This window comes from Algoriphagus chordae, from assembly GCF_003254055.1.
Classification (GTDB): domain Bacteria; phylum Bacteroidota; class Bacteroidia; order Cytophagales; family Cyclobacteriaceae; genus Algoriphagus; species Algoriphagus chordae.
Genome location: NZ_QKZT01000029.1, coordinates 1 through 42,599, shown reverse-complemented (window position 1 = coordinate 42,599; position 42,599 = coordinate 1). Strand labels below are relative to the sequence as shown.

The following is a 42,599-nucleotide window of genomic DNA, read 5'->3' as shown; positions in this document are numbered from 1 at the left end:
TGTGAAAACAGAATCAAAGAACTCAAGGATGATTTTGGCCTGGAAAGTTTTTGCTTACAGGATTTCTGGGCAACAGAAGCCTCGTTCAGATTCATCATGGTAGCTTATAACCTAATGAGTTTATTCCGTCATTTTGCGCTGAATCATCATAATCGGGCCACCTTAAAAACACTGAAATCCTATTGCTTTGCATTAGGAGCATGGAAGGTAAATCATGCCAATAAGCAGGTATTGAAAATCTCATTACCTGCTAAAAAGAGGCCTTGGATGGATGGGATATTTGCCCAAATTCAAAACATAAGCCCTCCATTCAATTATTCTAATGCATAATGCGGGTTTAGCTATGGAGATGATGAAGGAGAGATTACTTGTGGAGGTGGATATTGTGAGATTCCGGAATTTGGAATAGAGTGTTTTGATATCATAGCTTATGAGGATCCGGCCTGTTCGGATCAATACAATCCTGGTTCTGGACCTGGATACTATAACGGTCCAGGCGGTGGTGGAGGTTCTGGCTCTGGAGGAGGAGGATTGCCTTATATTCCTAGTGATGAAGAGTTGAATTGTTCTGATTTAATGAATACTCATGGAGAATCATTTTCAGATATCAATTCCTTTGAGTATCAAAATTCAGGATTAGATTATTTTGATATTATTGCGCAGAGACCTAATATGGGTTGGGATTTTACAGAATCTCAGTGGGGTGGACCCCAAATGAGGTATATATCAGATCCATTGAATTATTCAATAAAAATTGATTTGAGACACATGCTTATCGTAGGGGCAATGGGAAAGGCGGTGGGTAATTCAATTGAAGTTATGCAAGGAATTAGAGGATTGGATTCAGCCTATGACTATCAAGATTACTACTCAAATGAACTGGGTTATAAGTTTTTTGAAGTATATGGGGACGCTATTGACCAAAATCCCTATCTATTCGTGACTTACTTGAAACAATTCCTTTTAAGCTCTATGTATAGAAATGAGATATCAAATCCAAATCGTTGCGATACATCTAGCCAAAGTAGATATGAAAATTAGAATATTTATTATAGTCTTAGTTATTATAGGTCTTGGTTTCTTTTTGATATCTGATCAAATAGGGCTAAATAATATGGAGAAAGCTAAATCTGTGAGAAAAGGGATGACCAAAAACATGGTAATAGAGCTTATCGGAGAACCAAAAACTAAAGGGCTATCACATGTATATTTGAATGAAGCTGATTCGAGTTATATATATCATGCACCCTTCGGTAGTTCTGAAGGAGTGGTGATAACATTTGATGAAGCTGGAAAAGTAATTCATGTTGCTAATGAATAATTCAAGCCTTACGGAAGTAAAAACAATGTGATCGTATTGCTGACTGAGAAAGTTGTGGCATAAGCAATCATCAGAAATAAATAGAAAAGGTCTCCTGTGTGAAAGCATACCTTTTTTGTATGTGCGCCCAACGTCAAATATTACTAAATTTGGACCAGAACAAATTTCATCTCATTACCTGTCGAATTTTTCGGTTAACTAAGCAAAACCCGTCAGAAATGGCGGGTTTTGTTGGTTTTAAGAAAAATCTATGATATGTTTAGTTACAGCGATTGAATGAATAATATGGGGCAGGTTTTTAGAATAGTTCTGGTACTTATTTGTATCAATTGTTCGGTTATGAATTTGTGCGTTTCTCAAGGAATGGGGAATATTCAGGGATCCTATAGCTACTCTTTTCCTGTTACAACAGGCGCTAGCATTACTTTGCAGTTAAATGAAGATCATCATTTTAACTATGCACAATATGGAGGACATAATGAAAAGACTATTAGTAAGGGGTACTATTTTGTGAAGCAGGACACTTTGCTTTTATTTCATGAGGGTATTGAGCACCCACGTCCATCTTATTTTGAAGTCATTTCCAAAACGGATACAATTAGACGTGATTTCGGACTTGAATCTAGCTTTGGAGAAAGTAGGGTTTCTTTTAAGATAAAAGTAATGGATTATTCAAGTGAGACTATCCCACATACTAATGTGTCAATAATGAAAGGAAAAGCAACGCTGAGCGGAGAAGTTACCGACGAAAATGGGGAAGCTAGAATTTATACTACTGGTAGGGAGGCAGACAAAGTAATTGTTTCCTTTATAGGATATAGAAACTTATATATTGATCTAGAAGATTTCTGGGGATATATCACAGAGCTCAAAGTTGTGCTTTCCGACTCGGATATTGAGTATTTCGAGAAACCTTTCCTTGCTAAATATATCATTACCAAGACCGGGGAATTGAAACTTTTGCATAAGGATAATTCTGATAGCGAGATTGTTATGGTAAAGGATACTAGATGAGCGGCTGTAAAAACTAAGCGATAAAGACATATTTTAATAGAATGGCATGGTGCAATTCAAGAAATTAAAAAGTTTTGGCTTATGTGTTTTCATGATGGGTAGTACTAGGTGTAGGTACTATCTACACCTTCCTATTTCTAGAATTTGCAATTCGGACGAATCCCATATTTTTTATTCCTTGCCAGAAATCTCACTCAAGCGAGCAGGTGGTCTGGGCTGAGTTCGATAGTTCTAGCCAATTGGAAATTGGTAAGAATATTGGGGTAGGACAAGGCGTTAAAAAACAAGCCACTGCGGCGAGTTGTTTTAGCCTTGTGCCAGCTTGCGGGGCAGCCAAACTTCACCCAGGTACCACGATGTTTTGTCTATGCTCAGGCGGGGATTCTCCCGAAACAAGTTCAGGATAGGCTATATGGCCACTGAAAAACAATTATAAAGATATGAAACGAAGAATACTAGTGAATATACTCTTGGCATTTGTGTTATTGCCAATTTTAAAAAACGCCCCTATGTTTCTTGAAGTAGTCATATTAGGAAATGAGATGCCTTATCATTTAGCAATGGACTACTGGAGCTATATGGAATTATATATGATAGAAAATCTTCTTATTTATCCTATACTATATATGTTTACCATTTTAGTGCCATATAACTTAATACTTTCTATTATCCAATGTCTCCAAAACTTCTATACCGAAGTCTATGGGGGAAAATACTTGTAATGACAGGAGTACATTTGCTAATCGTATGTATAGCGGGTTCCTTTGCCAATATTTGGGTGTCTCCTTTATGGCAGAATTCGATTTATATAGGGAAAGCATTATTATACAGTAGCATAATGGCTCCGATTATCCACTTTGCTGTTGATAAAAGAGAGGTTAATGAAATGAAGGAGTTGGGTTCGTGGTAGAATCAAATTATTCAATAGTTCCTCCGCTGGGTGTAGTAGGTATATCGTTAGAACTCGGTGTAGATTGAATCTAGACCTTCCTATTTCTAGAATTTGCAATTCGGACGAATCCCATATTTTTCATATTATCACCAAAAATCTCACCCAAGCGAGCAGATGGTCTGGGCTGAGTTTGATTGTTCTAGCCAATTGAAATTGGTAAGGATATTGGGGTAGGACAAGGCGTTAAAAAACAACCCACTGCTGCGAGTTGTTTTAGCCTTGTGCCAGCTTGCAGGGCAGCCAAACTTCACCCAGGTACCACGTTGTTTTTCTACGCCGAGCGGGGGATCTGCGACAAAACTTAATCCTGAAATTCTACGGCCTGATTGGTCAGATGTGATTGATGGAGTTAAGCCATTGAGTACATTAAGTAAAGATTGTTAAGATATCACTAATATGAAACGAAAAATAATAGTCAACCTTCTCATGGCGTTTGTCCTCTTCCCAATATTAAAAAACTTCCGAATGTTTTTTGATGTAGTAATACTTGGGAATGAGATGCCTTATCATTTGGCTATGTCTTATTGGGTATACATGAAAATACACATTGCTGAAAATTTCCTGTTTTTGCCAATGGCTTATTTGATATTAGTGTTGATACCTTACAATATGATTCTTATAAGAAACCCAATCGACTCTCAATTGCTCTATAGAAAGGTATGGGTGAAGATACTTGTTCTGACAGGAAATCACCTTTTACTTATTTGCCTTCTGGGTACGTTTGCTAATATTTGGGCAGTTCCGTATTGGCAAAATGTTTACTATGTTGGATTTGCCCTGCTATATAGCATTATCCCGGCTTCGATTATCCATTTTGCGGTTGATAGAAGAGAAATCAGGGAGAGGGAAGGATTGATTTGGTGAGATATATCTTCTTTGTAGGATATAAAAGCTCAAAACCTGTCGGAAATGGCGGGTTTTGGTGTTTTCAATCCAGTAAAAAACGAAGTGGAGAGACTACTTTTAATCATTTTCTGACTAGCTTAATTTGAATCTAATGGGAACGAGCAATATTCCGTCAATGGGATTTCCATCCAAATCTACAGCAGTCATGAACCTCCCCTCATAGCTTCTCGCTACTCGCAGTGCTTCCTCGGCTAAAGATTCGTCTACACTTGCTGGATTAGCAATCGTTATCTTTGTTTTTATTCCATTCGAATTTACATGCACTGCCAGCATCACTGTACCAGTTTCACGATTGGTCCTTGCATGAGGAGGATACCGAAGTTTTTTCATGAGGTGCTTTTGCCAGAGTAATTTGTCGGTAGAGGGAGTCGGCTCGAATTCATTTGCATTTAGCATCAACACATCTGCAGTACCCGCTTTACGCGTTTCAAATTGCTCAGGGCCCTTATAAATCACTTCTCCTAAATATTGTTCATCTTGGTAATAGGCTGCATGGTACATGGTATTGTCAAGGTTAGTAGTCTTTTTAGAAGTCAATTTTCCATGTTGGTCATAGGTCTCTGTCAGCTTTTCAAAAAACTTTCCTTCTGCATTGTATGCTTGGCGAACATTTTTGATCAGCTGATTCTTGCGGGTAAAAATGTACTCCACTGAGCTAGAATCATTGATTTGAGTGATTATTGATTTATAGACATAGTCACTTGAATCTGACTTCTCGATAGGGTAGAAATACTCATTGAGCAGAACTATTTCTTTTTCTTGAGCAATACTTGCCTGAGAGACAGCAGCTAAAGTGAGTGTGAGGAAAAATAGGATGCTAGCAGTTCTTGATTGTAATCTCATCTCGGACTAATTATGAAGTTTAATTATACAAAAACTTCACTATTGCCACAAATTCCTGAGTAAAAGTTGTCTTTAATCCTTATGGCTACTTTCGCATAAAAGCCTTTCATCCCTCAAGATAAACCTTATTTTTGTGACTCATTCCTATCAAAATAAACCGATGAACGCAATTAATCCTACAAATACACCAGCCTGGGCAAGATTACAGAAACTTGCTGAAGATCATAAAGACATGACTATTCTATCTCAATTCGATGAGCGGGAGCGCTTTGATCGATTGAGCATCACGATGGAAGATATCTTGGTTGATTTTTCTAAAAACAGACTGAATCAGGAAATCCTTGACGCACTTTTTGATTTGGCGCGCGAGTGCAAACTGCATGTGGCGATTGAGGATATGTTTACAGGAAAACCGATCAATGTCACCGAAGGAAGAGCTGTATTGCATACTGCCTTGAGAAATCCTGCAAATGAATCTGTTGTTTTGGACGGTCATAACATCATGGAAGATATCTCAGCTGTCTTGAAAAAGATGAAGTCTTTCGCAGACAAAATCCAAAATAGGCAATGGTTAGGATACACTGGAAAACCTATAAAATCACTTGTTAATATAGGAATAGGCGGTTCCGATCTTGGCCCTGTTATGGTGACAGAAGCCTTGAAACCTTATCAAAATGCAGACATCGAATGCTTTTTCGTATCCAATGTAGACGGCACTCATATCGCGGAAACGCTCAAGAAAGTAGATCCTGAGACGACTTTGTTCTTTATAGCTTCCAAAACTTTCACTACACAGGAAACGATGACCAATGCGCATTCTGCGAGAGATTGGTTCTTAGAGCATGCGAAAATTGATTCAGCTGTAGCCAAGCATTTCGTGGCACTTTCTACAAACGCCAAGTCTGTTTCCGAATTCGGAATTGATACCGATAACATGTTTGAGTTCTGGGACTGGGTAGGAGGAAGGTATTCACTTTGGTCTGCGATTGGTTTGCCGATAGCCTGCACGATTGGTTTCGATAATTTCGAAAAACTACTTGCCGGTGCTCATGCGATGGATAAGCATTTCCGCCATTCTCAGTTTGATAGAAATATCCCGCTTGTCCTGGCGATGATTGGCATCTGGAATACTAATTTCCTTGGTGCGAGTTCCGAAGCTATCCTTCCTTACGATCAGTATATGCATCGTTTCGCGGCTTATTTCCAACAGGGAAATATGGAAAGCAATGGCAAATACGTAAGCCGCTCCGGCGAAAAGGTAAATTATACTACTGGCCCGATTATCTGGGGAGAGCCAGGTACCAACGGTCAACATGCTTTTTATCAATTGATCCACCAGGGCACGCATTTGATTCCTTGTGATTTCATCGCTCCGGCGATTTCTCATAATCCTATCGGAGATCATCATCAGAAGTTGCTTTCCAACTTCTTTGCACAGACTGAAGCTTTGATGAAAGGAAAATCTCTGGAAGATGTGAAAGTGGAAATGAAAGCTGCTGGAAAATCCGAAGAGCAAATAGAAGAGATTGCTCCGCATCGAGTTTTCGAAGGTAATCGACCTACCAATTCTATTTTGGTAAAGGAAATCACTCCTTACACGCTAGGTGCTTTGATCGCTATGTACGAGCACAAAATCTTCGTGCAGGGCGTAGTTTGGGATATTTTCAGTTTTGATCAGTGGGGAGTAGAACTAGGCAAAGTCCTGGCATCCGGCATTCTTCCAGAGCTGCATGGCGACGAGGAAATCACTGCGCACGATGGATCTACCAATGGTCTGATCAACGCTTATAAGAAAATGAGGAAGTAAGAAATAATGATAGCTCTGGTTTGTGTATCCACAAACCACCTGTCTCAACCATGTTTTCGGTCAGAGTCCTCACTGACCGGCTCTGGTATTAGTAAAACCCCGATTCTACCAAGATTCGGGGTTTTATTTTTTCTTTATTCTTAAATATTTGTAGTCCTGCATCTCCGTGGTCTGTGTCCACACAGACTACTTATTATTTCAATCATAATTCCTATCTCTGTTCCACATACAACAATTATTTAAACTATGCTATCTACTAAAGACTCACCCGCCCTGAATCAGATAGAGTGCAATCCGGAGAAATGAGCGCTCGGAATTGATTGACCAATTGACCGAAGAATGCATATAAACTCTTTTATAAGGTAGCCACTACCTTTTCGCCAGGATTTAACTGAACAGAAATGAAGCTGTAGATTTTTCCATTGAGCATGGCGGTCTTAGCCTTAGTTTTCTTGCCGTTTGCAAACATGTGTTTGTGCTCTCCATAGAACCTAATATTGCATGTCAAGGGTGATGAACTAGCGCTGTTGGTGATTTCTGTTTTGTTTTTGGACTGGTAAACTTCAATCGTATGCTCTCCGATTTTTAGGTTGCTTAAAGCAAGATATTGAATCTCCGCGGGTAGGCGAGGAATAGTACTGATGGTAAGCTCAGCGGCATTCGGTTCAATACCCATCAAACCTTCTACCACCTGGCTCACCAGTGTAAATGACACCTCAGGATAGTTTCCGTTATTTCCCTGCTTGGTCACATAATGTGGTTTCTCCTTCTCATCAATGATGTATTTCATCCATTTCCAAGCTTCATCTACTCTACCGTATGGGAAATAGGTGTCTGGAAGATAGGTGTAGGCCTCTATGTTAGCAGGCGAACCTTTCTTTGCATTGGCTGTGCCTACACCATCGCCGAGTTCCTCAGAAATAAAGTCCAAGTAAGCCTCATTTCTCGGGCCTGGTTCGGTGAGTAATTTCATGGGCATAAACCAGCTCGTTTCTTTATTAAAGAAAGGATACTTCTCGTGAGAGGAGGTAGTTGCACTGGCGTATAAGTTTGTTACCTCTACGACTGACCAGTTAGTATTGAAATAGTCTTTTAGCGCAGCTGCATTTTTCTCTTGCTCTTTAGCTTGTTGTTTCAAATTCCGCTCAGACAAAAATGCGGCATAGGCTAGGTATGCTTGGTATTGAGAACCAATGGCATCTCCAGCTTCCAGAGGATGGATATCGGCTTCATTGTATGTAGAAGAACCTTGGAAAATATCTCCTTGCCCTTCGGGAATGCCATTTCCATCGCTATCGTGAAGGCTTACAAAGTCCGTCACTACCTTTTCATACATTCTCCACAGCTTCTCATCTTCTATATATCGTCGGTCTCCAGTCCACAAATAGCTTTTCCAGGCTTTTTCTACCAGTTCAAACATGGCGGGAATCTCTCGTACAAATGATTCGCCAGGTTTATTTACAAAGTCAGAAGGATATCCTTGGTAGGTTCCTATCCCTGGAGGGTTGGGTGCATCGAGGGTAAATACAGAGCCATCAAAATTCAAAGCCCACCAGGAGTACCATTTTTTATCTTCGGTAGTGTATTCTGCGAACTTTTCCATCATGGCGAAGTTTTCCTCATCCATCCCAACCAAGTGAGCCCCATCGATCTGATGCACAAAATCTCTGATATAATAAGCAGATCGGTGTGCATAGCCAGCCCAATAAGAAGGAATGAATTTCACCTCAGCTTTATAGCCCAGTCCCTCTCCGCCTTCATGACGATTGATTTCACCAGATTTACCAGTCATCTTCCAAGTGTTGGCTTTTTGTACCGCCCAGGTGAAGTTTTCTTCTAAATACTTATTATCTGACTTAAGGCTGATCTCCTGCGCAAAACTGCAAAATGGAATAAAAAGTAGGAGCAGGAGGGTATTAAAGGCTAGTTTGATCATCATTTGATTGTTGATTTGCAATTCTAAAAGTGAAATTGCACATGAAAGACTTTGCTACAAAACATAAAGAAGTAAAAAATTGGGGACAGTTAGAAATTGCATTTTGTGAATATTTGAAGTCGATTGGAAAGCAATTAATACAATTGCGCTAATTTCTAATAAGCTATTCTTATATCTTAGCGATCTCAATAAGTGCAGCATCGCTTTCAAATCCAGAATTTCAGCTACAAAATGAAGCAACTATTTTCCAATCTCCTCTTCAAAGTATTTATCGCCATTGTTTTGGGCATTGTGTTCGGACTTTACTTACCAGAATCCATCAATAGGATTTTTGCGACATTCAATGCGTTTTTTGGGCAATTTCTAAACTTTGCTATTCCACTCATTATACTTGGGCTGATTATGCCGGCCATATCTGATCTAGGTAAAGGTGCCGGGAGAATGCTGCTGATAACTGCGGCTATTGCTTATGGATCCACGATCTTTTCGGGCTTTATGAGTTATTTCACCTCGGCTACTATTTTCCCCTCTCTGCTTTCATCTCATGTCAATGAGGTAGCTGAGATCACAGAGAATGGAAAGGATTTGGAGCCTTATTTTAGTATAACGATCCCAGCGGTGATAGATGTGATGTCTGCATTGGTGCTGGCTTTTGTGATTGGTTTGGGACTTTCCTATCAGGAGAATTCAATGCTGAAGAAGGTGGTGAAGAACTTTGAGACCATCATCATGCAAGTGATCGAGAATGTGATTGTTCCCTTATTGCCGATTTTCATCTTAGGTATTTTTGCGAATATGGCCTATAGTGGTCAGGTGTATTCTATACTCTCTGTATTCCTTAATATTATAGGGGTGATTTTCGCGATGCATATTTTCCTGCTCCTACTCCAATATTCAATCACTGGAGCGATTGTTCAGAAGAACCCTTTGCGTTTGTTGGGAAATATGATGCCGGCCTATTTCACAGCCTTGGGCACACAATCGTCTGCAGCCACCATTCCGGTGACCTTAGAGCAAGCTGAGAAAAATGGTGTTTCGCCTAAAATTGCTGGCTTTGTGATTCCTCTTTGTGCTACCATTCACCTATCGGGTAGTATCATGAAAATCACCGCATGTACCATGGCATTGATGATTTTGCATGGTCTACCTTATGATTTTGGAATGTTTGCTGGTTTTATTTTTATGCTGGGCATAGCGATGGTTGCAGCTCCTGGAGTACCTGGAGGAGCAATTATGGCAGCCATTGGATTGCTTCAGTCCATGCTAGGTTTTAGTGAAGAAATGATCGGATTGATGATTGCGCTATATATCGCGATGGACAGTTTCGGCACGGCCTGTAATGTCACCGGAGATGGTGCAATTGCCTTGGTGGTAGATAAGATCACCAAAACGGAGACCGCGGCTTAAGTAATTAGAAATCCAGTGCTATAAGTTTGTTTCGCTTGATTACGCTGTTTTCTATGGATAGACGCAGTACTTCCCGCTGGTTTTCTTCGCTGAGGATCATGCTGCATGCCTGATCCCATACTTCTTGCCGCCAACTAGTAATCAATCGGGAAAGTAGGTATTCATCCATTCTGCCAAAAGCTGTATCTATCCAGCCCATCACAGGATCGGCGGGAGTGAGTAACTCATCTTGCACCTTATCAATAGTTGCCGCGATGATTTCATTTACCTTACAGTGGTCTTCATAGCGTTGCTTTTGTTCCTTGGGACTTAGATTCTGCCAGTCTTGGTGCAGCATATCATATAAGGTGAGTACCAAATCGTAGTTGATATGGGCATTTACGCCCATCAATAAATACTGCACATGTCGGAGCTCTCGTTCCAAGGTGTATTGATGAACTTCCATCCAAACCTTCGATACGGGTTTGCCGCAGTCGTAACAATTTAAGGCGTCAAAATAGTATTCCGCAAAGCTGTGTAGTAAGGTGTGGATCCACTGTGGATCATGAAAGGCCTCCTTGTTGAGCGCTTCGAGCATATTCCCAGTCATCAATCTATAGCAACTCAAAAAGACCTGACGAGAATCATCGTTGGTTTTCCAAGCCTCAACCAGCGTGTCCATGCGCTGCAGTACTTCGGATTTGTTGGGCATAAAAAAGTAAGCTTAATTAAAAATTCTAATAGCCTAAAATAAGGAATTATTAGATAAGTCAGATTCTGTGGCTATTGGCTATGGTAATTACCAAGAAAGCATCTTTTATGTAAGCCAAACTCCTGATAGTAGATGTTAATTGCGCATCTTTTACAAGATGTTCCTCAGACGTTCTTTGCAAAAGGATATTTGTAATTGCCCCATTTAGGGGAGCAATCTCCACTGTTCCCTGTGATTATCTTGTTGAATTTCTCTAATGATTTTGGCCTTGAGTAGCCCCTAGGACTGTTTGTGATGGTTAAAATATTTTTTGTAAAAATTGGTCTTGGACTTGTGTGAACAAGTAGAGCAGGGACTTCCTGCATCTTATTCACTAAAAATTAGAAATCATGAGCACATCCAAGTCAATGACTACCTATTCTCAGGTATTGAATATTCTTCCTGGACGAGGTTATGGAAAAGAGTTAAACATTAAGCGAGCAGGAGCAAGTTTTGATGGTTCGGAGAAAATCTATCAACCTGAGGAATTGAAAATTGTCAAGGTTTATAGGTTTGAAGGTGAATCTGACCCATCCGATATGGCTGTGATTTACCTATTGCATGGCGAGGGAGAAGAAAAGGGATTTCTGCTTAACGCCTACGGGACTTATTCTGATGAAGACAATCCGTACTATGACGAGTTTATTAAAAGAGTTCCTGTAGAGGAAATTGAAGGAATGGAGATTTGAATTAGCAGGGAAATGGAAATGCAAAGACAATTTCCTCTGAATCTTAAAAAGCACATCCCCAATCGAAATGAGGGGCGATTAATTCCTATAACACTTTAAATCAAACACATTATGTTACTATTAAATAAGCATGCAATTGGAATGTTACCATTTTTATCATCTGGGAAAGGTGAGAAAGATGTAGATAAGGGTACAAGTCGGAAAACACCCGGCAATACAGAAGGAGCAAAACCACCGACTAAGGAAGATTATAAGAAAATTGAAAGAGAAAATGACAGGAAAAAGACTATTGAAAAAAGTAGATAACATCACTAAATGAGTTAGTACTAGCTCTTTTTATTGGGCTCTTGATTGGTACTATGTTCCTCTAAGATAGCATCCAGTTTTTCTGCTCTTTTTTGATCACCTACCCATTCATACAGGCTTGAAGCTTTTTCACCAGCTTTTTGTACAAAGCCTGTGCTGTCCTTCTCTGCAAGCCAGCCTATAAATCTTCTCATAAATTTGAAATATGGCGCCATCAGTAAGGATGCAAGTGCTATAAGCAGCCAACCTAAAGGTATAAATGGCAGTGCCAGCGAAATTAATCCGGCGATAAAAATAATTGTAGCAATTGCTGGTATTAGGAATTTTCTCACAGAATAAGGGTACGTAGGTCAATCAAAAAGGATTGGGAATAGTAAAGAAATATATGTGGATTTCAGGAGACTTGAAGTTAGATAAACTCAAGCGTTGAAGTCACTTTGATTATTGCCTGGCAAAACCCTATTTACTCCCTAGCTGCCTTAAATTCGCTTCCCTCATACCATTTTGGGAAATAATCCTCATTAGCCAATTTAAAGCCCACATTGAAAAACAATTGTAAGTCTAATCTTACTCCATCCAGGTTAGTCGTTTCTGGATCGTATTCATCGGAAGGTTGATGATACTTATTGGTTCCGAATGATCTTTTAAAGGCAGTCATATCGGCAATGCTTATTTCAAAGCCCTCATAGGTTCCCCCAGCATACATAGCAGGGATTCCAATTTTGGCAAAGTTGAAATGATCTGATCTAAAGAAATGTCCTTTAGCTGCATCCGGATCTGGGATAATGTATCTCCCTTGCTCTAGTGCAGCCTCTTTGGCATACTCATCCATTTCAGAATGTCCAAAACCTGTAATCGTGAGATCTTTCATTTCTCCTGGACTAGCTAGCGCATCTATATTGATATTTGCTACAGTTTTTTTAGGGTCGAAAATTGGGTTTTCGGCGTAATATGCCGAGCCTAGCAAACCCTGCTCTTCTGCAGTAACTGCTATAAATATGATCGAACGCTTTGTCTGCTCACTTTTTTTGAATGCTTCAGCTATAGCCAAAAGTGCAGCTGTACCAGAGGCATTATCTACTGCGCCATTGTAGATAGAGTCTCCATCAATTGGTTTTCCAATACCAAAATGATCCCAGTGAGCGGAGTATATAATGAACTCATCTTTTCTGTCTGTACCAGGTATCATGGCAACTACATTCTTGGAAACGTCTTTCTTAAATTTGTTTTCAATGGATACAGATACGCTGAGATCTAATGGGATAGGCTTGAAGTCCTTATTCCTAGAAAGGACTTTATAATCCTGACCTTTCATCGCAGATTCTGCAAACATTTTCTGAGCGCTCTCAGCACTGATCCAAGATTCTACTTCTAGTAGAGGTAAGTCACTAGGAATAATTAATCGGGTGCCTGCCCAACTAGATTCAATTACATTCCAGCCATAAGAGGCAGGTTCAGTATCGTGGATTATTATCAGTCCAGCAGCACCTTGTCTGGCAGCTTCTTCGTATTTGTAGGTCCAGCGCCCATAGTAGGTCATTTCGTCGCCCTTGAATAGGGTAGAATCTCCAGATTGAAAACCTGGGTCATTGATCAGAACTACTGCGGTTTTACCTTCCCAATCTACGCCTGCATAATCATCCCAGCCATACTCTGGAGCTACCACGCCATAACCAGCAAATACCAAGTCAGAATTTTCAAGACTTATGTTTGCTGATTGTTTGTTTGAAGTAGCGACAAAATCTTTCGAGACGGTTAGATCGAAACTCCCATTTTCACCAAAGATAATCATGTGCTCCGAAGGAGTTCCTGAGATTTCTACCATGGGAACATCTTGAAAATAACTATCTCCATTTCCCGGCGTCAGTCCCAATTTCTCAAACTCATCTTTCAAATAGTTAACCGTGAGTACTTCCCCTTCTGTAAAAGGTTTTCTTCCCATAAAATCATCTGAAGCTAAGCGTTCTAGATGCTTGGCTAGGGTGACTTGCTCAACTTGGGCTAATTCAGACTCCCCTTCTTTGTCGCCTGCACAGCTGAAAAATAGTATTGACACTAAAAATGTAAGGTAGTTTTTCATAATTGAAGAGTTAAATTCTAACAGTATTTATGTCTTAATATAGATAAAATATTCCCGATCGAGCGCTCTTCTGCTCTGGCTAAATATCTTATGCCATTGTTTTTATAGGAGTTATAGCAGAATTCCTTTTATTTCTTCAGTAGTCTCAACTCTAATCTGACCCTTTGTCGGAATCATATTTTGCCAAATCCAATTGTGATGTTCAATAACTTGTTCTGCTTTCAAATGCGGCCTATCTCCCGTGGTATGACCGTCTTTCACTACTGTAATAATAAAGTCCTTAGTCAAGGCGGATTGAATTGTTGATTCTACACAAAAGTCTGTTGCGCATCCTGTGATAAATAATTCGCTGACGTCTAAGCCTTTTAGAGTAGAGAGGAGTTCGGAATTGTAAAACGCATCGTTGGCACATTTGTCAATACAAAGATCTGAGGGAGCTATGCTCAGCTCGTCCAAGTTTTCCCAATCAGGAGCATTTTTTTCAAAATGTCCTGAACCGCTTCCATTGTGTTGGATAAAAATCACTGGATAGTTCAAGTCCCGAAATAGCTTGGCTAGATCATTTATTCGCTTGACAACTCCAGCAGTGTCAAATCTAGGGGTTTGGGTGGTAAAGGAGCCTTTCTGCATGTCGATTACCAATAAAGCTTTTTTGTTTCCCATAACTTTCTTATTCGATCCTTCAAATATCCACTTTATGTTTATACCTCATTCTTACTACTCCTCCATTCGTCAGATCTAAGTGTATTAGTCTGGTTGTGAGAGTTTTGAATAAGCTTTTCTTCCTTCCCGAATAATGACCTCAATAATTTCTTTGACATCTTCTTGGGAAGTCCTGAAATTGACAAAACAAGCCCGTAAACAGTACTTTTCAAACACTATGGCATTTGATAGAAATAGCTCTCCGCCAGTCTGTAATTCATTGAGTAGGTCCTCATTTAGTTTATTGAGAATCTCTTTGGTTTGAGCTTCTCCAGACGGGATGTATCTGAAAGTTGTAATGCTTAAATTTTGAGTGACAGCTTCCAATTCCGGGTGTTTTTTGGCGAGCTCAAAAAGCATTTCGGAAAGCTCTATGTCTTTGCTAATAAGTTTTTCATAACCAGATCTACCTACCTGCTGCAAGGTCAACCAGACCTTTAAAGCTCTAAAACCACGAGAGTTTTGGAGTCCATACTCATAGAAGTTTTGTGCTGATCCCTCTCCGGTATTACTGAAGTTGTAATACTCAGGATGGGAACTATAAGTATCTATTAAATGCTGCGGGTTTTTAACTAAGGCACAGCCAGCTTCAAGAGGACTATACAGCCATTTGTGTGGATCTAGTGCTATAGAATCAGCATCTTTTATCCCTGCAAATAAGGACTTTAGTTTTGGGATAATCGCAGCGGGAGCCCCATAGGCTCCATCTATATGGAACCACAGGTCATATCTTTTACAAATAGCGGCTATCTCAGTCAAATTATCAACAACTCCGGTACTCACGTCACCAGCAGTGCCAACTACCATCAAGGGAATACAATTGTCATCTAAATCAGCTTGGAGGGTTTTTTCTAAAACATTAATGTCCATCCTATTTGAATCATCAGTTTGAATCCATCGAATAGACTTGGAACCTAAACCAAATAAAATGACTGCTTTTTCAATCCAGGTATGGGTGGTTTTAGAACAGTAAACAGTTAGTTTCTTCGACGTACCTTGAATTCCATCTTCCTTGAAGCTCTTTGGCGCCTTTGCTGTTCTGGCGGCTAGAAAGGCGGTGAAATTTGCCATATTGCCCCCGCTCACCAACAAGCCTCCATAGTCTGCTGATACGCCTATAAATTCAGCTAGCCATCGGATAGTTTGCTTCTCAATTTCTGTTGCAATGGGACTTAAAATTTGTGCTCCCACATTAGGATTGACGCTTGCAGCCAGCAAATCTGCTAAGGCCCCCATCGGTGCTGCAGAGGAAGTGATGTAGCCCAAAAATTTAGGATGTCCATTGAGTAAAGAATGGTTGAATAATAGAGCAGTAGCTTTAGAAATCAATTCTCTGGCAGGCTTTCCATTTTCAGGCAAAGATAAGTTGCCTATTAAAGCTTGCAGTTGACTCGGGCTTTCATTAGGACTGACAGGTTTCTGATCTATGGAGCTGATGAAATCCGAAATATCATCTATTAATTGATGACCAATTTTTCGAAATTCTTCCTTTTCAATTTCGATGGATGATTTTCTTATGTCTGCCATACTATTGCTTTTTTAATCAGTTATTAATTGAGTGTGCACTAGCTGCTTAGAGCTCATTTACTCAAGATAAGGATGTTTCTATACTTTTAAATAATCAAACAAGGAGGTGGAGCCACTGAGATTTTTATAAAAACTGATTGAAGCCTTTATAAATGATACAAATGAAAAACTGCTTTGCCCTAATGCCTTCAGAAATAGCAATTGAGTATAGGGTAGAGGCTAATAGTTACATTAATAGACAACATTTGCTGAAGTATCGAGAAGCCTTGCGCCAAGAAATTCTCTGCAGAATAGGATATCAGCTTGATACTGATGAGCTAGTGATTTAGAGTTTTTCTATGATCTTGTTAATCAAATCGGTTGTGCTTTCATAATCCTGCCCCTTCGATTTTGCTATTTCTATAGCTTGCTTAGCAGCCTTTAGTGCATTGGTGTACTCACCTGTTTTAAAAAGTAAAGCGGCATAAGTATCTGTATTACTGTAGTTTTCCCTTAAGTCAATTGAACGCTTAACCCATTTAATGGCTTCATTTAATCTTGCTGGGTCATTTTCTGTGTTGTAATAACTCCAAGCTAGGGAATTTAGGTCTTCGGCACTATCCCAGATGAATTCTATATCATTTATTCGGCCGGCTTGTAATAGCTTGTATGGATAAACAGAATAACTCACAGTTGCGTCATTAATTTTTCCATTGTCTAAATAAAGGATTAATGGAGCTGATTTGACATTAAACACATTGTCGAAGCCTTTTTCATCTTCCCCAATATTTCCGTGGAAATTATAGGTGTTGTCCCAGTCCTGATGATATCCATCGTCTAGCACCTCATCCAAATATTCTTCAGTATCAACATTAACCGTGATTACATTTAGCATGGACAGATCACATTTATTGTAGCGTTCTATTAGTTGCATGCATGGGGAGCACCATTTAGCACTCCAGGTGATGACCAAAGTAGGAAGTTCCTTGTCTAACTTATATGTTTCATAAATCCTGCTAAAAGGAATGGTTTCATCGGTTTCTATGTCGGTTATGTTGACGTCTATTTGACTAAATGTCGGGTTGGAAACCATAATAGAAAAAATAATAGCTAGAACTGATGTTTTAATTTTCATAATAGTAGATAGGGTGGTTTTTGCATTTACTCTGCTGGCTGATTCTTGATCTTCAACAGCATTTTTTCTGATCGATTAGCCGCTAGAGCTTTCCGGTCTTGCTTGGGGATTACTGGGGATCAAAAGTTTTTGCTTCTAAAAAAAATCTACTTCTCAGTACTGCCCATCTCCTCTATCCTTCAAAAAAGCTAAGCTCAAGATATCCCGAATTCTGGACAAAAAAAATCTCCTGAAAAGATCAAAACGCTTTAATGTTGTTTGAAAATCAAATTATTGGCCTTGAAATGTCGGGCTGGGCTGTTTTCATGCTTGCAGAGAAATAAGTAGAAGGCATAGCATTTTCTAAATTTTCAGTACTTTTTAGTCTAGCGAATAATTTCCATTGGCCCATTTCATGGTAGGTTCCATCCAGACATCTAGGGGTTTGAACAAAAATCCGTGGCCCAGTCCAGTATTCAATTCAATTTCTCGAAAGTGTTTGATATCGCAGGTAGAGGTCTTTTTTCGTGCTAAGGCAGAAACAGCAAAAGGATCTGATTTCTCGTAAATCGTGAGAATATTTCCACAAAAGTTGATCTCTGGAATATTCTGGATGTCACTGTCCTGAAAACTGGCTATGAATACAAAATTCAGATCTGTCTTGCTCGCCAAAGTGGACACATACTGAGCGATGTAACCTCCCTTGGAAGTGCCAACGACCGTTATTCTCTTAGGCTCAATTCCGCTGGCAATTAGGCTGTCAATCTGGTTTACAATTCTTACTGCGTATTCTCTAGCGTTTACATTCCCATTTCTTATCTCGGATAAGACCTTAAATCCCTGACTTTCGAATTCGGAAATTATCTCCCGGTATTCCGTGCGACCAAACTCAGGATGCAAATCATCAAGCGCATGTTCTTCTAAGAATCGATTGTGAAGGAAGAAAATCACTCGCTTATCAGTTTCTTTTCCGCAGGTGAAAAAGGCGGAGCAAAAAAGGAAAACTGTTAGCAGAAGAATTTTCATGGTTGGAATATAAGCTCAAAATTTTAAAGCCCTTTGAAAGTTGCTCTATGCTATTCATTTCCAGTAAAATAGGAGAACAGCTAAACGCTTCATCTCAAAGTTTGCGCTTGATAGTACTTACCGTCAAATTAAGACGTACTTTTGCGCCCGCAAAGAAAAAACACATGAAGCGCATAAAGGAATACAAGAAACTCTTTGGGGTTGAAAAGGAAATCGACTTGACAATTTTGAAAAAGACCTACCGAAATCTGGTGAAGGAATGGCATCCTGATAAATTTCAGGAAGGAGATGCGTTGAAGGTGGAAGCAGAATTGCAGAGCCGCAGAATCATCGATGGCTATCACTTTTTGGTTAGCATTGCGCCTGAAACTCATGAGGCTAATCTGGCTAGCTACACCGAAACGATTAATGTTGCTGGTATCGCAGATTATCATCATAAAGGAATGCTACTAGAAATCACATTTGTAGATGGTAATACCTACGAATACTTTGGGGTGACTCCTCAGGTCTATCAAAAAATGATCAATAGCGATAAGATCAATCGTTTTGCTAAGCGGGCTATCTATCCTAATTATACCTATAGAAAATCTAAGAAGAGTTTGGAGGAGGCTTAAGAGCTGGAGTTGGGAGACTGCTCTTCGGTGAGTTTGCTGGCTGGAACCAACAATTTGAAATAAATCATAATACCGTTCGTGATGACACGAACAGCGGCTTGGGGTGATGACACGAACGGCGGCTTAGGGTGACGACACGAACGGCGGCTTGGGGTGATGACACGAATGGTGGTTTGGGTGAATGGGTTTTGTTTTTCACCTCAAATATTACTGTTGGAGACATCGATTTTTCCTGTCTATAATCTTGAATAATGCAAAAGAGATGGGATTCAAGGGGAAAGGATAGACTTGATGCCAGATTAAAAATTTTGACAATAAAAAAGGCTATCCACGAAATGTAGATAGCCTTTAAGATTTCCCTAGCGGCTAAAAATCACCCAACATACGTCTTGTTTGTAGCAGTTCTGGATTTAGCGTAAAGCTCATACCGCCTGTCACAGTCCAAGCAATACCAAACCAAGTAGAATCAGTACCGGACCAACGGCGGATCTTTATGGTATAGGTTTTTCCTGGTTGACCGGTGAATTCCGCAATCTCATAGCTGTTATCCCAAGACCCACTATATCCGACCACTGCGCCATTTTCATCATAGATGATCAGGTCTAAGTCAACTTTCAATTGAGACATATACCAGCTGAAAAATAGAAGCGATGTTTTGGTAGCTTTTGAAGTCCATGCCAAGGCCACTTTTACTTTCCTTGGTCCATAGAAGTAATTGGGAACTGAGACTTTATATTCGAAGGTCGATAGTTTATCGTTGCCGAAATTTGAAGAACTAAGTAATCCAATATCCCAGCCCCTTAAAGTGGCCGGAGCATTCCGATATCTTCTGTTGTTAGCAATTTTGCGACCTTCATTTGCATTGACAGCCCCAGCACCATCCTTTGCGTCTACGCCATTACTGACATCCTGCCACCAGGTATTTCCTTCCACGTTTTTTGTTGCACTGGCTAATAGAATTGCTCGGCAACCTTCAGGCCAATGCTTCAAGGTGGAGTTTGTTCCCTGCAATAGAGCAGAAACTCCTACCACTGCTGGCGAAGCCATGCTTGTACCACTTTTGGTAATTCCATCTGCGGTTACACCCATGCCATTTGCTGCTATCTCTGGTAGTTCTCGGTCCCCATGAGAAGAAGTGGGATTACGAAAAACCGATGAGTTTGACATGGCGGAAGCTGAATCATTATGGTTTCCTACCGAAATGGTATTATAGCCCTTATGGTTGACGTATTCGCTGCTTGGGGGAGTAATATTGTCGGGGTCTCCATTCCAGAAATTGCCAGCTGCATGAACGATTAGGGGGTATGGGCTCCGTACAGCAAGATAATCCCCATAAATATCATCTCCTGACAATGCTCCTGAACCTGGCTCGCTTGCCCTGTGAAAACTTTGATTTATGACAGTACAACCTTTCTCTTTCACTGCCCAGGTTAATGCATCTCTATCGTAATCGTTAGCGGAATACAGGCTACAGTCGGGCGCATGTCCATCTGGTGTTCCCGATTCATTATTTTTGATAATGGCATGCACGTTCTGTGAATGGTCTGAAGTGGAGGTAGGATTAGCTTTGAATTTTCCTGCAATTACTAAATTGGCGTTGCTTGCAGGGCCTCCTTCCCAGACAGCTACCTTTACGCCATAGCCTCTTTCGCCTCCAGCATGGACTACGTCAGACTCGGCTATTGCAATAGAATTATCCAGATCTTCAATTCCTTCAGTTTCGTGTAAAAGTATTCCGGCAACTTCTTTATTGGCTATCAATTCACGGATGCTTGCAGTTTCGACCTTCGCAGTAACCACCGGAGCTATTTCATCAATCTTCACAATCTCCAATTTTCCTTTAAGTGATTTGGAAAATTTCTCCATTCGCTTAAGCATTTCTTGTCTCTGTTCTTGATCTTTTTTACTGCTAGTTTCTTGTTCGCAATCATTTAGAGCACGATCAGTGGATTGGGCTTCAGGTTCTTCTATTTCCTGCCAAATATCTACTAAGACCGTTTTCGGGGGCTTATTGGAAGTGATGAGTGAATAAAGTGAAGGATGGAGTTTTCCGAATTTTGCATTCAATTTATTTCGATGATTTTCCAAGATTTTTTCACCGTCGACTTTTCTTCCATTGTGATCAATTTCAAAGGAGATCGGCATACCCTTTTTACGGTCAATCGCTTTATAAAATTCGATAAAACCATCATCTGTAATTTTATCATTTGGCAATCTCTCCACCCCATTTTCAACAAGCTTCAATCTGACAAAACTCCCAATCAAGACAGTATTATCGACTTTTGACTTGGTAGCAATGACCGTGAAAGGGATGACAATTGTGTCAGACAGTTTTTTGGATTTTGAATTCACAATCGGCTCGATCGTCAATTGGTGTTTCCCCGGAGGAATTCCATTTACTGGCTTCCATACGAAATTTCCAGCCTTTCGAGTTGGAGTTACTTTACCATCTACTCCTTGTACCGCTATGCTTTTGATGACAGAGTCCATGTCAGCATCTCGAGTTACGTTGATTTCAATTGATGAATTTGTGGTTAAAATTTCATCACGAGTTAGTTCTACTAAAACGTTGTTTTTTTCATTAGTCATAATATGCTCAGTTTAAAAGTGAATAAAAATTGTTTTGTATTTCTATGTGATTATCAATATTCAGGATAAAAAGTGTGCTAGTGGTATGTTGGTTTCCGTTTGCTGCTGGTAAACATATAGTAAAAAATAGCTTGTTTATTTTTTGCTTTCAGGTACTTTAATTTCACTTTATGCTAAAGCAATAATTATTATTATTCATACTTATGTATAAGTGATTTTTAATTATCTCATGGTTTCTATTCAGGCGAATTATTGAAAAGTAATTATGTTAAAGAAAAAAAATCTTGAAAAATATCCTCCTAAGCTAGGTCTTGAATTACAGCTCAGATCATTTCATTAACTAAGCCTATAGCAAGCTTGGCTCTTTTCTGCTATCTTTGTTCTCATCCAAAAAAGCGACAAACACAACTCTGTTGTTTTCATCAAAAGACCCTTACAGGTATGAATTGCTTTTCGGTTGACTTTCTGATACTTCAGTAATGACTAAGCATCATTTTAAACAAAATCGCTTAACTCAGAATTGAGGCTTCATCGGGTACTATGAGTCGGGTCGGCTGCTTTCCAAGCAAAGCAGAAATCCTTCTGGCGTCTTGACAGGTATTCACATTACATCAATCCTCTAAACAAAAACATTTTTCATGGGAGAATTTTCTCTTAATCAACGATATACCAGTTCTGGAGAGCCTGAGCTCGGAGTAGGCATAGTGACGGAAGTAAGCAAAGGAAAAGTAAGGATAGCCTTTCCGGTAGCAGAAGAACTGAGGTTATATTCTGAGGAAAATACGCCGTTGCTCAGAACTGTTTTCAAGCCAGGACATACTATCGTAGATCAGCAAGGAAATGCAATGTTGATAGAGGATGTTAGGCTTGAAAATGGCCTGTATGTATACTATGGGGACGATAGAGAATTGACTGAGGCTGAGCTTGGCGATGTTTCTACTTCACATACGGTGGATGATAGACTCTTTGCGGGAGATGTGGATTCTCCTGAGCTATTTGCCTTGCGCAGAGAAACGCTGGATCACAATTATCAAAGAAGAATATCTCCGGTACATGGATTTGTTGGGGGGAAAATAGATTTGATTCCTCATCAGTTTTATATCGCTCATGAGGTGAGTTCCAGGTTTGCGCCACGAGTGCTACTTTCTGATCAAGTTGGATTGGGAAAAACCATAGAGGCCTGTTTGATACTACATCGTTTGTTGGTGACAGGGAGGATTTCTAGGGTACTTATTCTTGTTCCAGAATCCTTGGTTCATCAGTGGTTTGTGGAGGTGCTGAGAAGATTCAACCTCTGGTTTAATATTTTTGATGAGGAGCGTTGTAAGTCTTTGGAAAAGGGAGCACCCGAAGGCAATCCTTTTCTCGATGATCAATTGGTGATTTGTAGCATAGAATTTCTTGCCAATTCACAAAAGCGAACCCTACAAGCCATCTCTGCCGATTGGGACATGCTGGTAGTAGATGAAGCCCATCATCTGGAATGGTCTGTAGATGAGGTAAGTCCTGAGTATAGCATCGTGGAATTGCTGAGTCAGAAAGCCAAGGGATTGCTACTTCTCACTGCAACACCGGAGCAATTGGGAGTAGAAAGTCACTTTGCACGACTGCGATTACTGGATCCCAACCGATACCATAATTACGATGACTTCATCAAGGAAGCTGAAGGCTCTAAAGACATTGCCTCAATCGTGGAAAAACTATCGGCTGGCAAAGACTTAACAGCAAAAGATATCTCACTGCTAGAAACTATTTTTCCTAAAGAAAGAATAGACTCACTATCCAATAAAGATGAGCTGACGAGGCATAATCTTATTGAAGATTTACTCGATCAGCATGGTCCTGGAAGAGTGCTTTTTCGAAATACACGCTTGGCCATGATTGGATTTCCTAAGAGAATTGCACAGCTGATTCCTCTTGAAGAAAAGGAGAATCATAGCCTTTGGATAGAGCGAATGAGTAAGGAATTTTCCTATGATATGGGGAATGAGTCAGCACCTAAACCTGAGCAGGAATTTTGGTTTGACGAGGATCCTAGGCTAAGCTGGCTTGTGGGGAAAATGCAGGAATTGCAGGATGCAAAAATCCTCTTGATCTGTAGTACCAAAGAAAAAGTGCTGGCCTTGGAAGCTGCGATTAGTAATTATCCAGAGTTGACGGCTAGTGTTTTTCACGAAGAGCTCACCCTGGTACAGCGGGATCGTAATGCTGCGTGGTTTGCGGAGCCTGAAGGAGCTCAGCTGCTTATATGCTCAGAAATTGGCAGTGAGGGTAGGAATTTTCAATTCGCGCATCATCTAGTCCTTTTTGATATGCCTTTTCATCCGGAATTGCTGGAGCAGAGAATAGGCCGTCTTGACCGAATAGGGCAGCAGGAGGATATCACGATTTACATTCCATATCTGCAGGGGAGCTCACAAGAACTCCTTGTCAGATGGTTTCACGAAGGCTTGGATGCTTTCAATACCAATCTTGAAGGAGGAAATATTATCTCCAAGCTTTTTAGCAAGTGTTTACTTGCTATTTCCAAATTGGCATCGAAAAAGGAAGCTCAATCTCAGCTTGAAACTCTGATTGCCGAAACAGCGGCATTTCAAAAAGAGCTAAAGAGTAATCTTGCCGAAGGACGTGATAAGTTACTGGAAATGAATTCTTTTCGTCCGAAAGTAGCGGAGAAACTGATTGAGCAAATTCAAACGGAGGATAATGACCCAGTTTTGGAAACATATCTCACGAAAGTCTTTCGATATTTTGACATAGAGATGGAAGACCTAGCCCCTCGCACCTACCTGTTGCATCCGGCATCGTATAGCGCTGAGGTGTTTCCTTCCGTGCCGAAAGAGGGCGTGCAGATTACTTTCGATAGAAAGAGAGCACTTAGTAGGGAGGATGTAAGCTTCCTTACTTGGGATCATCCCATGGCTACGGGGGCTATCGATAAGGTGCTGAGTTCGACTTTAGGGACTGCCAGTAGTGGGTTGATTCGAGGTACGGGAAGTCCGGGGCTTTTACTTGAATTGATTTTTGTGCTGGAAACCGCAGGTAAACAAAGTATAGATATAGATCGCTTCCTTGCTGATACCCCACTGAGAATAGTGGTAGATCATACGGGGAAAGAAGTGACCGACAGTTTTTCTGCTACCATGCTTAATAAGAGCGTGGTGCCAACTAGTATAGAACCCTTACTTGACAATGAGCTGTTTGTGGATACCTTACTGCCCAATATGATTTCATCAGCCACAGAAATCGCCGATACAAGGGGCGAGAAAGAAATAGAAGCTGGTTTGGATAGGATGAAACTCACTCTGGATCATGAGATCAATCGCTTGACAGCCTTACAGAAAAAGAATAAAGATATCAGAATGGATGAAATCCAGACTGCAATAGATGAGCGGAATACCTTGTCTGGTTTGATAAAAAAAGCACGAGTACGTTTGGACGCAGTGCAGTTGATCAGGAAGGAATAGTCAGGTGATAAGTTGATTGATGAGGCTGGCTGAGATGGCTATTCTCGCCCTGGTCTGTGTTTACACATGTGACAACTTGCACATTATTTCAGTTTCTGAGAAACATATAGAGGAGAAGGGAAAAATACAGCTATACCTAGTAAATGTATGGTATGCGAAGAGGGAAATTAAAAAGCAGTTTTAACCAAAATGGAGTAATCCCCATTCCGTTAAAACTGCTTTTTCAAGAAATAATTAATGAGCTACTGCTTCCTCGATGCTGGCTTTCATAAAGCTCACCTCACCAGTTTCCACATCGTAATAGCTACCTATCATGCCTATTTCGCCATTTTCGTATAATTCTTTTAAGACTGGACTTTCCTTGATGATTTTGTCCATCATGCTTATTACATTTTGCTTTTCCACCGCAGTGATAAATTCAGGCTCTGTTTGCTCTGTGTTGGGCATCTCATTTTTGACCTCATCAATAGCAGGGTTTACCTTTTCCAGCAATCCCGTTAAATTCCCTGTTTTCACACCTGCGCAAGCGCCTTTAATTGCCCCACATCTGCTATGACCGAGAACTACAATCAGTTTTGATCCCGCCAGTTTGCACGCGAATTCCATGCTGCCCAAAATGTCCTCGTTGATGATGTTTCCAGCAATCCTGATACTAAAAATATCGCCCAATCCTTGATCAAAAATCAATTCTGCAGAGGTTCTACTGTCAATGCAACTTAATACCACGGCAAATGGGAATTGACCGTCTTTGGTTTCATTCACTTGTTCAAGTAGATTTCTGTTTATTTTCAGATTATTAACAAATCTTTGATTGCCTTCTTTTAGAATTTCTAAGGCCTTTGCAGGGGTAATTGTTGCTTGAGTTTCTGCTGTATGTGCTTTCATTTTTTTACTGTTAGTTTGAGGGTGATGAAATTAATGATGAAACAATTCACTGATTTTTTCTTCTTTTAATACACGCTTTTTTGTGTAGACTTCGTCGTTTGATTTAATATCATTTTCAAGGTTATATGCCTCTTTGAAGCCTACTAATACAACCTCAATGTCTTTATCTTCAGCGCCTATCATCTTAAATTCATTGATTAAATCCAATACATCCTGAGCAATATATACGGTGTCAGATGCATCGATGATTACTTTTGAGTTGTCAGGAAGGTTGTTAAGGGTAAGTTTGATTGCAGCTTTGTTGAGAAATGAAACCTCCTGAGCCAAATCCACATGGAATACCTCTCCGTTTTTATATTCTTCCTTTCTAAAGAAGTAAGCTTTTTTAAGGTTTCCTTTTAGAACGAAAACGGCACTTATTATCAAACCCAATACTACACCATTTAGTAAACCAAGGAAAACGACCGCTAACAAGGTGGCTATAAAAGGGATAAATTGATACTTCCCTCGCGCCCAAAAGTGCTTGATTGTACTTGGGTTAGCCAATTTGTAACCTATAAGTAATAAAATGGCAGCGAGGGTAGCCATCGGAATCATATTCAAAATAGTAGGGATGCTTAGCACACAAATAAGCAGCAATAAACCGTGTACAATTGCAGACATTTTGGTTTTTGCTCCTGCATTAGCATTTGCAGAAGACCTCACTACCACAGAAGTCATCGGTAGGCCACCTAATGCGCCAGCGATTATATTTCCAATTCCCTGAGCCTTTAATTCCACGTTTGTATTGACAGATCGCTTCAAGGGGTCTAATCTTTCTGTGGCTTCTATGCATAATAGAGTTTCAATAGAAGCTACAATAGTTATGGTGATCGCGACTATCCATACCCCAGGGTTGAGTATATCACTATAAGATGGAGTTACGAAAATGCCTTTGAATTCTTCAAAACTGGTAGGCACGGGAAGGCTCACTAAGTATTCGGAACTGACCACCAAGGAGCTGTTCGTCATTATAAATATCTGGTTGATCAGGATACCGATAGCAACAGCTACTAAGGCTCCAGGAACAAGCTTTAGCTTCTTCAATGCAGGGACTTTGGTCCAGATAATAAGCACCGCTAAAGATGCAGCCGTGATAATCAAGATGCCAGGTCGAATGTCCTGAAAAGCTGCAAATAATTCTGCAAATATTCCGAAACCAGAACTTACTTCCACATCTGAGCCTAAGGCTTTGGGGATTTGCTGAATAAGGATAATTACTCCAATACCTGCTAGCATGCCTTCTATTACATTGGAAGGGAAGTAGTTAGAGATTGATCCTGCTTTCAAAAAGCCAAGGATTAATTGCATAGCGCCTGCTAAAATGACCGCTATTAAAAACGCTTCATAGCCAAGATCGGTAATAGCGACGAATACGATAGCTGTAAGACCAGCGGCTGGTCCTGAGACACTTATGTGGGATTGGCTTAGAAATCCGACTACGATACCACCAATGATTCCTGTGATGATTCCTGCAAATAAGGGGGCTCCAGAGGCTAGCGCAATTCCTAAACAGAGGGGTAGCGCCACCAGAAATACTACTAAACCAGATGCAACATCTGATTTCAGATGCGCAAAAAGATTATTACTTTTCATGTAATTAAATTATGAGTTAAAATTCCTGCACTAGTAAAAAGGATATTTTACTTATGCGTTTAGTTTGTCCGCAAATGACAGCAACCGCTGGCATGGGAAAAGAAAAATCAGGAAAACTCAGGAGGGGGGACGATAATCCCAACGTAATGTTGGCTGGTCAAAAAGTCCACATTGTTAAATTTGACTGTAATTAAGTCAGAGAATGCTCTTTCATTCAAATAGGTACTTGAAAAAATAAATTCATCCAGATTTGCTGAGAAATTAACTTCGTGTTCTTTAGTCTCTTCTTCTGCAAAGGAATATACCATAGAAATATCAGCTTCCTCATCTATCGCTGATACGATGATAGAAGGTACAACCAAAAGGGAGCCTAGTATAACTAAAAACCCAAAAGCGACGCTGCGATATGTGGCTTTGCTGAAAATCAATCTGAATATTGGAGGACTATGTATAGCGAATTACGTAAAACTCAACGTGAATTGATACCAATTGTTCATTTTTTTTTCGGATTTATAGCGTTTTTTGGGCTATAATAACGCTAATAGTTATGGCAAGGGGTTTTGACATGAATGAAATAAATACTGGCTTTCAGTCAAGTACAGAGTGTTTTATTAGGGAATTAAACTATTAAATGCATCGGGTTTATTTGCTTGGACTTTAATTGGTTTTTGTCACTGGCTGGTATGCAGATATACTTGAAGAAAAGAAAATCCTTTTGTGCTGAAAATCGTTTCTACCTATAATTTGAAGTATTACTCTGTGGTTCTGCTTACGAATTGATTACTTTTGCGGCATCTAATCAGCACCTAATGTTTCTCGACATACTTATCGCCATGCTTTGGAGCATTTCCCCTTTCGGAGAGGCGAAATTCGGTATTCCTTACGCCCTCCTAAATGATATAAATATTTATTTGGCCTTTGTACTGTGCTTTTTAGCGAATGTGCTGGTTTTCCCCGTGATGACATTTTTTTTAGGTGTAGTCAATCGTTATTTCCTGAAATGGTATCATTACAAGAAAGCAGCGATTTTTGTAGGGCGTAGAGCAAAAGCAGGGGCAGGCAAAAATGTGAAAAAATACGGTTTTTGGGGATTAATGTTCTTTGTGTTGCTACCGATTCCCGGCACTGGGGTCTATGCAGGCACCATTGCAGGCTACCTTTTCGGTATGGAGAGGAAAAAAGCTTTTTTAGCAAATTCCATTGGGATATTTATCTCATGCCTTATCGTATGGGTAACTACCGTAATCGCTATTGGAGGGTTTAATTAATCGGAACGGGTAATTAACCAATTAATTCACAGATCAGGTGATTTCCCAATGGTTCGGTCTGTGACACATCCCGGGGAGATAAGAGGTTGAATTGGAAATGCGGCTGTAGGTGGAGATTCAAAAGTTTTATAATTTGAATATTGACTTAACTTTAATCAATCATAAACCCTCAGCCCATGCTCAGCAATCAAGAAATCGAATTTTTAGATACCTATGGTTATCTCGATTTAGGTCAGTTATTGAATTCAGAAGAAGTCAAACAAGTCAATGATAGAATTGATGAATTGATGCAGGTGGAGGGTGAAAATGCCGGGGCGGAATTAGCAGAGTCAAAATACATTCGTCATCCCAAAGAGGAGGGAGCAGACCGCTTAGCTAACTTGGTCAATAAAGGACCTGTGTTCGATATTTTCTACACGCATCCTCGTGTTCTGGCGGGTATTGAAGCAGTTCTAGGGCAGGCTTATAAATTGTCCTCACTGAATTATAGAGCAGCAAAACCCAGTCAAGGTCTTCAAAAACTTCATGTGGACTGGAAAAATACGGTCGTAAATGGCGCCTATAAAGTCTGCAATAGCATTTGGCTTTTGGATGATTTCACCCAGGATAACGGTTCAACTCGGATTGTACCCAAATCGCATAAACTAAGCTCCTTGCCTGATGAAGTGATGGCAAATCCTCTTGAGAAACATCCCGATGAAATTCGGATCATAGCTCCCGCAGGTTCGGTATTTATTTTTAACTCCCATGTCTGGCATGGTGGCACCACCAATCAAACGGACAAGGTGCGCAGGAGTATTCATAGTTATTTCTGCAGTAGAGAGCAACCTCAGCAGATCGACCAAAAGAAGTATATCACAACGGAAACTTTACAGCGAATTGGTGAAAAGGGTAGGGGGATTTTGGATGTTTAGTTAGAATTTCCCCTTGAGCACAGCCTTTTTTTATATCGAGGCTATGTATATCCGCTTTGCTTCCTGAAACTCGCTAAAAGCAATAAAAGAAAAGGTTGAAGGAAAAATTGATGCAGCTTCGGTCTCCGGTCTTCGGTCTTCCAGCTAAGTGAGCGAAGAAATTAAGAGTGATGGCGTCTTAGCGGAAAATCATATCAAAGAATCTACCTCTCTCTATTTTCCAAACAACTCATTCATCATTTTATGACGGTGAGCAAAAATCTCCTCTAGCTTTTGAGCGATGATAACCTTATTCATGAAACTGCCCATTAAGCCCATGGGAGGTTGGTAAGTTACAATGTCCTCCATCTCCGTACCGGATGGAGTGGCTCTCAAAAAATGCTGGTGATGCCAAAGTTTATAAGGGCCTACGCGCTGTTCATCTACAAAGTATTCTTGATGTTTGACATGAGTGATTTCCGTAACCCAAGTCGTTTTGATGCCAAAAAGCGGCGATACATTATAGCTTACAATCATCCCTTGATACATCTGATCTGGCAGATTCTCCGAGGTAATGTCAAAACCCATGTACTCAGGAGTTATTTTCTTAAGGTTTTTAGGATCGGAGATAAAATCCCAAAGGGTTTCGATGGGTTGTTGGAAAGTCTGTGTTCGCTTGAATTGATAAACTCCCATTTGGATATTCTAGTTAGTTGATAGGTATTGGTGTTCTAAACCAAGAAGTAAAAGAATTGTTTTTTGTGGAGAGTTTTTAGGCTAGAAATGGAGCTTTAGTTTAATAGATATGTGCCGTCCCTATGGGACTCTGCCATATCATACTGCAATCATATTTTCCAGAGGTTAAAACCTCTGGCAACAAGATGGATCGTTCCGATGGAACTCATAAGTAATTTTGTAGAATGAATGCCGAAGCTGGTAAATGGTTACAAAAATGGTTTACAAAATTCCGTAGGCCTGCTTACCAGTAGACAGGCATGACTGATATTATGGATAATTAAATCTAATTTGATAAAAAGATAATCAGGCATCATCGCCCGTCCGGATGGGACTCTGCCATATCATACTGCAATCATATTTTCCAGAGGTTAAAACCTCTTGCAAAAAGATGGATCGTTCCGATGGAACTCATAAGTAATTTTGTAGAATGAATGCCGAAGCTGGTAAATGGTTACAAAAATGGTTTACAACATTCCGTAGGCCTGCTTACCAGTAGACAGGCATGACTGATATTATGGATAATTAAATCTAATTGGATAAAAAGATAATCAGGCCAGAGAGCTATTAAAACTCTTATAAACCAGCAGTGCAGCAGCAAGATCCTCTATTGCCAAACCGGCGGATTTGAAAAGGGTTACCTCTTCGCCAGAGGTTCTTCCAGGATGATTGCCTTTTATTAATTCCACGATGTCTGCTTTCACGTCTGATTCTGTGATGATGCCGTCAGCGATAGGAAGGGCAAGTTCGCCTGTCTCATGTAGTGCTCCCGCTCGGGAATCGACGAAAATAGTGCTCTTACGAATAGCATCATCGTCGGTTTCTCGGGTGTCTGGTTTGTGAGAACCTATCATATCCAAGTGCGTTCCAGGCTTGATCCAATCTCCTTTAATTACAGGAGTTTTTGAAAGGGTGGCGCAGGCGATAAGATCTGCTTGTCGAGCGGCTTCTTCTAAATCCATAACTGCTTCTGTCTGGATTCCCTGATTCTTCAAAGACCCTACGAACTCTTCCAGTTTGATGGAATTCCGCATCCATACAGAGACTTTTTTGAAGTTCCTCACTGCCAGATGAGCTTGAACCAAGTGCTTGGCCACAGATCCGCCTCCCACTACCAATAAGTTTTCCGCATCCTCTCGGCATAGGTAAGAAGCGGCAAGTGCGGAGGTGCAAGCGGTTCTTCGGGCCGTGAGCTCAGTAGCATTCATCATGGCTAGAGGTTCGCCTGTTTTGGAATTGCTGAGGATATACTGCGCAAAAATAGCAGGCATGTCTCGACTAGCATTCGCTGGTGCAACAGTCACCTGCTTCATCCCCATGTATTCATTGTTCCAGACGGGCATCAGGATCAGGGTATTATCATCTCCTGCTGCTGTCTTGTAAAAATGATGATGCCGCACTGGCATGGTATAGTCAGACTGAAAAACCTCACGCAGTGCTTCAATCAGTTCTGTGTAACCTAGAAATGCGCTGATTTTCTCGTCAGGTATAATTAGCATACTACTCTTATCTTGGTTTAATATTCCAAGTTCGGGAAATTCTGGAGGAACCTTCCAGAGTTTGAATATAAAATTATAGTTATTCCGAATAGTGCAGGAAAATGCTCCCAGTGCTGCACTTCCGCAAGCTGCATGATATTCTCCAAATGCCCGGAGCAATTATATTACGTTGAAAGGGGAATAGAGATCTAAATCAAAAAAGCTGAACCCCTTAGAGTTCAGCCAATTTAGATGCAATAATAATCCGAAGTCTATTCCTTGGTAGTTTCAATCACTCCCCGAAAATATCCTATGGATTCGGCAATCCCCATAAATGGATTGTTCTGATTTCTCTCATGCTCCAGACTGCACACTCCGGTATAGCCTACTTTTCTGATCATTCTTACCATTGCTGGAAAGTCGATGATACCACGGCCTACTTCGAGTGAATATCCCTCTTTGGTAGGTGCTGTCACGTCCTTAATGTGCATATCAAATACGCGGGTGTGGTATTTTTCCATATCTGCTACAGGATCTTTACCGTTACGTGTGTCGTGGCCAATGTCCAGACACATCCCAATTCTAGGATCTAAATCTTTGGTGTGGTTCCAAACATCGTCGGCATCCTGATAGATTTTAATATCTGGCCCGTGCAAATGGATTGCAAATTTGAAATCATACTCCTTCACTTTCTTATCGACATAAGGAAGCAGTTCCACATTGGGAACACCAACAATCAGCTTTACCCCAACCCTTTTTGCGTAGTCAAATGCCCTGTCGACTTCGGCCTCAGATTTCATGTAGATGGGACCAACAGCATATCCTGTGATATCATTGGCTTTCAGTTTTTCATGAAAAGTAGCAATTTCAGCATCGGTGCTAGACATTGGCAAATGGAAATCTTTGATACATAAATAATGTACATCCAAGGCCTTCAATGTTTCGAGTGTCTTGTCCAGGTCAAATTTCACAAAAGTGTAGCCTGCAATTCCAACTTTGAATGTTTCGCCTGTTTCAGGCGGTAGCTGTGGTCCAGGTCTGCTATCCTGTGCTTTGCAAACCATCAGGGAGAAGGCTAGTAAAAGGGTTAATAGAGTTGATTTCATGTAAATTATTTTAGGAATTATTATTAGCCAATTTAGCAAATGCAAAGCAAAGAGAGGTCTTGAGCTTTGCCAATACTACGGAATCGTTTGCTTTGGTTAGGGCGAGTGCGAATGGGTGGAAGGTGAAAAAAGTTGGGAATTACTATAATCTACACCCAGTCCTATTGGATGAATATATATCGCCCGTCCCTCTGGGACTTTGCCAGATGATAGAGCTATCAATTTTGCCAGAGGTTTCAACCTCTGGCAATAAAATGAATCGTCCCGATGGGACTGATAAATGATATTTTGTGGAATCAATGCCTTTAGGCCTGTCTGCCGATAGGCAGGCATGACCGATCACTTAGCCAGCCATTTCAATGGCTGGTAAATAATAATCGAATAGTTGGCAAAATGCCATAGGCCTGCCTACCGGTAGGCGGGCATGGCCGATATCAATTCTGAACCATTCAAAAATACTCAGTAAGAGAGAGAGAAGGAACCATAAGATTACCTGTATTCTAGTGCTAGGAATTATGCCGGTTTGAAGGGATTGAATGAGGTAGATTATTGGTAATTAACGTGCTTGGCTGGTGCTAGGCTTTTCCCAAAGAATTTGTAATTCGCTTGATTCGAATTATTTTCATTCTATGGGCGAAGCTTATCAAATAAAGGATCAAGAGATTCCATACTTCTTGACTTTTCAAGTTGTAGGTTGGGCGGATGTGTTTTCCAGAAAAGTTTACCGTGACTTTATTTTAGAAAACCTGACGTACTGTCGAAATGAAAAGGGTTTGTATCTATATGGCTATGTAATCATGAGTAACCATATTCACTTAGTAGTCCAGCAGAAAGATGGGAATCTGTCTGATTGGGTAAGGGACTTTAAGAAATTTACTAGTAAGAAATTATTGAAACTGATTCTTGATAATCCAGAAGAAAGTAGGCGGGAATGGCTACAGATGATCTTTGAATACCATGCGAAATTCAACAAAAGGAACGGTGACTTACAATTCTGGACTCATGATAACCATGCTATAAAGCTTTATAGTCCTGAGATGATCGTGAGTAGAATGAAATATATTCACGATAATCCTGTCAGAGCTGGTATAGTAGAGAAGCCGGAAGACTTTCTGTATTCTAGTGCTAGGAACTACTCTGGATTGAAGGGTTTGATAGAAGTGGATTATTGGTAAGTGGTACTGATAAACCAATTACAAATTGGTAAGGATATTTGGGTGTAGTTACAAACTACACCCAGTGCCACGGGCGATCAAACTACGCCGAGAGGGGGCATGGCCGATATCAAATCTGCACCATTCAAAAATATCAGTGAGAGAGAAAGAAAGAGCCGGAAGCTTACCTGTATTCTAGCGCTAGGAATCTCGCCACGGCGGGCAGGTACTCGGGTTTGAATGGGCTGATTGAGGTGGACTATGGTTCTATTCAAGACAAAAAAATATACTTAGTTTAAAACAATAACGGTTTGAGTTAATACCCAAACCGTTATAATATTTTATGGTTGACTGTTCGACCTTTTTAGGAAGCATACACTTTGGTCAAAAATTCCTTCGCTGTGGTAGGTTTCCTTCCCAGGATTTTTTCTAAATCCGAATGTTCAACTGTGAATTCTCCTTGTTTGATAGCTGCCGAAAATCCTGCAAACATCCCTATATATTCTGAGGGAACATTTGCTTTAGTTAAGGTTTCCACATAGACCTCTTGGCTCGGACTGTGGTATGGGATCTCTTTTCCAACGACTTCACTTATGATTTCAGCCATTTCCGGAATAGATACATTTTCGCTGTTGCTAAAATTGTAGGTTTTGTTTTCGTGCCCTTCGGTCATTAAAATATTAGCGGTAGCTTCTGCCATATCCATTCTTACTGCAAAGGCAGCTTTGGTGTCTCCTGCTGGTAAAAATATACCTGATTCCACTACTTTATCACCAAAAAACATAGGTAGCATATCCATATACAAACTGTTTCTCAAAATTGTATAGTCTAATCCGCTACTTTTTAAACAATTTTCGGTTGCAATATGAGTGGCAGAAACAAAAGTGATAGGAGATGTTTCAGTTTCGTTTTTACGCTCAAAACTCGTGTAGATGATGTGGTTGACACCAGCCTCTTTCGCAGCATTCACGGCGTTTTGATGTTGCTTGTCACGGTTTACCATGTCAGAACCTGAAATCAGAAGTAATTTGTCAATACCTTCAAAAGCCTCAACTAATTGTGTGTAATTGTCATAATCACCGACTCTGACAGCAATTCCTTTTTCTTTTAAACCGGAAGCCTTTTCTTCATTCCTTACTAATGCAACGATGTTTGAAGAAGAGAAACCTTTTTGAAGTAAGAAATCGATGGTTGATTTACCGTAATTTCCTGTTGCGCCTGTTATTAAAACCATAATGAATTTGTTTTGATTAAACTGTCTTATTTGGAAGTGATAGCGGCTTTCTTCGTTCTGCCCCAAGCTACAAAAACAGCAAGTGCAAGGAAGAATATGTTCATGCCGATAAGTGATGCTTCGCCTCTGGATATATGAAAAATGCTGGCAGCTATCATTAATACAATGACTCCGTAAGCTGCAAGAACGGTTAATTTTGGCTGTATTCTTAAAGCCGCCGGTAAAACGATACCTATGCCGCCAAGTAAATCAATGATACCCGTAAATTTTAATAACCCAGGATTATCAAGTGCCCAAGGCAACATTTGGGCGGTTAGTTCAATTGGTTGAAATAATTTGGTGAAACCTGCCCAAATTAAGGTTAGAGAAATTAACCCTTGAGCTACCCATAAAGCAATGTTTAGCCCTTTTGATTTTGCTGTTGTTGTCATTTTTATCTTTTAATTGTTTTTACACCACAAAGGTGGGTACAATAAAAAAGATAAAAATTAAGGTATCTTAAGAAATCACTTTTGGGCTAATTTTCGTCTGACATCGCTTAAATATTCGGGCGTCATTCCTAGATAGGAAGCGATCAGTTTAAGTGGAAGTCTTTGAATCAGTGTGGGGTAGGTTTCTATGAAATCCATATACCGCTCTTCGGCGGTGGCACTTAATAAGTTAATTAAGCGCTTATTGGTTGTAATCAAATTATTTACTAGTTTTTTGTTTTGTTCGAGCAAATCACCATGATCTAACTGACTTATATCGTTGTAATTTGAGGAAGTAAGAAATGCCACCTCACTGTCTTCAATCGCATCTATGAATATATTGGAAGGCTTGTTGTTCATGAAACTGTCCATATCAGTCATTATCCAGTCTTCAGAGGCAAAGTGTAGAATGTGTTCTTTCCCTGATTTATCGATTACATAACTTTTTAGACAACCTTTAATTACCTTATAAACGGATCTGCAAGAATCTCCTTTGGACAGGAGAATTGTTCCTTTAGGTATTTTTTTAGTCTGTAAATTGTCAAATAGCTTCATTTGAAATGATATGATTTAAAATGTTGGCTTATGCTTGAAAGCCAATTTTCTTATCACCAAATCCGATTGGCCTATTGCGATTATCCCCATATAGACCAATGGCTTTTTGGTTGTTTCGAAAGCCAAATTAAGAATTTCGACAATGATTATCTTTGGGTTTTGGGTAGTTCCAGAATTATTTTTGTTTTTAATCCCAGGAATTCCGGATCCCAATTACTAGGATTTTATTTATCGTCCAATTTCTGGATTGAAGATTTGTGTTGCAATGACTCATGAAAAAGCTGAAGGACCAGAGTCGTTTTGATCCTGATAAGGTTTCTTTTCCAGATAGGAATCTTTGTTTATTGATGTTATTACTTCGTAATGCTTACAAATGATTTGGGTGTAGTTACAAACTACACCCAGTCCCTCGAGCGATCTAACTACGCCGAGAGGGATGATTGTATTGTGTTGATTTATAGGGTTTTGTATGTGGAATAAAGTCCTGAGAATATTTTGATTAAATCCTGCGATAAATTAAATTTATTCATACTTTGAAGGTGTGGGGTACATTTCCCTTACGCTACACTGGTTTGCAATTTGGTACCCTTAGTCAGTTGGGGGAAATACTAAGAGATCGCGAAGAATAATATAATTATTGAAGTTCAAAAAATATCACGATCAATTTAGGATAAGGCTAATTTTTAAATTTTTATTCAAAGTATTTTTAACCTAATCTTCAAATGAAAGCAAATGTCTATTATCTGATTATCTCTCTTTTTCTTTTAGGATTATTTGGTTGTGTCGATGAACAGGAACCTGATAACGCAATTACGATAGAGGGAATTCCGGCAGATACCACCCTTACAGAAGGGGGTTGATTTTTAATATTACTGTCGCGGCTGATGATGGGCTCGCCTATTTTAATATAAATGATCATCAAATTAAACTTGCTAAAAGAGGGGCAAAAACCTATTCTATGCCCTATAAGATTTTAACCGAAGGAATGAGTTTTTATGATGATTGGTGGGATTTTTATCATGAGGAATTAATTTTGACTGTTCGTTTCAATGCTGAAGACTTAGATGGAGATGCAATTGAAGAAGTCTTGAAAGTGCGAGTTGTACCAAGACCCTAAATCCCTACAGTTGGTTTGATTTTATGGATTTTTTCAACCGAATCTGATTCTTGTTTCCCGTCATCGTAGTTTTTTGCACTCTGCAAGCTGGCCTCTCGCTAAAAAAGCTTCAGTGAAGCTTTTTTTAACTCAATCCTGCATTCCTATCCCAACGAATTCGCTATTCGATTTCATCGCTGGACAATTGTTTGGAGTGGTTTCCGATTACAAATCGGTTAAGATATTTGGGTAGGACAAGGCGTTAAAAAATCATTCTGTTGAATGATTTTAGCCTTGGGCCGGTTTGCAGGGCGGGCAAACTACAACCAGTGCCTCGAGCGATCAAACTACGCCGAGAGGGGGTAAACTACACCCAGACCCTCGAGCGATCTAACTACGCCGAGATGGAGTGTAAGGCAAACTCCCAGGCAGGAGGAAGTTGCATCTCTTCCATTCCCTTACTAAAGGGAGGGTGGTCTCATGTCAGTCCATATTCCCTTGGTATATTCCAAACATTCTTGCTTATACCCCTGCTTCCCCACGCTTTCCCATCCGAGCGGGAGCTCTCTATCAACTGGCCATATGCTGTATTGTCCTTCGTAGTTTACTGTTACGGTGTAAATAGTCTGGTCTTCTTCTTCTTCCATTTTTCTAAGAGTTTGATTTACAGTTCATTGATTGTTTTCTGCAAAAAAAACAAGATAAAATGAATTGGCAGAATATTTCCATATATTTCTTCCAGCTCTCTGTGGGTAAATAGTATAATTGGACTAATTACAAAATTGCTAAGGATAGAAAATTGTATTTACAAACTACGCTTAGATTACGATCTGTCTACACCTAGACGGGGCTTATTCATCAGTTAAGTGGATTAAATCTTTAAATTTATGAATAAATAGGATTGGGTTATCAAAATCATCTACGGAAATACTGTTTATGTAATCAGAATAATCATCAGGAATTTTAACTTTTCTTTTGAGACTATTGAAAATCTTGGGATTAAGATCAACAACTAAATAACCAGCATTTAAATTATATGAGTTCCAGATAGCATTAAAATTCATCATACCCGTCATATTATTCTCTATTTTGTATATAAAATGAGATCTATTTTTTATTTTATCAAATACTATTAGATTTTCAATTTGACCTGTTGAAACAGAAAGGAAAATTACATCCCCCGCATCTATATGATTATTTGAAACATGAAATTTATTATCCTTTAATGAAGTCTCTTTAAATTCTTTAAGATCATAAATTTTATTAGGGATATAATCATAGCTATTAACGCCAAAATCAAATTTCATAATATTATTGACATCAATGCTATCTATAGAAAACAAAAATTCTGAATTTAATTCTTGAAAATATAAGCCATTTCCATTTTTTGAATATAGAAAATTAGGTTTTTTGGCATTAAAACCAATAGTATAAGGTAATAGCTCTTCAAAATTTAATTTGCCCATCGGATTAAATGACTCATCTAACACTATTGCTCTATTGCCTTCTAAGTCAAGGTCATTCAGTATTAAATATATTAATCCATTTTTATATGTAATATCAGTTAAAGGGCCATATTTACCTAAATCAAACTCGCTATTTAGTTTACCTTCTAAATTATAGGCTAAAAGTGTTTGTCTTCCCATACAATAAACATATAGAGTAGTCTCATCTTTAGAGGTGAAAATCTGCCTTGGATAGCTATATTTCTCTGGACCTTCTCCATAATCATTGATTAGTGATTTTAATTCCCCTTTTCTATTGTATATAAAAATTGAATTTGTTTTTTTATAATCTAAAACGATAATATTTTCCTTAGTTATAAGTAGTTTGTCAATACTTCCGAGTATTTCTGAATTATCTAGGGGAACAATATAAGTTGTGTCAAAAAAGTCTGTAAATATAAATGTTTCAGGATTATTAACATCAACAAAAATTGAATTAATTTCAAGATCACTAATCGATTTTTCTTCCTTTTGAGAGCAAGAAATCAGAGAGGATAAAATTATAATTATATAAAAATATTTCATATTTGGCTAAAGTGTGCACCTATTAGTAATAGGTGCACGGCTAAATTTAATTACAAACCGGTACGGGACCTGGAATTGGACAGCATAGTGTTCCGATATCACAGTCAGAATAGGTAAGGACGATAAAATCGGTTTCATTTGGGCCTATTTGACATACAACTCCATTAGTGTATGGAGTGGCAAAAGAATCAGCTATCCCACAACCAGGTCTTTCAGCTTGTGACTCTGGGACAAAGCCAGATAGAGAAATTAATGAATTTGAACTGTCAGACGTCACTGCCCTATTTCTTAAGCTAAGAATCACGTTACAATATTAATGATTTTCCAATAGGGAGTAGATTTTAGTAAAAAAAAGACCTTCACCAGAACGTTTCAAACACATGCTCAGGCTTTGGTTTTTTAAGTTTATTTGTGGGTTTGGAGTGGGGATTGGCTTAATTCATGAGTCTCATCCTGCCTACTTTGCGAGATGGTTAAACGTCCTAATAGCTTCTTTTTTTCCTAGTATAATGCATCGTACTAGGTGTAGTTTGTAACTACACCTTTCTATCACAAAGAATTTGTAATTCGCTTGATTCGAATTATTTTCATTCTATGGGCGAAGCTTATCAAATAAAGGATCAAGAAATCGAGCAATTGAAGATCTTATAATTCGGAACAAAAATCAACCAAGCGAGATTGCATGAGGCCGATAAAATCAAATTTTAGACTCATGAAATGCCATACTTCTTGACTTTTCAAGTTGTAGGTTGGGCGGAAGTGTTTTCCAGAAAAGTTTACCGTGACTTTATTTTAGAAAACCTGACGTACTGTCGAAATGAAAAGGGTTTGTATCTATATGGCTATGTAATCATGAGTAACCTTATTCACTTAGTAGTCCAGCAGAAAGATGGGAAACTGTCTGATTGGGTAAGGGACTTTAAGAAATTTATTAGTAAGAAATTATTGAAACTGATTCTTGATAATCCAGAAGAAAGTAGGCGGGAATGGCTACAGATGATCTTTGAATACCATGCGAAATTCACCAAAAGGTCTGGTGTCCCGATAGCTATCGGGATACAATTCTGGACGCATGAAAATCACGCAATAGAGCTCTATCGTCCAGAGATAATAGAAAGTCGAATGAAGTATATTCACGATAATCCTGTAAGATCTGGAATTGTAGAAAAGCCGGAAGATTATTTGTATTCGAGCGCCAGGAATTATGCCGGTTTGAAGGGATTGATTGATGTGGATTATTGGTAGTGCTATTAAACCAATTACAAAATGGTAAGGATATTTGGGTAGGACAAGGCGTTAAAAAATCATTCTGTGAATGATTTTAGCCTTGGGCCGGTTTGAAGGGCGGGCAAACTACACCCAGTGCCACGGGCGATCAAACTACGCCGAGAGGGGGGTAACAATAACGGTCTGACTACACTCAGAAGGGGATAGTTGAAAAGGAAGAAGATTATTTGTATTCGAGCGCCAGGAATTATGCCGGTTTGAATGGATTGATCGAAGTGGATTATTGGTAGTGCTGTTAAACCAATTACAAATTGGTAAGGATATTTGGGTGTAGTTACAAACTACACCCAGTGCCACGAGCGATCAAACTACGCCGAGAGGGGTTAGGTGATTTTTTTTATATTTTTGTATACTATGTCGATAAAATGCAATGAATTTAGAGAGTTATTGTCAAATGCTCCTCTATACAAAAAGTCTAAAATTTCTAGTGCGTTTGCCTCTAATCCTCAAAATCTACATGATTTTGGTTTTCCTTTCGAATGCCTGTGTAATCCTGAACCACAAACTCATCTTCTAAAATTAGATGAGGAATCAATAAGAAGAATGGTAGATGCTAGTCCATTTGACCATAACTCTGCATTATCCGGAAAGCCAAGGAATAGGGCATACGGAGAATATCAACTTGGTTCTGAGGTTGGGCAAAGATTTATAGAAAAGTTGACAGGAGAATGTCAAAATTGTAAGCGATCAAATCCGATTTTTTTGATAGACTTTTTTACTGAATTAGTAGAAGGCAAGAATGAGTACTTTTTTTACGCAAAAAAAATTGGTCAAAACCCTCCATTTTCTATTAAACCCGAAACTTTTGTTTCAAAATTATTAAGTACAGAAAATTTAGATTTTTATAAAAAAGCATAGAGGTAACCACTTAAAGTCATACTATATTTTGAACGTATAATTTTTCAGCTTTAACCATTCTGGTTATCAGATTATGAAAAACAGTATCCTTATTCTGTGATCGATTGATTCTGTAGGAAAATTCGTTCAAATAGCGATCTATGTGTCTTTTGCTTACCCAAGAGTAGGTGGTTCTCAACCACGTTTTCACCTTGTGAATCATGGTGTGAATAGCTTTAAAATTCAAGCCCAACTCACTTGGGATCTGTTTTACCATGTAATCCTTGCTTATCGGTCGATATCCTTTCCATTCGTCAGTGGTCACTTGAGCTATCTTATCAATGTGTTGTTCAAAGATTGGCCGGAGTGACTTGGAAGAAAAGTCTTTAATTTGGAGTGCATAAAAACGCTTTACTTTTCCTGCTTCTGTAAGCTCAACAGCACATACCACCTTCTTTTTCTTACCACCGTAGCTCCTCCCTACGTGACCAGCCTCTTGACCTCCAACCACAAACTCATCGACATGTACTTCTCCTTGTATCGGGTTGTTTCCACTTGATTTCATAGCCTCTCGTACTTTATGCATGAAGCTCATTGCAGTCTTATGATTGATAGAATAACGTTTTGCAACATACAATGCTGACAAGCCTTTTGTACTCGTACTCATTTCAAAACAAATGTGAAATGCCTTCAAAAGACCAAATTTGACCTTATGAAACAAAGTGCCTGCACCTGGGTTTTCTGTATCACTACATTTATTGCATGTTCTTGCGTAATCTTTTCGCATTTGACTTCCGTGGTGACCACATTTTCGGCAAGTAAACCCATCCTTCCACTTAAGATCTGCCAAATATTTCTTGCAATCCAAATCAGTTTGGAAGCTTCTACTGAACTCTATGATCTCTTGACCTTTGAAAATATCCATTA

41 protein-coding genes are annotated in these 42,599 nt (G+C 39.5%); 19 read left to right on the top strand and 22 right to left on the bottom strand.

Going from position 1 to position 42,599, the window contains the following annotated elements; genetic code table 11:
* From LV85_RS20930 to LV85_RS20900, 6 genes are all read left to right on the top strand, one after another.
* Positions 1-330: transposase (locus LV85_RS20930; protein ID WP_111322870.1), on the top strand; the 330-nt coding region annotated here is incomplete at its 5' end.
* A gap of 246 nt (positions 331-576) precedes the next feature.
* A complete protein-coding gene (locus tag LV85_RS20925) occupies positions 577-1,041 on the top strand; it encodes a hypothetical protein (RefSeq protein WP_111323119.1) in 465 nt (154 codons plus the stop codon).
* Entirely contained in the window at positions 1,031-1,321 is a 291-nt protein-coding gene (locus LV85_RS20920; protein WP_158531222.1) for an outer membrane protein assembly factor BamE, read from the top strand. The genes LV85_RS20925 and LV85_RS20920 overlap by 11 nt, the downstream gene beginning before the upstream one ends.
* 339 nt (positions 1,322-1,660) lie before the next feature.
* On the top strand, positions 1,661-2,335 hold the full coding sequence (locus LV85_RS20915; protein ID WP_146260525.1) for a carboxypeptidase-like regulatory domain-containing protein: 675 nt from the start codon (positions 1,661-1,663) through the stop codon (positions 2,333-2,335).
* A gap of 440 nt (positions 2,336-2,775) precedes the next feature.
* Complete coding sequence (locus LV85_RS21990; protein ID WP_146260524.1) at positions 2,776-3,057, top strand: hypothetical protein; 282 nt, start codon at positions 2,776-2,778, stop codon at positions 3,055-3,057.
* 626 nt (positions 3,058-3,683) lie between these two features.
* Positions 3,684-4,151, top strand: coding sequence for a hypothetical protein (locus LV85_RS20900; RefSeq protein ID WP_111323109.1), 468 nt, complete (start codon positions 3,684-3,686; stop codon positions 4,149-4,151).
* Between the two features lie 114 nt (positions 4,152-4,265).
* Here LV85_RS20900 and LV85_RS20895 read toward each other — a convergent pair whose 3' ends face one another.
* Complete coding sequence (locus LV85_RS20895) at positions 4,266-5,036, bottom strand: energy transducer TonB (RefSeq protein ID WP_111323107.1); 771 nt, start codon at positions 5,034-5,036, stop codon at positions 4,266-4,268.
* 160 nt (positions 5,037-5,196) lie between these two features.
* On the opposite strand from LV85_RS20895, the gene pgi reads away from it, so the two are divergent.
* Positions 5,197-6,843, top strand: a complete 1,647-nt coding sequence (gene pgi, locus LV85_RS20890) for a glucose-6-phosphate isomerase (protein ID WP_111323106.1) — start codon at positions 5,197-5,199, stop codon at positions 6,841-6,843.
* 355 nt (positions 6,844-7,198) lie between these two features.
* On the opposite strand, the gene LV85_RS20885 is transcribed toward pgi, so the two are convergent.
* Positions 7,199-8,782 carry a hypothetical protein gene (locus LV85_RS20885; RefSeq protein WP_111323104.1) on the bottom strand — a complete coding sequence of 528 codons (1,584 nt, stop codon included), beginning with the start codon at positions 8,780-8,782 and terminating at the stop codon, positions 7,199-7,201.
* Between the two features lie 228 nt (positions 8,783-9,010).
* Between LV85_RS20885 and LV85_RS20880 the strand changes: the two genes are divergently transcribed.
* Positions 9,011-10,186 (top strand): dicarboxylate/amino acid:cation symporter, encoded by a 1,176-nt coding sequence (locus tag LV85_RS20880; RefSeq protein WP_111323102.1) that lies wholly within the window; start codon positions 9,011-9,013, stop codon positions 10,184-10,186.
* Positions 10,187-10,190: 4 nt separating this feature from the next.
* Here LV85_RS20880 and LV85_RS20875 read toward each other — a convergent pair whose 3' ends face one another.
* Entirely contained in the window at positions 10,191-10,877 is a 687-nt protein-coding gene (locus tag LV85_RS20875; protein ID WP_111323100.1) for a DUF5995 family protein, read from the bottom strand.
* Positions 10,878-11,266: 389 nt separating this feature from the next.
* On the opposite strand from LV85_RS20875, the gene LV85_RS20870 reads away from it, so the two are divergent.
* Together LV85_RS20870 and LV85_RS20865 are read left to right on the top strand one after the other, a co-directional pair.
* Positions 11,267-11,605, top strand: a complete 339-nt coding sequence (locus LV85_RS20870; RefSeq protein WP_146260523.1) for a hypothetical protein — start codon at positions 11,267-11,269, stop codon at positions 11,603-11,605.
* 111 nt (positions 11,606-11,716) lie between these two features.
* Positions 11,717-11,911: a hypothetical protein gene (locus tag LV85_RS20865; RefSeq protein ID WP_111323096.1), complete on the top strand. Its 195-nt coding sequence runs from the start codon at positions 11,717-11,719 to the stop codon at positions 11,909-11,911.
* 20 nt (positions 11,912-11,931) lie between these two features.
* Here LV85_RS20865 and LV85_RS20860 read toward each other — a convergent pair whose 3' ends face one another.
* The 6 genes from LV85_RS20860 to LV85_RS20835 all read right to left on the bottom strand — a co-directional run bounded on the left by LV85_RS20860 (position 11,932) and on the right by LV85_RS20835 (position 18,339).
* Complete coding sequence (locus LV85_RS20860; RefSeq protein WP_111323094.1) at positions 11,932-12,243, bottom strand: hypothetical protein; 312 nt, start codon at positions 12,241-12,243, stop codon at positions 11,932-11,934.
* A gap of 131 nt (positions 12,244-12,374) precedes the next feature.
* Positions 12,375-13,991, bottom strand: a complete 1,617-nt coding sequence (locus LV85_RS20855) for a M28 family metallopeptidase (protein ID WP_170125635.1) — start codon at positions 13,989-13,991, stop codon at positions 12,375-12,377.
* A gap of 111 nt (positions 13,992-14,102) precedes the next feature.
* A complete protein-coding gene (locus LV85_RS20850) occupies positions 14,103-14,654 on the bottom strand; it encodes an isochorismatase family protein (protein WP_111323090.1) in 552 nt (183 codons plus the stop codon).
* 84 nt (positions 14,655-14,738) lie between these two features.
* Positions 14,739-16,220 (bottom strand): pyridoxal phosphate-dependent decarboxylase family protein, encoded by a 1,482-nt coding sequence (locus LV85_RS20845; RefSeq protein WP_111323088.1) that lies wholly within the window; start codon positions 16,218-16,220, stop codon positions 14,739-14,741.
* A 325-nt stretch (positions 16,221-16,545) separates the two neighbouring features.
* Complete coding sequence (locus LV85_RS20840; protein WP_111323086.1) at positions 16,546-17,334, bottom strand: TlpA family protein disulfide reductase; 789 nt, start codon at positions 17,332-17,334, stop codon at positions 16,546-16,548.
* Between the two features lie 360 nt (positions 17,335-17,694).
* On the bottom strand, positions 17,695-18,339 hold the full coding sequence (locus tag LV85_RS20835) for an alpha/beta hydrolase family protein (RefSeq protein WP_111323084.1): 645 nt from the start codon (positions 18,337-18,339) through the stop codon (positions 17,695-17,697).
* A 164-nt stretch (positions 18,340-18,503) separates the two neighbouring features.
* On the opposite strand from LV85_RS20835, the gene LV85_RS20830 reads away from it, so the two are divergent.
* Positions 18,504-18,953, top strand: a complete 450-nt coding sequence (locus LV85_RS20830; RefSeq protein WP_111323123.1) for a KTSC domain-containing protein — start codon at positions 18,504-18,506, stop codon at positions 18,951-18,953.
* Positions 18,954-19,319: 366 nt separating this feature from the next.
* Here LV85_RS20830 and LV85_RS20825 read toward each other — a convergent pair whose 3' ends face one another.
* Positions 19,320-21,542 carry a S8 family peptidase gene (locus LV85_RS20825; protein WP_111323082.1) on the bottom strand — a complete coding sequence of 741 codons (2,223 nt, stop codon included), beginning with the start codon at positions 21,540-21,542 and terminating at the stop codon, positions 19,320-19,322.
* Between the two features lie 638 nt (positions 21,543-22,180).
* Between LV85_RS20825 and rapA the strand changes: the two genes are divergently transcribed.
* Complete coding sequence (gene rapA, locus LV85_RS20820; RefSeq protein ID WP_111323080.1) at positions 22,181-25,009, top strand: RNA polymerase-associated protein RapA; 2,829 nt, start codon at positions 22,181-22,183, stop codon at positions 25,007-25,009.
* Positions 25,010-25,243: 234 nt separating this feature from the next.
* On the opposite strand, the gene LV85_RS20815 is transcribed toward rapA, so the two are convergent.
* The 3 genes from LV85_RS20815 to LV85_RS20805 all read right to left on the bottom strand — a co-directional run bounded on the left by LV85_RS20815 (position 25,244) and on the right by LV85_RS20805 (position 27,891).
* Positions 25,244-25,894, bottom strand: coding sequence for a carbonic anhydrase family protein (locus tag LV85_RS20815; RefSeq protein ID WP_111323078.1), 651 nt, complete (start codon positions 25,892-25,894; stop codon positions 25,244-25,246).
* A gap of 30 nt (positions 25,895-25,924) precedes the next feature.
* Positions 25,925-27,529 carry a SulP family inorganic anion transporter gene (locus LV85_RS20810; protein WP_111323076.1) on the bottom strand — a complete coding sequence of 535 codons (1,605 nt, stop codon included), beginning with the start codon at positions 27,527-27,529 and terminating at the stop codon, positions 25,925-25,927.
* Positions 27,530-27,636: 107 nt separating this feature from the next.
* Entirely contained in the window at positions 27,637-27,891 is a 255-nt protein-coding gene (locus LV85_RS20805; RefSeq protein WP_146260522.1) for a hypothetical protein, read from the bottom strand.
* 447 nt (positions 27,892-28,338) lie between these two features.
* On the opposite strand from LV85_RS20805, the gene LV85_RS20800 reads away from it, so the two are divergent.
* Complete coding sequence (locus LV85_RS20800) at positions 28,339-28,797, top strand: COG2426 family protein (RefSeq protein WP_111323072.1); 459 nt, start codon at positions 28,339-28,341, stop codon at positions 28,795-28,797.
* Between the two features lie 176 nt (positions 28,798-28,973).
* Positions 28,974-29,711 (top strand): phytanoyl-CoA dioxygenase family protein, encoded by a 738-nt coding sequence (locus LV85_RS20795; protein WP_111323070.1) that lies wholly within the window; start codon positions 28,974-28,976, stop codon positions 29,709-29,711.
* Between the two features lie 213 nt (positions 29,712-29,924).
* Here the strand turns inward: LV85_RS20795 and LV85_RS20790 are convergent, their stop codons facing one another.
* From LV85_RS20790 to LV85_RS20780, 3 genes are all read right to left on the bottom strand, one after another.
* On the bottom strand, positions 29,925-30,386 hold the full coding sequence (locus LV85_RS20790; RefSeq protein WP_111323068.1) for an SRPBCC family protein: 462 nt from the start codon (positions 30,384-30,386) through the stop codon (positions 29,925-29,927).
* A gap of 590 nt (positions 30,387-30,976) precedes the next feature.
* Positions 30,977-31,924: an ornithine cyclodeaminase family protein gene (locus LV85_RS20785; RefSeq protein WP_111323121.1), complete on the bottom strand. Its 948-nt coding sequence runs from the start codon at positions 31,922-31,924 to the stop codon at positions 30,977-30,979.
* 251 nt (positions 31,925-32,175) lie between these two features.
* Positions 32,176-33,009 carry a sugar phosphate isomerase/epimerase family protein gene (locus LV85_RS20780; RefSeq protein WP_111323066.1) on the bottom strand — a complete coding sequence of 278 codons (834 nt, stop codon included), beginning with the start codon at positions 33,007-33,009 and terminating at the stop codon, positions 32,176-32,178.
* Between the two features lie 629 nt (positions 33,010-33,638).
* On the opposite strand from LV85_RS20780, the gene LV85_RS20770 reads away from it, so the two are divergent.
* Positions 33,639-34,184, top strand: a complete 546-nt coding sequence (locus tag LV85_RS20770) for an REP-associated tyrosine transposase (RefSeq protein ID WP_111323062.1) — start codon at positions 33,639-33,641, stop codon at positions 34,182-34,184.
* A 343-nt stretch (positions 34,185-34,527) separates the two neighbouring features.
* Here LV85_RS20770 and LV85_RS20765 read toward each other — a convergent pair whose 3' ends face one another.
* From LV85_RS20765 to LV85_RS20755, 3 genes are all read right to left on the bottom strand, one after another.
* On the bottom strand, positions 34,528-35,397 hold the full coding sequence (locus LV85_RS20765) for an SDR family oxidoreductase (RefSeq protein ID WP_111323060.1): 870 nt from the start codon (positions 35,395-35,397) through the stop codon (positions 34,528-34,530).
* 26 nt (positions 35,398-35,423) lie between these two features.
* Entirely contained in the window at positions 35,424-35,828 is a 405-nt protein-coding gene (locus LV85_RS20760; RefSeq protein ID WP_111323058.1) for a DoxX family protein, read from the bottom strand.
* Positions 35,829-35,903: 75 nt separating this feature from the next.
* The gene (locus LV85_RS20755; protein WP_111323056.1) at positions 35,904-36,422 is read right to left on the bottom strand and encodes a Crp/Fnr family transcriptional regulator; all 519 of its coding nucleotides are present in this window, start codon (positions 36,420-36,422) and stop codon (positions 35,904-35,906) included.
* Between the two features lie 722 nt (positions 36,423-37,144).
* On the opposite strand from LV85_RS20755, the gene LV85_RS22265 reads away from it, so the two are divergent.
* Together LV85_RS22265 and LV85_RS22120 are read left to right on the top strand one after the other, a co-directional pair.
* Positions 37,145-37,282 (top strand): hypothetical protein, encoded by a 138-nt coding sequence (locus LV85_RS22265; protein ID WP_211318452.1) that lies wholly within the window; start codon positions 37,145-37,147, stop codon positions 37,280-37,282.
* 98 nt (positions 37,283-37,380) lie between these two features.
* Positions 37,381-37,539 carry a hypothetical protein gene (locus LV85_RS22120; RefSeq protein ID WP_158531221.1) on the top strand — a complete coding sequence of 53 codons (159 nt, stop codon included), beginning with the start codon at positions 37,381-37,383 and terminating at the stop codon, positions 37,537-37,539.
* Between the two features lie 440 nt (positions 37,540-37,979).
* Here LV85_RS22120 and LV85_RS20740 read toward each other — a convergent pair whose 3' ends face one another.
* Both LV85_RS20740 and LV85_RS20735 read right to left on the bottom strand, forming a co-directional pair.
* Positions 37,980-38,165: an MbtH family protein gene (locus LV85_RS20740; RefSeq protein WP_111323050.1), complete on the bottom strand. Its 186-nt coding sequence runs from the start codon at positions 38,163-38,165 to the stop codon at positions 37,980-37,982.
* A 204-nt stretch (positions 38,166-38,369) separates the two neighbouring features.
* Complete coding sequence (locus LV85_RS20735) at positions 38,370-39,548, bottom strand: 6-bladed beta-propeller (protein WP_111323048.1); 1,179 nt, start codon at positions 39,546-39,548, stop codon at positions 38,370-38,372.
* A 717-nt stretch (positions 39,549-40,265) separates the two neighbouring features.
* Between LV85_RS20735 and LV85_RS20730 the strand changes: the two genes are divergently transcribed.
* Positions 40,266-40,793, top strand: coding sequence for a transposase (locus tag LV85_RS20730; protein ID WP_111323046.1), 528 nt, complete (start codon positions 40,266-40,268; stop codon positions 40,791-40,793).
* A 396-nt stretch (positions 40,794-41,189) separates the two neighbouring features.
* Complete coding sequence (locus tag LV85_RS20725; protein ID WP_111323044.1) at positions 41,190-41,693, top strand: hypothetical protein; 504 nt, start codon at positions 41,190-41,192, stop codon at positions 41,691-41,693.
* A 16-nt stretch (positions 41,694-41,709) separates the two neighbouring features.
* Here LV85_RS20725 and LV85_RS20720 read toward each other — a convergent pair whose 3' ends face one another.
* A complete protein-coding gene (locus LV85_RS20720) occupies positions 41,710-42,597 on the bottom strand; it encodes an IS1595 family transposase (RefSeq protein WP_111323042.1) in 888 nt (295 codons plus the stop codon).
* Positions 42,598-42,599: the final 2 nt, after the last annotated feature.

Excerpts from the sequence above, each read along its gene's own strand:
- LV85_RS20925 (WP_111323119.1), top strand. The coding sequence starts at position 577 with ATGAATACTCATGGAGAATCATTTTCAGATATCAATTCCTTTGAGTAT.
- LV85_RS20920 (WP_158531222.1), top strand. The coding sequence starts at position 1,031 with ATGAAAATTAGAATATTTATTATAGTCTTAGTTATTATAGGTCTTGGT.
- LV85_RS20915 (WP_146260525.1), top strand. The coding sequence starts at position 1,661 with ATGAATTTGTGCGTTTCTCAAGGAATGGGGAATATTCAGGGATCCTAT.
- LV85_RS21990 (WP_146260524.1), top strand. The coding sequence starts at position 2,776 with ATGAAACGAAGAATACTAGTGAATATACTCTTGGCATTTGTGTTATTG.
- LV85_RS20900 (WP_111323109.1), top strand. The coding sequence starts at position 3,684 with ATGAAACGAAAAATAATAGTCAACCTTCTCATGGCGTTTGTCCTCTTC.
- LV85_RS20895 (WP_111323107.1), bottom strand. The coding sequence starts at position 5,036 with ATGAGATTACAATCAAGAACTGCTAGCATCCTATTTTTCCTCACACTC.
- pgi (WP_111323106.1), top strand. The coding sequence starts at position 5,197 with ATGAACGCAATTAATCCTACAAATACACCAGCCTGGGCAAGATTACAG.
- LV85_RS20885 (WP_111323104.1), bottom strand. The coding sequence starts at position 8,782 with ATGATGATCAAACTAGCCTTTAATACCCTCCTGCTCCTACTTTTTATT.
- LV85_RS20880 (WP_111323102.1), top strand. The coding sequence starts at position 9,011 with ATGAAGCAACTATTTTCCAATCTCCTCTTCAAAGTATTTATCGCCATT.
- LV85_RS20875 (WP_111323100.1), bottom strand. The coding sequence starts at position 10,877 with ATGCCCAACAAATCCGAAGTACTGCAGCGCATGGACACGCTGGTTGAG.
- LV85_RS20870 (WP_146260523.1), top strand. The coding sequence starts at position 11,267 with ATGAGCACATCCAAGTCAATGACTACCTATTCTCAGGTATTGAATATT.
- LV85_RS20865 (WP_111323096.1), top strand. The coding sequence starts at position 11,717 with ATGTTACTATTAAATAAGCATGCAATTGGAATGTTACCATTTTTATCA.
- LV85_RS20855 (WP_170125635.1), bottom strand. The coding sequence starts at position 13,991 with ATGAAAAACTACCTTACATTTTTAGTGTCAATACTATTTTTCAGCTGT.
- LV85_RS20850 (WP_111323090.1), bottom strand. The coding sequence starts at position 14,654 with ATGGGAAACAAAAAAGCTTTATTGGTAATCGACATGCAGAAAGGCTCC.
- LV85_RS20845 (WP_111323088.1), bottom strand. The coding sequence starts at position 16,220 with ATGGCAGACATAAGAAAATCATCCATCGAAATTGAAAAGGAAGAATTT.
- LV85_RS20840 (WP_111323086.1), bottom strand. The coding sequence starts at position 17,334 with ATGAAAATTAAAACATCAGTTCTAGCTATTATTTTTTCTATTATGGTT.
- LV85_RS20835 (WP_111323084.1), bottom strand. The coding sequence starts at position 18,339 with ATGAAAATTCTTCTGCTAACAGTTTTCCTTTTTTGCTCCGCCTTTTTC.
- LV85_RS20830 (WP_111323123.1), top strand. The coding sequence starts at position 18,504 with ATGAAGCGCATAAAGGAATACAAGAAACTCTTTGGGGTTGAAAAGGAA.
- LV85_RS20825 (WP_111323082.1), bottom strand. The coding sequence starts at position 21,542 with ATGACTAATGAAAAAAACAACGTTTTAGTAGAACTAACTCGTGATGAA.
- rapA (WP_111323080.1), top strand. The coding sequence starts at position 22,181 with ATGGGAGAATTTTCTCTTAATCAACGATATACCAGTTCTGGAGAGCCT.
- LV85_RS20815 (WP_111323078.1), bottom strand. The coding sequence starts at position 25,894 with ATGAAAGCACATACAGCAGAAACTCAAGCAACAATTACCCCTGCAAAG.
- LV85_RS20810 (WP_111323076.1), bottom strand. The coding sequence starts at position 27,529 with ATGAAAAGTAATAATCTTTTTGCGCATCTGAAATCAGATGTTGCATCT.
- LV85_RS20800 (WP_111323072.1), top strand. The coding sequence starts at position 28,339 with ATGTTTCTCGACATACTTATCGCCATGCTTTGGAGCATTTCCCCTTTC.
- LV85_RS20795 (WP_111323070.1), top strand. The coding sequence starts at position 28,974 with ATGCTCAGCAATCAAGAAATCGAATTTTTAGATACCTATGGTTATCTC.
- LV85_RS20790 (WP_111323068.1), bottom strand. The coding sequence starts at position 30,386 with ATGGGAGTTTATCAATTCAAGCGAACACAGACTTTCCAACAACCCATC.
- LV85_RS20785 (WP_111323121.1), bottom strand. The coding sequence starts at position 31,924 with ATGCTAATTATACCTGACGAGAAAATCAGCGCATTTCTAGGTTACACA.
- LV85_RS20780 (WP_111323066.1), bottom strand. The coding sequence starts at position 33,009 with ATGAAATCAACTCTATTAACCCTTTTACTAGCCTTCTCCCTGATGGTT.
- LV85_RS20770 (WP_111323062.1), top strand. The coding sequence starts at position 33,639 with ATGGGCGAAGCTTATCAAATAAAGGATCAAGAGATTCCATACTTCTTG.
- LV85_RS20765 (WP_111323060.1), bottom strand. The coding sequence starts at position 35,397 with ATGGTTTTAATAACAGGCGCAACAGGAAATTACGGTAAATCAACCATC.
- LV85_RS20760 (WP_111323058.1), bottom strand. The coding sequence starts at position 35,828 with ATGACAACAACAGCAAAATCAAAAGGGCTAAACATTGCTTTATGGGTA.
- LV85_RS20755 (WP_111323056.1), bottom strand. The coding sequence starts at position 36,422 with ATGAAGCTATTTGACAATTTACAGACTAAAAAAATACCTAAAGGAACA.
- LV85_RS22265 (WP_211318452.1), top strand. The coding sequence starts at position 37,145 with ATGAAAGCAAATGTCTATTATCTGATTATCTCTCTTTTTCTTTTAGGA.
- LV85_RS22120 (WP_158531221.1), top strand. The coding sequence starts at position 37,381 with ATGCCCTATAAGATTTTAACCGAAGGAATGAGTTTTTATGATGATTGG.
- LV85_RS20740 (WP_111323050.1), bottom strand. The coding sequence starts at position 38,165 with ATGGAAGAAGAAGAAGACCAGACTATTTACACCGTAACAGTAAACTAC.
- LV85_RS20735 (WP_111323048.1), bottom strand. The coding sequence starts at position 39,548 with ATGAAATATTTTTATATAATTATAATTTTATCCTCTCTGATTTCTTGC.
- LV85_RS20730 (WP_111323046.1), top strand. The coding sequence starts at position 40,266 with ATGCCATACTTCTTGACTTTTCAAGTTGTAGGTTGGGCGGAAGTGTTT.
- LV85_RS20725 (WP_111323044.1), top strand. The coding sequence starts at position 41,190 with ATGTCGATAAAATGCAATGAATTTAGAGAGTTATTGTCAAATGCTCCT.
- LV85_RS20720 (WP_111323042.1), bottom strand. The coding sequence starts at position 42,597 with ATGGATATTTTCAAAGGTCAAGAGATCATAGAGTTCAGTAGAAGCTTC.